Raw genomic sequence first — 57,671 nt, forward strand, 5'->3', positions numbered from 1 at the left:
GCGAGTTCGCTGATCTCGCGCGCGGCGAGCGCGGTCTCATCGGCGGCTTCACTGCTGTCGCCCGCTTCCCAATACACGAGGCCGCGATAGCTGCGCAGCGCCTGGCCCGCATGATCGACACGCAGACGATGCCCGTCGCCCGCCGCGCCCACTTCGCGCAGTTGGCGCAACGCATCGCTCAGACGGGCACTCGATGCCACAGTGAGACCCAACGTGCGCATCCAGTAACGCATCAGATTGAGCGCGCGATCGTCGTCGAGTGCGAGCAGCGCATCGTGCGACAGCGCGCGTCCTTCGTCGGCGGATACCGCATCCATGTCGATGCGCGCCAGCGCATCGAGCAGGCGCTGCGCCGACGCGGCATGCGCGGCCGTGCGCGCCAGCGCGTCGCGAAAACCGGGAAAGTGGACCGCCAGCGCGGGCGTCACCTCGTGACGCAGCGCATTGCGCGCGTAGCGGGTGTCCGCATTCGACTCGTCGTCGATCCAGTGCAAGGCACGCGCGCTTGCATAGTGCTCGAGCTGCGCGCGCAACACATGGAGCAACGGCCTCACACGCGCCGTGCACGCGCCGGCCGCAGTGAACTCGGGCGCCATCGCCGCAAGACCCGCGAGACCGGCGCCACGCAGCAATTGCAGCAGGACGGTTTCGGCCTGGTCGTCGGCGTGTTGCGCGAGCCAGAGCGTGTGAATGCCGCGCGCCGCGCACATCGCATCCAGCGCGCGATAACGCGCATCACGCGCTGCCGCCTCGACGCTCACACCGCCAGCACGCGGCACCTCGACGCGCAACGCGTCGAATTCGACGCCGCGTTCCTGCGCAAACGCCTGGCAATGCGCAAGCCACGCGTCAGCGTGAGGACTCAGCCCGTGATGCACATGCAGCGCGACACAACGCGACGCGCCCGCGACGCGCACCGCGGCATCGAGCAGCACGCTCGAATCGACACCGCCGCTGAACGCCACCGCGATGCGCGCACTGCCAGCAAGCGCGGACAGCGCCAAGCCGACCGCCTCGATCACGAGGCGCTCGGCAGGCGAAGCGGCGATGGGAGTCACGTCGTTAGCGCACGAAGCGCCGATGGAGAAGAGAACGCGCGGGCTCAAGCACCCGGCGTCGTTTCCTTGAACTTGCCATACGACATCAACCGTTCGAAACGGCGTTGACGCAGGTCGTTGATGCTCATCCCCTGGAACTGGCGCAGCGAGTCGGCGAGCGCACGGCGCAGCATGGCGGCCATGCCCTTCGGATCGCGATGCGCGCCGCCGAGCGGCTCGTTGACGATCTTGTCGATCAGGCCGAGCGCCTTCAGACGATGCGCGGTCAGGCCGAGCGCTTCTGCGGCTTCCGGCGCCTTCGCGGCACTCTTCCACAGAATCGATGCGCAGCCCTCCGGCGAAATCACCGAGTAGGTCGAGAACTGCAGCATCAGCACGCTATCGCCGATCGCGATAGCAAGCGCGCCGCCCGAGCCGCCCTCACCGATGATCGTTGCAATCAGCGGCGTCTTCAGTTCGGCCATCACGTACAGATTGCGGCCGATCGCTTCGGACTGGCCACGCTCTTCCGCGCCGATGCCCGGATACGCGCCCGGCGTGTCGATGAACGTGAAGATAGGCAGGTTGAATTTTTCGGCCAGACGCATCAAACGTTCAGCCTTGCGATAGCCTTCCGGACGCGGCATGCCGAAGTTGCGCAGTGCGCGCTCCTTCGTGTCGCGGCCCTTCTGATGGCCGATCACCATGCAGGCCTGGCCGTTGAAACGCGCGAGGCCGCCGACGATCGACAGGTCGTCCGCGTAGTTGCGATCGCCATGCAGTTCGTGGAAATCGGTGAACAGCTCGCTCACGTAATCGAACGTGTACGGGCGTTGCGGGTGACGGGCGATTTGCGAAACCTGCCACGGCGTGAGGTTCGCGTACAGATCTTTGGTGAGCTGTTGACTTTTCTTGGACAGCCGCTCGATCTCTTCCGAAATATCGACGGCCGAATCGTCCTGCACGAAGCGCAATTCTTCGATCTTCGCTTCGAGTTCAGCGATTGGCTGTTCGAAATCCAGAAAGGTGGTCTTCATTGGTTGTAATCCTTGGACTTACCGGCAGCGCGTATTCTAACCGCGCTCGCCGCTGTCAAAACCATCTCGCAACTATCCAAATCTAACAATCGATAGCTTTTTGAGATAGCCTCGTTTTTTTGTTGTTCAGTAGTCGACCGGCAAGGGATCGAGGCTACGCCACATATACCAGGTCGCGACCGTGCGCCACGGCTCCCAGTTCGCCGCGACCTCGCGCGCTTCGCTGCGCGTGACCGGCTCGCCGCTGAAATAGTTGACGCTGATCGCGCGGATCAGGCCGAGGTCGTCGAGCGGCAGGACATCGGGACGCGACAGATTGAAGATCAGGAACATCTCCGCGGTCCAGCGGCCAATGCCTCGAATCTGAGTGAGTTCGGCGATCACCGCCTCGTCTTCCATCGACGTCCACTTGCCGACGTGCAACGCCCCCGACACGAAATGCTGCGCGAGATCGAGCACATACTCGGCCTTGCGCTTGGACAGCCCGCACGCGGTCAGCTTCTCCTGACCGAACTTGATGAACTGCTGCGGCACGAGCTTCGGACATGCGGCTTCGACTTTCGCCCACACGGCTTGTGCAGACGCGACCGAAATCTGCTGCCCCACTACCGAGCGCGCGAGCGTGACGAACGGGTCGCCACGGCTTAGCAGATGCACCGGGCCGAACTTCGGAATCAGCTTCTTCAGAATACGGTCGCGCTTGACGAGGTCCGCACACGCCTTGTCCCAATACGCCGGACGCGTGACTTCAGGCGTGAGGCCGCCGATCTGCACCGGTACTGCCGCATCGCTCGCACTCGCCGCTTCGCCACCGGCACTCGCTGAGGCGCGCGTTTTGCGCACGACTTCGCCCGCGTTGGTGTCGCGCGCGAGCTCCTGCACGTCGCCGGCAAGTTCGGCCGGCAATGCGCCATTGCCTTTCACACGCGACGCCTTGGCGCGCTTCGCGGCAGGCGCGTGTGCCGACGTCCCGTTGAGCGCACGTTTGAGCGTCGCCTTTTTCGCTGCCGCCCCTACGCCCGCTGCGCTCTTCGCCGCCACCGCAGTGGCTTTCGACGATGCTTTCTGTACCGCGCCGCTGCCCGCGCGAGCCGACGTGCGTGTCGACTTTGCCGCGGCTGCCGCGCTTGTCTGAGACGCGGCTCGTTTAGCCGGCGTCTTCGTGGCCGTTGCCATCCTGCCTCCTGCCTGGCGAGTCGATCAGAGGGAAGTACGAGGTGCGCTCACACGCGCCGCCACTCGGTCAACCCGCCGGGTTTGTCTTCAAGTGCAACGCCGGCCTCGAGCAATTCAGCCCGGATCCGGTCTGCTGCCGCATAGTCCTTCGCCTGCTTGGCGGCCACGCGCGCGGCGATCTTCGCTTCGATCGCGGCGGGCTCGAGCGCGCCTTGTGCTGCGGCACCCGCGGCCTGCTGCAGATACGCACGCGGCTCACGCCCGAGCAGTCCGATCACCGCACCGAGCGCGCGCAATTGACGGGCCAGCGCGGGGTCGCGCGTGCGGTTCACTTCAGTTGCCAACTCGAACAACACCGACACTGCAACCGGCGTGTTGAAGTCGTCGTTCATTGCCGCCTGGAAACGCTGCGCATGCGCTTCGTTCCAGTCGAGCTCCGCGGCGTCCGGCGTGACGTCCTTGAGCGCGGTGTACAAACGCGCGAGCGCGTTGCGGGCGTCGTCGATATGCACGTCGCTGTAGTTCAACGGCGAGCGGTAATGCGCGCGCGCAATGAAAAACCGCACGACCTCTGCATCGTACTGCGCCAGCACTTCGCGAATCGTAAAAAAATTGTTCAACGACTTCGACATCTTCTCATTGTCGATCTGTACGTAGCCGTTGTGCATCCAGTAATTGACGAAGGTTTGACCGGTAGCGGCTTCACTTTGCGCAATTTCGTTTTCATGGTGCGGAAACTGCAGATCCTGACCGCCGCCATGAATGTCAAATTGATCGCCGAGCAGCGCGCAGCCCATCGCCGAGCACTCGATATGCCAGCCAGGACGGCCGCGCCCGTACTTCGATTCCCAGCCGGTGTCGGCGGGTTCGTCGGGCTTCGCCTGCTTCCACAACACGAAGTCGAGCGGGTCCTGTTTCGCGTCGTTGGCCGCGACGCGTTCGCCCGCGCGCAGGTCTTCGAGCGACTTGCCCGAGAGCTTGCCGTAGCCGGCGAACTTGCGCACCGCGTAGTTGACGTCGCCGTCGCTCGCCTGATACGCGTAGCCGTTCGCCTCGAGCGTCTCGATCATGCCGAGCATCTGCGCAATGAAGTCGGTGGCGCGCGGTTCGAGGTCAGGCCGCTGGATGCCGAGCGCGTCCGCGTCTTCATGCAATGCGTCGATGAAGCGGTCGGTGAGCGACTTGATCGTCTCTCCGTTCTCCACGGCGCGGCGGATGATCTTGTCGTCGATATCCGTGATGTTGCGCACGTAGGTCACGTCATAGCCGAGCGTGCGCAGCCAGCGCTGCACGATGTCGAACACGACCATCACCCGCGCGTGACCGACGTGACAATAGTCGTACACGGTCATCCCGCAGACGTACATCCGCACGACGCCTGCTTGCAGCGGCACGAAAGTTTGCTTGTCACGCGCGAGCGTGTTGTAGATGCGCAGTGATTCCATAGAGAACGGTGCGTGGGCCGAAAGAAATCCGCATTGTGTTTCAGACGCGCCGCGCCCCGCCAGAAGACGACGGGTGCGTCGCATACAGCAAAACCGGCGCACCTGGTGCGGCGATCAAGCTGCGGTCAAAGCGGAGACGACCACGAGTGGCGAAAAGACAGTTTGCGGTTCGACGGAACGCGCAGACCTTTTGTTAGAATGGGTCGGAGTATAACATCCAGACCCAAGCCTATGAAACCTTCCAGCGGCCGCGCGCACAGCGCTGCGACCCTCGCCGCGACGGCGTGCAATGGCCTCACGCGCGGTGCTGCGCGCGCCCTCGCCGTGCGCGTCACCGTCGCCGTCGCTCTCGCGGCCCTGCCCGTTGCGGCAGCCTATGCACAGAAGGCCGGCATGATGCCGCAAGGTCCCGCGGTGCGCGATAACACGCCGGAAATCGACGCGTCGATTGCGCAGAAGAACTGGGAAGCGTCGTTGACTCAGCTCGATGCGCGCATCGCATCGAATCCGCGCGACGCGCAGGCGAAGTTCAAGCGCGCCACCGTGCTCGCACACCTGAATCGCGACGACGAGGCGATCGCCGCGTTCACCGAACTCACGCAGCTGTACCCCGAATTGCCCGAGCCGTATAACAACCTCGCCGCGTTGTACGCAAAGCAAGGCCATCTCATCGAAGCGCGCACCGCGCTCGAAACGGCCACCAAGGCCAACCCGAGCTACGGCCTCGCGTACGAGAATCTCGGCGACGTCTATCTGCGCATGGCGAGCGAAGCCTACCGTCACGCGCAAGGCCTCGGCAAGGCGAGCCCCACGACCGCGCGGCGTCTGGCCGACATCCAGAAGATCGTCTCGCCGCCAAAGAACGGTGCGCCGGCGAGGCCCGCTGCAGCGGCAGCGCCCACGGACAGCGCCACGGGCCGCGCCATCTCGAACATGAACATGCCGCAGACGCCGAGCTTCCAGTTCGGCGGCTCGAACGGCTCGCTGGCCATGCCGCCCTACATGGCGCCGTCGCAGTAACGCCGGCACTTGTGGGCACTCCGCTTTTTCCACCTCCGAGGATCTTCATGAAATGGTTGATGTTGGCGCTCGGCAGCGCCGCCCTGATCGCAAACGCACCCGCTTTTGCCCAGTCCGGTTCGCAAGCCGCGCATCCGTCCGTGCTGCTCAAGACATCGGAGGGCGACATCGGCGTCGAGTTGTATCCTGAGAAAGCGCCGAAGACGGTCGCGAATTTCCTCGACTACGTGAAGTCCGGCCAGTACAGCGGCACGATCTTCCATCGCGTGATTCCCGGCTTCATGATTCAGGGCGGCGGCTACACGCAAAGCTTCGCGGAGAAGCCGACGCGCGCGCCGATTCCTCTGGAGAGCCACAACGGTCTGAAGAACCTGGCCGGCACGCTCGCGATGGCGCGCACGAGCGATCCGAATTCGGCCACCGCGCAGTTCTTCATCAACACGGTGGACAACGCCGGGCTCGATTATCCGAATCCGGACGGCAGCGGCTACGCGGTGTTCGGCAAGGTCACGAGCGGCATGGACGTCGTGAAGAAGATCGAAGCCACGCCTACCACGTCGCGCGGCCCGATGGGCGACGTGCCGAAGACGCCGATCGTGATCCAGTCGGCCACGGTGGTCGGCAAGTAAGTGAGCAGCTAAGCGGACGAAGCACGACGAGCGCGCACGAGCCAACCCGAGCGTGCTCTCGAATCAGCACGCCAACGCCCGCACGTCGACGCGTTGGTGCACAATCCACGCCCCGGCGCGGGCGGCAGTCAAGGCAGTACGCACCGCATGACGGCTCGCCGCGCCCTTTTACCCACCCGTTCATCAAAGGATTCCATCATGGTTGAACTGCATACGAACCACGGCGTCATCAAACTCGAACTGGACGCCGAGAAAGCGCCGAAGTCGGTTGAGAACTTCCTCAACTACGTGAAGGCGGGCCACTACGACAACACGGTGTTCCACCGCGTGATCGACGGTTTCATGATCCAGGGCGGCGGTTTCGAACCCGGCATGAAGCAGAAGCCGACGGCCGAGCCGATCAACAACGAAGCGAACAACGGTCTGAAGAACGTCAACGGCTCGGTCGCGATGGCGCGCACGAACGACCCGCACTCGGCGACGGCACAATTCTTCATCAACGTGAACGACAACGACTTCCTGAACCACTCGTCGCCGACGCCGCAGGGCTGGGGCTACGCGGTGTTCGGCAAGGTGGTCGACGGCATGGACGTGGTCGAGAAGATCAAGAAGGTCAAGACGGGTTCGAAGGGCTTCCATCAGGACGTGCCGGCCGACGACGTCGTGATCGAAAAGGCTGTGATCGTCGACTAAGCTCTACCGAGCGTCGACTCGTTCGAACTGAAATCAGGCACCTTCAATGCTGCAAGAGACGCCGCTGCGAAGCGTCGCCGCGGGCGTGCCTGGCGAGGGCCAACACCCCCGCGCCGCACGCCCGTTTTTTCTCCTCTCCGACATTCATTTGAGCGAGGCGATCCCGCATACGGTCGCAGCGTTCGAACATTTCATTCGCGTCACCGCCGAGCAGGCGGACTCGGTGTTCATACTCGGCGATCTGTTCGAGTACTGGGTCGGCGATGACATGCTGGTCGAGCCGTTCGTCGCACGTATTGCGGCGCTGCTGCACACGCTGTCGGAGCGCGGCATCGCGCTCTACATCATGCACGGCAATCGCGATTTTCTGCTCGGCAAGCGCTTCATGAAAGCGGCCGGCGCGATCTGGCTGCCCGATCCGTTCGTGATCACCGCGTTCGGCATCCGTGTCGCGCTCGCGCATGGCGACGGTCTGTGCACCGCGGATCATGGCTACCAGATGTTCCGGCGTTTCGCGCGCAACCGTTTCGCGCAGATGCTGTTTTTGGCGTCGCCGTTTCGCTGGCGTCAGAAGCTCGCCGAAAACATGCGCGCGAAGAGCGAGCATGGCCGCATGCGGCCGGTCTCGTTGAAGTATGACGTGGCGCCGAAGGCCGTTGCCGCGCTGTTCAAGGCGTCGAAAACGGCAACGATCATCCATGGGCACACGCATCTGCCCGCGCGGCATCGCGAGCCGGGCGGCATGCGCTGGGTTCTGCCGGATTGGGATCTCGACCATGGCGCACACCGCGGCGGGTACCTGCGCATCGATGCGGATGGGATTCGGGCGTTACCGTTGGGCTGAGGCTGCTTGAGTGAGTTGCCTGACTTCCGGCCGGTTTGATTTTGGGCCCGCTGTCCTGCCGACCGACCCGAAGCCGACTTACGGCTTACTTTACGCTGCCCCGCCTGACGACGCGCTGATCCGGAGTGGCTCGCTAGCGATCGACTCGCTTGAAATGGGCTTGCCGGCGTTGCTGCCTGCGCGAAGGCCCGCCGTGTGAAACCGCCCCGCCAGAAAGCTCCGCGCCGGCCACCCTTCATGACGGCCGGCCCGTTGGCGATTACCGCTGCGCCACCGCCCCTTCCTCTTTCCCCGCAATCGCCGCAGACAGGCGCCGCAAGTCGAGCAACGCCGCGTCCGCGCCTTGCAAGCCTTGCAGACCTTCGAGGCTCGTGCCCAGGCGCTCCAGCGCATCGACGATCTCGTCGATGCGCTTCGATTGCGTGGCGGCATGATCGATCAGACCGTGAATCGCCAGCGACACCGGATCGTCCGCGTTCGGCGTGATGCCGTATGCGCAGAATGCGCTGCGTTCGCTCGTTCGCTTCGTATCGCGCGCGGCGTCGTTGCCATCCGCGTTGGCGGTGCTCGCCGCCGTGGCTGCTGACGCCGGCACGATAATCCGCGCCGGATTGCCCACCGCCGTGCCGCGCGCGGGCACCGGTTTAGTCACCACCGCGTTCGAGCCGATCTTCGCGTCCGCGCCGATCGTAAAGCCCCCGAGCACCTTCGCGCCCGCGCCGACGATCACCCCGCGCTCGAGCGTCGGATGCCGTTTCGCTCCGCGCGTGAGCGACGTGCCGCCGAGCGTCACGCCCTGATAGATCGTGCAGTCGTCGCCGATCTGCGCGGTTTCGCCGATCACCACGCCCATGCCGTGATCGATAAACACGCGCCGCCCGAGCGTCGCGCCTGGATGGATCTCGATGCCGGTCATGAACCGCGCCATCTGCGAGAGGAAACGCGCGAGCCAGCGGCGCTTCGCCTGCCAGCACGCATGCGCGAGCCGATGCAGCACTAGCGCGTGCAGGCCCGGATAACACGTGAGCACTTCCCATGCGCTGCGGGCGGCGGGGTCGCGCTCGCGGATCGTGGCGATGTCTTCGCGAAGTCTCGTGAACATGGCAGGGACAGTGTGTTGTGGGGGAAGGACCGTCTGCGCACTGCGACGCTGCTGCGTCGCGCATGACGGCGATGCGGCCGCTTAGCACGGCTGCAGATTTAGTTAGAACGTTGCAGGGATTGTAGGTCGATTGCGAGAAACCTGCCGGAAGTCCACGCTGCCGGCAAGGTCGTCGGACGAATACGGCTCAGGGCGCGTCGTCGCCGTCTCGCTTCGTCTTCAGCAGAATGTGCTTGGCGATGCCGCGCACGATATTCACTTCCTCGCGCTCCAGCCCGGAGCGAGCAAAGAGTCGCCGCAAACGGGACATCAGTTTCTTCGGATTGGCCGGATCGAGGAAGTCGAGGGCGACCAGCGCGCTCTCGAGATGCGTGAACATGCTTTCGATTTCGTCGCTCGCCGCGCGCGGGCCGGCCGGTTCGCCCTGCGTCGCCTGCCCCACGCTCGCCTGAGCGGTGACCAGCGCGCGCGCGGTCGCGTCGTCCCCGGACAGATACTCGGTGCGCAATTCGTACGCGAGCACCTGCACGGCCTGCGCGAGATTCAGCGAACTGTAGGCCGGATTGGCCGGAATATGCGCGAGCGCGCTGCAGCGCTCGACGTCCTCGTTCGACAGACCCGTGCGCTCGTTGCCGAACACCAGCGCGATCTCGCCATGCACCGCCTGCTCATGCGCGACCGCGGCTGCGGCACGTGGCGTCCATTGCGGCGGACCGTATTCGCGCAGCCGCGCGGTCAGCGCGATCGACCAGTGCACGCCGATCAGTGCGTCGGCGAGCGTTGGCACGACGTGCGCGGACGCGAGCACGTCGTCCGCGCCGCTCGCCATCGCGATTGCTTCCGGATCGCTCTGTACATGCGGCACGCGCGGCGACACCAGCACGAGCCGCGAGAAGCCCATCGTCTTTAGCGCGCGTGCCGCCGCGCCGACGTTGCCGGGATGGCTGGGTTCGACGAGCACGAAGCGTGTCGAGGTGAAGCCGCCGCGCAGGTCGGCCACGGCGGGATCGGAGGAATGGAGGGTGTGGTCCACGTTGGCACTCTGCAAGCTAAAGACGCGTATGGTAGCGCCAACCTCGGGCGGGCTCCGAATTGCCGCGATGCGGGCTAGCGAATTGCGTACCGGAAGGCGAACGATGTGCGGGCGGCGGCGCTAGTTCGCCCTCACCCTGCCGCTATCGGCGGAAGGCAATTGATCGCCCGCGGTAACGAGGCAACCAGTCAGACGGTCGCCACGCAGAAGCGAAGACGCCATCCGTGACGCACTTCGCGCTCGCCATGCCGCTGCCGGCGAAGCGCAATTTCACCGCGGCGTGGCAGCCGGGCAGCCGGTGAGGCACCGCCTCGCAGAAGCGAAGCCTGCGCCAGCCGGTTCCCGCTCCGTCGCGCGAACCGGCCATGCGGCTGCACCACAGCGCCCCAAGCACCCCGCTTGCCGCCGAATTCCCCGCCCCCAGCGCGAACGCTGCCGCGTCGCCCGGACTCAGGTAAAATGCCAGGATTCGCGCCCGGTTTTAGCCCTTCGCTCAACCGGGCGCCTCGTTCTTATTCAATTCGTCTCCGTCGGCGGAATGCGCACCGGTCCTGTACCGGGCGGCGTTCCGTGCTGTTTCCGCGCTCTTCGGGCGCCCAGTCAGCGCAGGTTTAGCGCTCATTTACCGGCCAGCAGCCGTGCTGCCCCGGCACAAGGATCAGTCTCATGCATCCCATGCTCAATATCGCTGTGAAGGCCGCGCGCCGCGCAGCCCAGATCATCAACCGCGCGTCGCTCGACCTCGATCTGATCCAGGTCAGCAAGAAGCAGCACAACGATTTCGTCACGGAGGTCGACAAAGCGTCTGAAGCGGCGATCATCGACACGCTGAAGACCGCCTACCCCGATCACGCGATCCTCGCCGAAGAATCCGGCAAGTCGGATAACGAATCCGAGTACCAGTGGATCATCGATCCGCTCGACGGCACCACCAACTTCATCCACGGTTTTCCGTACTACTGCGTGTCGATCGCGCTCGCGCACAAGGGCATCGTGACGCAGGCCGTGGTCTACGACCCGACCCGCAATGATCTGTACACCGCATCGCGCGGCCGTGGCGCGTTCCTGAACGACCGCCGCATCCGTGTGGCCAAGCGCGACCGTCTCGCCGACGGGCTGATCGGCACCGGCTTCCCGTTCCGCGAAAAGGACGGCATTGAAGCGTACGGCCGCCAGTTCGCTGAAATGACCGAAGCCTGCGCGGGCTTGCGCCGTCCGGGCGCCGCCGCGCTCGATCTGGCGAACGTCGCCGCGGGTCGCATGGACGGCTTCTTCGAACAGGGCCTCAATGCGTGGGACGTCGCTGCGGGCAGCCTGCTGATCACGGAAGCCGGCGGTCTGGTCGGCAACTACACGGGCGACTCGGACTTCCTGCACGTCGGCGAAATCGTCGCGGGCAACCCGAAGATCTATGCGCAGATGATTCCGGTCCTGTCGCGTTACAGCCGCACGCGCGAGCAGTCGGCGTAAGGCCGGTTGTCGTGGGAGGGGCCGGCCCGAGTCGACATTGATTCAAGCTCCTCGGGCCTTCATCGAACCTGGCATCCGGGCCGGCCTTGCGGCGGCAGGTTGAACAAAAAAAGCGGCTTCGGCCGCTTTTTTTGTTGGCGGCTCTGCATCGCATGAGCGTTCGTGCTACAAAGCGGGATGCCGCGCTGGCGTGCTGCTTCGTCCGGCCACGTGTTGCATGTATCGCGCGTTTTTTCGCTGCGCCCGCTTCGCGCCGCGCCTTTCAGCCCGAATTTGAGCCCGCTCGCTAGCCCGCTTGTTGCTCTGCGTTTTATCAACAAGCGCGCGGCCTTCACTCCGCTTCATGAAAAAAGGCTTCTACACAATCATCGCAGCGCAGTTCATTTCGTCGCTCGCGGACAACGCCCTGTTGATCGCCGCCATTGCGCTGCTCTCCGTGATCCGTTCGGCCGCCTGGGTCACCCCGCTTCTACAGATCTTCTTCACCGTCTCGTACGTGCTGCTCGCACCGTTCGTCGGCGCATTCGCCGACTCGCTGCAAAAGCGCCACGTGATGTTCATCTCGAACGCGCTGAAGGCGAGCGGCTGTCTCATGATGATCGCAGGCGTTCATCCGATGATCGCCTACGGCGTGGTCGGCTTCGGCGCGGCCGCGTATTCGCCCGCCAAATACGGCATCCTCACCGAACTGCTGCCGGCGGAAAAACTCGTCAAGGCGAACGCGTGGCTCGAAGCGGCGACGGTCCTGTCGACCATCGTCGGCACTATGGTGGGCGGCGCGCTGATCAGCACCGTCGCCGAGAGATTCGTCGCGCATGCGCACCTGCCGCTGATCCGCTCCGCCGCCGATCTGGCGATGTTCGCGGTGATGATCACCTACGCGATCGCCGCCGCGATCAATATGTTCATTCCCGATACCGGCGCACGTTATCCGAACCGTCTGTCAGAACCCACGAAGCTGGTCGCTGATTTCTATCACTGCTTCAACGTGCTGTGGGCCGACAAACTCGCGCAGATCGCGCTCTGGGTCACCACTCTGATGTGGGGCGGTGCGGTGACGCTGCAATTGCTGGTGCTCAAATGGGCCAATGTGAACCTCGGGCTATCGCTGTCGAAGGCGGCGGTGATGCAAGGCGTGACGGGGCTCGGCATCGCGGTCGGCGCGGCTGCGGCGGCCGCGCTGATTCCGTTGCGCAAGTCGCTGCGGGTGCTGCCGGTCGGCATTCTGACCGGCGCGGTGGCGATCGCGATGGCCTTCTACAACAAGGACCTGTTTCCGGCGGGCGCGGGCATCCGGATCGGCTCGTACGTCGCGCCGTTCTACATCCTGCTCGCGTATCCGCTGATGATCCTGCTCGGCGCGCTTTCGGGCTTTTTCATCGTGCCGATGAACGCGATTCTTCAGCATCGCGGCGCGACGCTGCTGTCCGCGGGCCATTCGATCGCCGTGCAGAATTTCAACCAGAACCTCGCCGTGCTGCTGATGCTCGGCGCCTATGCGCTGCTGCTCTCCGCGAAGATGCCGGCGCAATGGATCATCGTCGTGTTCGGCAGTTTCATCACGTTCATGATGTGGCTCGCCAAACGGCGCAGCGCAGTGAACGAGCGCACGGTGGACATGCGGGCGATGGCCGAGGAATGACGCCATGGCGGCTTGCGCGCATTCGAGCGCGCGCAGGCCGCTGCACCGCGCGCGAGCGAACCACTGCGCGCATTGGCCATCCGGCCAGGGGTCCGCTCGCCGCGCCGGCAGGTTAAACTCACGCCCTGAACAGCTAACGCAAGAAGACACCGAGGATGGGCATTCAAACCGCAGCGGCCAACGACGTCGCACAACACACGCCCATGATGCAGCAGTATTTGCGCATCAAGGCGGAGCATCCGGGCACGCTCGTGTTCTACCGGATGGGCGACTTCTACGAACTCTTTTTCGAAGACGCGGAAAAAGCCTCGCGTCTGCTCGATCTGACGCTCACGCAACGGGGCCCGTCGGGCGGCAATCCGATCAAGATGGCGGGCGTGCCGCATCACGCGGTCGAGCAGTACCTCGCGAAACTGGTGAAGCTCGGCGAATCCGTCGCGATTTGCGAGCAGATCGGCGACCCGGCCACATCGAAAGGCCCGGTCGAGCGCAAGGTGGTGCGCGTGGTCACGCCCGGCACGCTGACGGACGCCGCACTCCTGTCCGACAAGAGCGACGTCTATCTGCTCGCCATGTGCGTCGCGCACAACCGGCGCGGCGTCGCGACCAGCGTCGGCCTCGCGTGGCTGAATCTGGCGAGTGGCGCGCTGCGCCTCGCGGAAGTCGCACCCGACCAGGTGGCGGCCGCGCTGGAGCGGATTCGTCCCGCCGAAATTCTGGTCGCCGACACGCCTTCCGATTCCGCAAGCTGGACGCCGCCCGTGAACGCGAGTGCACTGACCCGCGTGCCGGTCTGGCATTTCGATATCGCCTCGGGCACGCAACGCCTGTGCGATCAGCTGGAAGTGGCGGGCCTCGACGGCTTCGGCGCACATTCGCTCACCTGCGCGTGCGGCGCGGCCGGCGCGCTGCTGCTGTATGCGGCGTCCACGCAAGGACAGCAGCTGCGCCACGTGCGCAGTCTGAAGGTCGAGTACGAATCGGAATATATCGGCCTCGATCCCGCCACGCGCCGCAATCTCGAACTCACCGAAACACTGCGCGGCACCGAATCGCCCACGCTGTGTTCGCTGCTCGACACCTGCTGCACCACTATGGGTAGCCGTCTGCTGCGCCACTGGCTGCATCATCCGCCGCGCGAGTCAGCGGTGGCGCAGGCGCGTCAACAGGCGATCGGCGCATTGCTCGACGCGCCGCCGGGCGCCGATGTCGACACGCTGCGCGGCGCGTTGCGGAAAATTTCGGATATCGAACGGATCACGGGCCGGCTCGCCCTGCTGTCGGCGCGGCCGCGCGATCTGTCTAGCCTGCGCGACACCTTCATCGCACTGCCCGAGCTGCGCACGCAACTCGCGGCTGTATCGTCGAACGCGGATTCGCTCGCGCGCATCGATGCGTCGCTCGAACCGCCGCAAGCCTGCGTCGAACTGCTCACACGTGCGATCGCGCAGGAGCCCGCGGCGATGGTGCGCGACGGTGGCGTGATCGCGCGAGGCTACGACGCGGAACTCGACGAACTCCGCGATATTTCGGAGAACTGCGGACAGTTCCTGATCGACCTCGAAACGCGTGAGCGCACGCGTACCGGGATCGGCAATCTGCGCGTCGAATACAACAAGGTGCATGGCTTCTATATCGAAGTCACGCGCGGCCAGACCGACAAGGTGCCCGACGACTATCGGCGCCGTCAAACGCTGAAAAACGCCGAGCGCTACATCACGCCGGAACTGAAGACTTTCGAGGACAAGGCGCTGTCCGCACAGGAGCGCGCACTCGCGCGCGAACGGTCGCTATACGACGCGCTGCTGCAAACGCTGCTGCCCTTCATTCCGGATTGCCAGCGGGTCGCCTCGGCACTCGCCGAACTCGATCTGCTGGCCGCCTTCGCGGAGCGGGCCCGTGCGCTCGACTGGGTGGCGCCGACGTTCTCGCCGGACACCGGCATCGAGATCGAACAGGGACGGCACCCGGTTGTCGAGGCGCAGGTCGAGCAGTTCATCGCCAACGACTGTACGCTCACGCCCGAGCGCAAACTGCTGCTGATCACCGGCCCGAACATGGGCGGCAAATCGACCTTCATGCGCCAGACCGCGCTGATCGCCCTGCTCGCGTACGTGGGCAGCTATGTGCCGGCGCGGCGCGCGGCGTTCGGGCCGATCGACCGTATCTTCACGCGCATTGGCGCAGCCGACGACCTGGCCGGCGGCCGCTCGACCTTCATGGTCGAGATGACCGAAGCCGCCGCGATCCTGAACGACGCCACGCCGCAAAGTCTCGTGCTGATGGATGAAATCGGCCGTGGCACGTCGACGTTCGACGGGCTCGCGCTGGCGTGGGCCATCGCGCGGCATCTGCTCGCGCACAATGGTTGCCATACGCTATTCGCTACGCACTACTTCGAACTGACGCAGTTGCCGGCCGAGTTTGCGCATGCGGCCAACGTGCACCTGTCGGCGGTCGAACATGGGCACGGCATCGTGTTCCTGCACGCGGTCAGCGAAGGTCCGGCCAATCAGAGCTACGGTCTGCAGGTCGCGCAGCTCGCCGGCGTGCCGAACGCGGTGATTCGCGCGGCGCGCAAGCATCTCGCCCATCTCGAACAGCAGTCGGCGGCGCAGCCCGCGCCGCAACTCGATCTGTTCGCGGCGCCCATGCCGATGCGGGTCGAAGACGCAGACGATGATGAACACGACGCCGGGTCTGCGCAGGCGCCTGCATCACCCGCGATGCAGGCGCTCGTCGAACGTTTGCGCGGCATCGATCCCAACGATCTGCGCCCGCGCGAAGCACTCGATCTGCTGTACGAGCTCCACGAACTGGCCGCCGCGCCGGATGCGGATCATTGAAGCACACAGGCCCTCGCAGCACCCGCGCGGAATTCGCGCGGCGCTGACTTTCGCTTTCGCGTCGATTGGCGCTCTCGCGGGTTGTCTGTCTCTCGCGGGACTCTTCGCATTTGCCGCGCCCGCCTACGCCGCGGCGCCGCGCTTCATCTTCGCAGTGATCGCCGACACGATGCACGGCCCCACCGACGAACCCGCCACGCAACGGCTGATCGAGGCGATCAACCGCGAGCGCGACGTGTCGTTCATCGTCTACAACGGCAATCTGAAGGGGCCGAAAGAAGCCTGTCGCGATGCGCTCTACGAGCGCCGTCACACGCTGCTCGAAACTTCGCGCATCCCTCTCTTCTTCATTCCGGGCCAGCATGACTGGGTCGATTGCGGTACGGCCGAGGCCGGCGGTTTCGATCCGGTCGAACGGCTCGACCTGCTGCGTCAGACCTTGTTCGCCGACGCCACGTCGATGGGCCAGAATCCAATCGCGTTGACGCGCGAAAGCGAAGTCTCGCGCTTTCGGCCGTTTCGCGAAAACGTGCGTTGGTTATCCAACGACACACCGGGCGACAAAGATGACATCGTGTTCGTCGGCCTGAATGCACCGAGCCCGAACAATCACTATCTGACCGCGGGCGGCCGCAACGGTGAATTCGAAGACCGGGTGATCGCCAACGCCTTCTGGCTCGAACACGCCGGCGAATACGCGAAACGCCGCGACGCGCGCGCGATCGTCGTATTCCTTCAGGGCGACTTCGATCCGGAGCGTTACGAACGGCCCGACCGTTTCGCGTGGCTGCGCTTTGCGCACAGCCCTCGCCGCGACGGCTTCCTGGAATTCAAACGCAGCCTCGTCAGGCTCGCGCAGATTTTCCACGGCCCCATACTGGTGATACACGAGGACGATGAACGCGCCAACGGCGGCTTCGTGATCGATCAGCCGCTACGCAACGACAAAGGGATGCTGGTGACGAATCTCACGCGAGTCGCGCTTGCGCCGCATGATCGTCTTAACCAATGGATTCAGATTGAAGCGGAACCGGGCAGAAAAACGCCGTTCCGTGTGAGTGTGCGCGATGTGCCAAAGCATATGCCAATGCCCACGACGCAACCGGTGTGGCCACGCGAGGAACCGGCTGCTTCGATGCCGGGGGTACCGGCACCGGGACCGGCGCCGGCATCAGAATTGCCGCCGCTACTGCAGGCACCCGGCGAGCCGCAACCGGATCAGGTGCCGCGCCTGCCGGCCGATCAGGGCGGCGGCGGATACGGCCCGGCAATGGCGGCGCCGCCCGCCCCGGCCTCCGCACCGCACACGCCCGGCGCCGCATCAGGCTCGAGCGTGCCCGGCGGCGTGCCGGCAAGTTCAGTGCAGAGTGGGCCCTGATTTGTCTTCGTCTTCCTCGTCGTCTTCGTCGAGGATTTCGAGGCCGTCAGCGCCATGCGCGTGCTCGTGCTGGATTTCGTCTTCGGTGGCCGGGCGCACGTCTTTCACGGTCAGCGCGAAACGCAGTGCCATGCCCGCGAGCGGATGGTTGCCGTCGAGCACGACCTTGTCTTCCGCGACTTCGGTTACCACGTAGACGAGCGAGTCGAGATCTTCGTCGCCTTCTTCCGGCGTGCCTTCGAATTGCATGCCGACTTCGAGCGGTTCCGGGAAGCGATCGCGCGGCTCGATCTTCACGAGATCGGCATCGTACTCGCCGAACGCGTCTTGCGGTTCGAGCTGGATCTGTGTCTCGAAGCCGGCCTCGTGGCCGTCGAGCTCTTCCTCGATCTTGGGGAACGTGCCATCATAGCCGCCGTGCAGATAGACCATCGGCTCGTCGCTTTCTTCAATCAGATTGCCCTGCGCATCCGATAGCTTGTAAGCGACCGACACGACGGTGTTCTTTGCGATTTTCATTCGATTCTCCAGAATACAACTCACATTATACGATGCCCAAGCGGCCCACAGACCACCCGGCCGATGCAGCTTCGGCACGGAATTCGTCGCCGGCTTCAAAGCCGGCGCTGCCCGTCCTTCCGCCCTCGCCCGACACGCCGACTGCCTTGCTCGGCAATTTGAGTCCTTCGCAATTCATGCGCCGGTACTGGCAAAAAAAGCCGTTGCTGATTCGCCAGGCGATTCCGAACGTGGAGGCGCCGCTCTCACGCGACGAATTCTTCGAGCTGGCCGATCAGCACGAAGTCGAAGCGCGCCTGATCACCCACTTCCGCAACAAATGGCAGCTCGAACACGGCCCGTTCGCGCCCGATGAATTGCCCTCGGTGAAGCAGCGCGCCTGGACGCTGCTCGTGCAGGGCGTGGACCTTTACGACGATCGCGCGCGCGCGTTGCTCGACCGCTTCCGCTTCGTGCCGGACGCGCGCCTCGACGATCTGATGATCTCGTACGCAACCGATGGCGGCGGCGTAGGCCCCCACTTCGATTCCTACGATGTGTTTCTTTTGCAAGTAAAAGGCAAGCGCCGCTGGCGCATCAGCTCACAGAAAGATCTGGCCTTGCAAGCCGGCCTGCCTTTGAAAGTTTTACAGAATTTCCAGGCCGAAGAGGAATGGCTGCTCGAGCCCGGCGACATGCTGTATTTGCCGCCGCACATTGCGCATGACGGCATCGCGCAAGGCGAGTGCATGACCTGCTCGATCGGCTTTCGCGCCCCTGCCGCGAGCGAGTTGACCGCCCAGTTCCTCTATCACCTGGCCGAGCGTGGCGAATCGGCGGGCAAGACTGGCGCGCTCTACCGCGATCCGCAGCAGCCCGCCGTCGACCGTCCTGCCGAGTTGCCGGCCGCGCTCATAGAGAGGGTTGGCGCAATCCTTGCTGGCGTCAAATGGAAAGAGCAGGATATTGCGTCGTTCCTTGGCACCTATCTCAGCGAACCGAAGCCGAGTGTCGTGTTTGATCCGCCGCAAAGGCCGCTCAACGAAGCCCGTTTTATCAGTCAGGCGGCGAAGTCCGGCCTGCGGCTCGACCGCAAGACCAATCTGTTGTACAACCGCCGTTTTTTCTTCGTAAATGGAGAAGAAACGTCATTTGATGGCGCAAAAAAATGGCTGTTTGATCTCGCGGATCGCCGGTGCTTGAGTGCGAAACGCTTTGTAACACTCTCACACGATTCGTCGGTGACAGCACTACTGCACGAGTGGTATTGTGCGGGCTGGATACAAGTGGGCGAGCTTGCGTAACTCTGCCCGCCTGCTATATACCGTACTGTTGAAATTTTGTATGAGAAAGACAACGTATTGACCCCGGATTTATCGACTGTCAGTACGAAAGTGCATATAATTTCCGCCCAAGCCGTAGGGAAGATTCCAGCTCGTCGAAAGAGCGTCTCCACCAGCGGCCCAGGTCGGTGTTGGAGCACATTACCGGTTTTATTTTGCGCTGTTGCTTACCTTTAAACCATAAAAGGACGTGATCATGAAGAAATCCCTCCTCGTAGCATCCCTGTTGGCAGCTGTGGCACTGGCTGCATGCAACAAGAGCAACGATCAGGCCGCTGCCCCGGCTAGCGACGCTGCTGCTGCCTCGGCACCGGCGGCTGCTGCAGCTTCGGATTCGGCTGCTGCTGCGAGCGACGCTGCTGCTTCGGCTACGGCTGCTGCTTCGGATGCAGGCGCTGCTGCTTCGGACGCAGGCGCTGCTGCTTCGGCTGCTGCTCCGGCTTCGGCTGCAAGCAACTAAGCTGTAGCTTAGGGCTCGCCTTCAGGCGAAAACCGCACCGCGAAGTCTTTCCGATTTCGCGGGTGGTAAAGCAAAACGCCACGGATTCACATCCGTGGCGTTTTGTCATTCAAGCGCCGTTTATTAACGGCGGTTCGACACACGTCCGCCCTATTGAACCCGCGTCGAATTCTCTTCGAAGAACTCGCGTACCACCTCGATCTCGCGTGTGCGCTTGAACGGCGGCAAGCTTTGCCAGATACGACGTCCATACGGTTTGTCGACGAGGCGCGTGTCGCAGATCATCAGCACGCCGCGATCGGTCTCCGCACGAATCAAACGGCCCGCACCCTGCTTCAGCGTGATCACGGCCTGCGGCAACTGATGCACGGCAAACGGGCTCAAGCCTTTCTTCGTCAACGCATCGAGCCGCGCCGACAGCACCGGATCGTCGGGCGGCGCAAACGGCAGCTTGTCGATCACCACCAGCGACAGCGCATCACCACGCACGTCCACCCCTTCCCAGAAGCTCTGGCTACCCACCAGAATCGCATTGCCGTACGAGCGGAAGCGGTCGAGCAACTCGGTGCGGCTCGCATCGCCCTGCACGAGCAACGGATAGTTCCAGCCCCGCGCTTCGATCGTATCGCGCAATTTCGCCGAGATGCGATCCACCGCGCGCAGCGTTGTGCACAGCATGAAGACGCCGCCGCCCGAGGCTTCGATCGCGGGCAACGCCGCGTCGAACACGGCGTCGGTAAACATCGGCGAGGAAGGCTGCGGCAAGTTGCGCGGCACGTACAGGAGGCCCTGCGTCGGATAGTCGAAGGGACTGGGCAGCGTCATCGAGCGCTTGGCGTTCAGACCCATCTGTGCAGCGTAGTGCGTGAAGTCGCCGCGTACCGACAACGTCGCCGACGTGAAGATCCACGCGCGCGGCACGCCGGCGCGCTGCTTCGCGAAGATCGGCGCGACCGACAGCGGCGTCTCGTGCAACTGCACGGTATGGGAGAAGACTTCGATCCAGCGCACCTTTTCGTTCGGGTCGGCGCGCTCGGTGTTGCCGTCGTTCGAGGTGGCCTGCTGTGTGTCGGCGGCATGGCGTTCGGTCGCGGTGGGCGGTGTCGTCCAGCCGGCCAGCACACCCTGCAATTCGCGCGCGCGACGCAGGCACGCGCCGATCGACTCGGCGCGCTCGGCCTGCCCCGCCAACGCGGTGGCCAAGGCGTCGAGTTCGGTTTCGAGCGTGTCGAGCGCGGGGAACAGCGGATGATCGTCGGGCAACTGACCGATCGACAAACGCACCGAGTCTTCCTTGAACGCGAGCCGCACATCGCGCGCCGCGCGCTCGAGCGTCGCGCCGAGCTTGACCCAATCGACCGTTTCGCGCGCATGACCCAGACCTTCGGCGACCGAATCGCGTGCGAGTTCGAGAAACTGCGTGGTCGACAGCGTCTCGCCGAAGAACAACGTCGCGGTCTCGGGCAGTTGATGCGCTTCGTCGAAGATGACGGTGTTCGCGGTGGGCAGCAGTTCCGCCATGCCCGTGTCGCGCAACATGATGTCGGCGAAAAACAGGTGATGGTTGACCACCACGATATCGGCCTGCTGCGCTTCGCGGCGCGCCTGCATCACGAAGCAGTCCTTGTAATGCGGACACTCCTGGCCGAGACAGTTTTCGCGCGTCGACGTGACCATCGACCACACCGCGGCCGTTTCCGGCACGCTCGCGAGTTCAGCCTTGTCGCCGGTGCGCGTGATCTTCGCGAAGCGCACGATGTCCTGCAGATACGAGGTTTCCTGGCGCGACGGCAAACGGCCGTTGTCCGCGGTGCGCTGCAGATAGTAGTGGCACAGGTAATTGGCGCGCCCCTTGAGCATCGCGACCGACACCGGCACCGCGAGCGCGTCGCGCACGGTCGGAATGTCGCGCTGAAAGAGCTGGTCCTGCAAGTGCTTGGTGCCGGTGGAGACGATCACCTTACCGCCCCACAGCATGGCCGGCACGAGGTACGCATAGGTCTTGCCGGTACCCGTGCCCGCTTCGACGATCAGCGTGTTTTCACTGCCGTCGAGTCCGCTGGATCCGGGGTTTTCAGCGGCGTCGGCCGCGGCCTGGGCATCGGCCGCACCGCCCGTTTGCAGACGCCGTGCGGGACGCTTCTGCGCCTCGAACATCGCGGGCTCGGGCATCGCGCGGCCGGACGCTTCCATCGCTGCGGCGACCGCGCGTGACATTTCGATCTGCGAAGCCCGCGAGCGATAGCCGTCGATCTGCCGGGCCAGCAGGCCGTCATCGGCGAAGATCTGATCCAGTTCGGCGACGCGCCGCGGATTCAACGACGCGCTCAGCGCGGACGCGCCAGGACGCGGCGCCGGCGTGGCGGTGGCTGCGTCATCGCCCGAGGTGCGCCGGGATGAAGTTTCAAGCGGTGAATTCAAGGCAAGCATTCCTGCAAAGTCCGGCTCGCGCGTCGCGCGCCCGGCGCCTGCCAGGCCGCGAACTCAGGCGCGTGCGTCCGGTTCGAGCTGCAATTGCAGCAAGATGATGGTGTCCTTGACTTTGAGTTTGCGCTTTTTCAGGCGCTGCAACTCGAAGTCGTCGATGCCGGGCTCATCCGACATTCGGTCGATCAACCGATCGAGCCCACTGTGCTCCGATTCCAGTTGCAGAATCCGGTCGCGAAGTGTGTCCGCGTTGATGACGTGGTGATGATCGCGCATGCTCGCCTCCTCCCGTCTGCGGCGCGGGCTGCGCGCGCAGACCGACGCCTGAGGTTGCTGTCCGTCTCAAAACGCGTTACGGCGACTACGACTACGGTCCTGGCCAGAACCCGCCAGGACCCACTACAGCACATTTACTGTTGCTGCTGTTGCTGTTTTTGCTGCTCTTCGAGTTGCTGCTGCTTCAACTGGTCTTGCCGCTTCTGCTCGGCCTTCTCGGCCGCCTGCTTCTGACGCGCTTGCACATCGGCCTTGTGCTGGGCGGCCTCGGCCTGCTTCTTCTCGAAGCTCTGCTGTTTCTCAACGCGCTCCTGCGCCTTCTGCGCGCCCTGCTGACGCGCTTCCTCGAGCTTGCGCTGGTAGTCGGACTGCTTCTGATCGTAGGCCTGCTGATTGGCCGCCGCCTGCGACGGGCTGATGCCGCGCTGCGCCTGATCGATCGCATGCTGGCGCTGTTTGTCCTCGTAGGCCTGCGCATTGGCCGCGCGTTGCGGCGCTTCGGCGCTACGTTGTGCCTGATCGATCGCGTGCTGACGCTGCTTGTCCTGGTAAGCCTGTTCGTTGCGCGCATCTTCGGCGGCACGCTGCGGCGCATCCGCTTCGTTACGGGCGCGGCGCAGCGCGGCGCGTTCGTCACGCGCACGCGCGCGTTGCGCGCGCTGCTCGCCGTCGAGCGCGAGCTGCTCCTTGCGAATCTCCGCCTGCACCGCACGCATGCTGTCGCGCGCACGGTTCAGGCAGTGATTGACGAAGAACCGGCTATAGCAGTTGTGCTGCGCGACGCCGTAGGTGTAGTTGTTCTCGTCGCTGCGCTGATCCAGCGCGCGTTGCCGCGCTTCGAACGAGTTGTCCGGTGCGGCCGCGTCGCTCGCGCTATCGGCACTTGCCGCGCTGTCGGTGTCCGCGTCGGCGGTCTGCTCCTGGTCCCGCACGGTGGCGGCTGCTGCCGGCGCTTCAGTTCCGGCGGACACCGCCGGGCTGTGGCCCGCCGACGCCGGCGTTTGCGCCGCGGCCGGTGTTGCGGACACGGCCAGCGCGGCCGCCATCACACACGATGCGCACGACACGGCGAACAGCCGCTGCGCGATGACGGTGGATCCGAAGGTGGACCCGAACGTGAACCCAAGCGCGGAACGCGCCACCGACACCAGCGAGCTGAGCGACAAACGCGGCAAAAACAGCGGCGATTCTGGCAATACCGGCGACAAAACCGGTGACAGGCAAGAGACCAAGCGGGAGCCCAGGCGGTTGAGGGACAAGGAGATTGGCAACGTCGTAGAGGGTCAGCGGAACATGCCCGAAATTCTATCACCCTGCGGTTGAGCCCTTTGGCATTTATGGCAAAATGCCCCGCTCCAGCAACCTGGTCGCAGCGCACACGCCCGGCGTGTCCCAACGCGCCGTCAGCGCGCGGCCCCTGACTGAGTCCGCAGGAACACCAAGACCTTATGACGGAAACCGTAGCACTCAAGATCGTACAGCGCATCGCCGCCGAACTGTCCGTCCAGCCGCGCCAGGTCGCGGCCGCGGTGCAACTTCTCGACGAAGGAGCGACTGTTCCGTTCATCGCCCGCTACCGTAAGGAAGTGACCGACAATCTCGACGACACGCAACTGCGTAATCTCGAGGAACGCCTACTGTATCTGCGCGAGCTGGAAGACCGCCGCGCCGCGATCATCACGAGCATCGACGAACAGGGCAAGCTCACCGACGAGCTGCGCACCGCGATCGAAGGCGCCGACAGCAAGCAGGTGCTGGAAGATCTGTACCTCCCGTATAAGCCGAAGCGCCGCACCCGCGCGCAGATCGCGCGCGAAGCCGGTCTGCAGCCGCTCGCCGATGCGCTGCTGGCCAATCCGTTGCTCGATCCGCAAACCGAAGCCGCCGCGTACGTGGACGCCGAGAAAGGCGTCGCCGACGTCAAGGCCGCGCTCGACGGCGCGCGCGACATCCTCTCCGAACAGTTCGGCGAAACGGCCGAGCTGCTCGGCAAGCTGCGCGACTACCTGTTCAACCAGGGCGTGGTGTCCTCGAAAGTGGTCGAAGGCAAGGAAAACGCGGAAGAAGAGAAATTCCGCGACTACTACGATTACGCGGAGACCATCCGCACCGTGCCATCGCATCGCGCGCTGGCGCTGTTCCGTGGCCGCAATGCGGGCGTGCTGATGGTCAAGCTGGGCCTCGGCGAAGAACTCGACGCGCAGGTGCCGCATCCGGGCGAAGCGTTGATCGCGCGCCACTTCGGCATCGCCAATCAGAACCGCCCGGCCGACAAGTGGCTCTCCGACGTGTGCCGCTGGTGCTGGCGTGTGAAGGTGCAGCCGCACATCGAAAACGAACTGCTGACCAATCTGCGCGACGAAGCCGAACACGAAGCAATCCGCGTGTTCGCGCGCAATTTGAAGGACCTGCTGCTAGCCGCACCCGCTGGCCCGAAGGCCGTGATCGGTCTCGATCCGGGAATGCGCACCGGCGTGAAAGTCGCGGTGGTCGACCGGACCGGCAAGGTGCTCGCCACCGACGTGATCTATCCGCACGAACCGCGCCGCGACTGGGACGGCTCCATCGCGAAACTCGCGCGCATCTGCGCGCAGACGCAGGCCGAGCTGATCAGCATCGGCAACGGCACGGCGTCGCGTGAAACGGACAAGCTCGCGAGCGAGCTGATCGCGCGTCATCCGGAATTCAAGCTGCAGAAAATCGTCGTGTCCGAAGCGGGCGCGTCCGTGTACTCGGCTTCCGAGCTCGCTGCGAAGGAGTTCCCCGACATGGATGTGTCGCTGCGCGGCGCGGTGTCGATTGCGCGCCGCCTGCAGGACCCGCTCGCCGAACTCGTGAAGATCGAGCCGAAGGCGATCGGCGTCGGCCAGTATCAGCACGACGTCAACCAGCGCGAACTGGCGCGCTCGCTCGACGCCGTGGTCGAAGACTGCGTGAACGCGGTCGGCGTCGATGCGAACACCGCGTCGGTCGCGCTGCTCGCGCGCGTGTCGGGTCTGAACGCGACGCTCGCGCGCAACATCGTCGACTATCGCGATGCGAACGGTCCGTTCCCGTCGCGCGAGCATCTGCGCAAGGTGCCGCGTCTCGGCGACAAAACCTTCGAACAGGCCGCCGGCTTCCTGCGCATCAACAACGGCGAGAATCCGCTCGACCGTTCGTCGGTGCACCCGGAAGCGTATCCGGTCGTCGAACGGATGCTCGCGAAGATCAGCAAGCAGGTCGGCGAAGTGCTCGGCAATCGCGACGCACTGCGCGGACTGTCACCGAGTGAATTCGTCGACGAGCGTTTCGGCCTGCCGACCGTGCGCGACATTCTGCTCGAACTCGAAAAGCCGGGCCGCGACCCGCGCCCCGAGTTCAAGACTGCGACGTTCCGCGAAGGCGTCGAGAAGGTCAGCGATCTGACGCCGGGCATGGTGCTCGAAGGCGTCGTGACGAACGTCGCGGCATTCGGCGCGTTCATCGACATCGGCGTACATCAGGATGGTCTCGTGCACGTGTCGGCGATGTCGACGAAGTTCATCAAGGACCCGCACGAAGTCGTCAGGGCCGGCCAGATCGTCAAGGTGAAAGTGCTCGAAGTCGACGTGAAACGCCAGCGCATCGCGCTGACCATGCGTCTGGATGACGAGTTTGGCGCGGCCACGGCACGCAGCGGCGCTGGCGCGCAGCAGGATCGCGGCGGCGCCGGCCGCTCGGGCGGTGCAGGGCGAGGCGCGCCGCAGCAACGCTCGCGCGAACCGGAACCGGGTGGTGCCATGGCTGCCGCGTTCGCGAAGCTCAAGCAGAAGTAGGCGCGTCGGGTTCGCGCGTGGGCGGTATGTCGACCGTTCACGCGTTGGCCCAAGCATGCTTTTCGTTGGCACGTGCGCACGTTCATCGCCTGAGCGCTCGCGCGGCGAGTGAGCCGGTGCAGCAACGAAGCCCTTGAAGACACCCAAACAAAAAGCCCACGCATTGCGTGGGCTTTTTGTTTTCGCGCGCCGTCGTACGAAGCGCACGATAACCCGCTGTGACCGTACTCAGATCTCGATCTTGGTCCCCAACTCCACCACCCGGTTGGCCGGAATGCTGAAGAAGTCCGTCGGCTTCGCGGCGTTCTGATGCATCCATGCGAACACGCGCTCGCGCCACACCGACATGCCCGGCAGCTGCGTCGGCACCACCGTTTCGCGAGCAAGGAAGAACGACGTGTCCATCAACTCGAAGGTCATGTCGTGCGTGCGGCCGACTTCAAGCAGCACCGCTTTTACATCGGGGGTCTCGTTGAAGCCGTACGCCGCTTTCACGAGATACAGACCACCGTCGATGTCCTTGACCGTGACCCGCTCCGCGTCGTTCACGTACGGAATGTCGCGCGTCACGAAGGTCAGGAAGATCGTGCGTTCATGCAGCACCTTGTTGTGCTTCAGGTTGTGCAGCAGGCTCACCGGTACCAGCGTATCGCTGCCGGTCAGATAGATCGCCGTCCCCGACACGCGATGCGGCGGATGCGCAAGCAGCCCCTGCAGGAACGGCATCAGCGGAATACCGTCGGCAGCCGTGCGCTCCTTGACGATCATCCTGCCCTTGAACCAGGTCATCAGCAGGAAGAACAGCAGTGCGCCGATACCGAGCGGCAGCCAGCCACCCTCCTCGACCTTCAGCAGATTCGCGCCGAAAAAGCCCAGGTCGATCGTCATGAACACGCCGATGATCAACGCCACCAGCAGTTTGTTCCAGTTCCACACGTTCACCATCACGACGCAGGCGAGGATCGTCGTGATGACCATCGTGGCCGTCACCGCGATACCGTACGCGGCGGCGAGATTGTCCGAACTCTTGAAGGCGATCACGATGCACAGGATGATGAACAGCAGCATCCAGTTCACGACCGGCACATAAATCTGACCGATCGCCAGTTCCGACGTGTGCAGGATCTTCATGCGCGGCACGTAGCCGAGCTGGATCGCCTGGCTCGTCAGTGAGTACGCGCCGGAGATCACGGCCTGCGATGCGATCACGGTCGCCACCGTGGAGAGCACGACGAGCGGCAGCAACGCCCAGTCAGGCGCGAGCAGGAAAAACGGATTTTCGATGGCCTTCGGGTCGTGCATCAGCAGCGCGCCCTGGCCGAAGTAGTTCAGCACCAGCGACGGCATCACCAGCAGATACCACGCCATGCGGATCGGCTTCGCGCCGAAGTGGCCCATGTCGGCGTACAGCGCTTCGGCGCCGGTCAACACCAGCACGACCGAGCCGAGCACCACATAGGCCTGCAGCACGTGCGCGGCCATGAACGAGTACGCGTAATACGGGTTCAGCGCGCGGATCACGTTGGGCGACTGCCCGATATGCCAGAGGCCGAGCGCGGCGAGCACGACGAACCACACCACCATGATCGGGCCGAACAGGCGGCCGACCATCGCCGTGCCGTGCCGCTGAATCCAGAACAGCAGAATCAGGATCGCAATCGTCAGCGGCAGCACCAGATGTGACAGATGGGGCGCGGCAATCTCCAGGCCCTCGACCGCCGAGATCACAGAGATGGCCGGCGTAATCACCGCATCGCCATAGAACATGCAGGCGCCGAAGATGCCGAGCATGACGAGCAGCCCGGCCATCTTCGACTTCTCGTCGAGCGAGCGCAACGCCAGCGCCATCAGCGCGAGCACGCCGCCCTCGCCGTTATTGTCCGCGCGCATTACGAACAGCACGTACTTGACGCCGACCACGATCATGATCGCCCAGAACAGCAGCGAGATCACACCGAGGATCGATTGCTCGGTCAGCGGAATGCCGTGCGACGGGCTGAATGCCTCTTTCAACGAATACAACGGGCTCGTGCCGATATCGCCGAACACCACTCCGATCGCGGCAATCGCGAGGGAAGGCAGTGGCTGTTTGTGCACGTGATTGTTATCTGTCATAGACGCGAGGAATCCGTTCCCTGAGCGGAAAAAACGACCGCCATTCTAAACTGCCCGCCTGACGCCGCCCTGCTTGTTGTGGATACACCACGTGGATAGTCCGCGCAGTGTAGCACTGCGTTTTGCACGCGTCTGCCGGGTCGGCCGTCCCGCCAGCACCGGCATCACGCGGATTGCGACGCACAGTCGCGCCGCGCGCAGACGGGTCGATGCGCAAAAAAAACGGAGCCCATACGGACTCCGTTTTGCGGGTACTGCGGTGCAAACGACGCGACGGTTAAAGCGCCGAAGTCCACATCACTCTCCCGACGACTCCTGCGCCTGCGCGACACCGCGCTTGATCCACGCGCCAAGGTTGTGCGGACGAACGGTGTCCCACTCCTCGAACGGTTGATGAATCCAGGGATTGGTGGGCAGATGCTGCACGTGGTAATCGGGCTTCACCTTCGAGCAGCCCTTGTACCAGAGCACTGCCGAGCGCACCGCGGTGATCGCCGGATAGCGTTCCTTCAGATGCTGCTGAACCCGCGCCAGCGTGACGCCCGAATCGACCAGGTCGTCGACCAGCAGCACGTTGCCGTGCAGCTCGCCGCGCGTCATCGTGATGTATTGGGCGATGTCGAGTTCGCCCTGCTCCGTGCCGGCCGCTTCGCGATACGAGCTGGTGGCGAGAATCGCCAGCGGCAGGTCGTAGATGCGCGAGAGCTGGTCGCCCACGCGCAGGCCGCCGCGCGCGAGGCACAGAATCTGATCGAATTTCCAGCCCGATTCGTGCACGTCGAGCGCTAGCAACTCGATCAGCCGGTGATACTCGTCCCAGCCGACCCACAGGTTCTTGTCGTCATTGCGCGGATCTTTCATCGCGATCATGGGTACACCTTGAACCATGGCTTAAACCTTGAACGGATGACGCAGCAGAATGGTCTCGTCGCGATCCGGGCCGGTCGACACCATGTCGATCGGAATACCTGCGACTTCCTGCACACGCGACAGATACGCACGCGCGTTGGCCGGCAGCTTGTCCCATTCCTTGATGCCGACGGTGCTTTCCTTCCAGCCCGCGAAGGTTTCGTACACCGGCACGCAGCGCGCGACTTCCGACGAGCCACGCGGCAGCAGATCGACATTCTTGCCGTCGACCGTGTAGCCGACGCACAGCTTCACTTCGTCGAGGCCATCGAGCACGTCGAGCTTGGTCATGCACAGACCCGACACGCCGTTGATCTGGATCGAGCGACGCAGCGCGGCGACGTCGAGCCAGCCGGTGCGGCGCGGACGGCCGGTGACCGAGCCGAATTCCTTGCCGACGGTGGCCAGTTCGAGGCCAATGGCCTCCTGACGCGCAGCGTTGTCAGCGTCGTACAGTTCGCTCGGGAACGGGCCCGAACCGACGCGCGTGCAGTACGCCTTGGTGATGCCGAGAATGTAGTTCAGCTTTTGCGGACCGACGCCCGCGCCCGCGGTCGCCGCACCTGCCACGCAGTTGCTCGACGTGACGAACGGATAGGTGCCGTGATCGATGTCGAGCAGCGTGCCTTGCGCGCCTTCGAACAGCAGATTGCTGCCGGCGGCATTCGCGTCGTACAGACGACGCGAGACATCCGTGACCATCGGCTTCAGGCGGTCGGCGTAGCTCAGCATCGTGTCGAGCGTTTGCTGGAAGTCGACAGCGGCGACACCCAGATATTGCGTGAGCACGAAGTTGTGATAGTCGAGGTTTTCGCGCAGACGTTCGGCGAACGTTGCCGGGTCGAACAGGTCCTGCACGCGCAAGCCGCGGCGCGCCACCTTGTCTTCGTAGGCCGGTCCGATGCCGCGGCCGGTCGTGCCGATCTTGCCTGCGCCACGGCGCGCTTCGCGGCCTTGGTCGATGGCGATGTGATACGGCAGGATCAGCGTGGTGGCTTCGGAAATGAACAGGCGGTTCTGGACATCGACGCCGGCGGCTTCGAGTTCGCCGATTTCCTTGAACAGCGCTTCCGGCGACAACACGACGCCATTGCCGATATAGCACGCGACGCCCGGATGCATGATGCCCGACGGAATCAGGCGCAAGATGGTTTTCTTGCCGCCGATGATGAGCGTGTGACCGGCATTGTGACCGCCCTGGAAGCGAACGACGCCTTGGGCGTGGTCCGTCAGCCAGTCGACGATCTTGCCCTTGCCCTCATCACCCCACTGGGTTCCCACGACGACGACGTTACGCCCGGGGTTCACATTCACTGCGCTGGCAGACATGTTGTTTCGTAAGCTGGTTAAAAACGTATTCTACCTAGGTTCGCGGAACCTTCCGAATTTTTCCGTTTCCGCTCAACGGTATGCACGTTATGTTGGGTATAGGAAGGCCGGCGCGGCGGTTCGTCGCGCCGGGGTCCGCGGCACTTTCGCCGCTGTCTTAGCGGTGCCGGGGATAGGCCCCTCAAGCAATCAGCCGGAACGCGCTCAGGCACGCGGTTCGACGACCCATGCACCGTTGCGCTCGACCAACACGCGGTCGAACGCAAATTCATCCAGATTGTGCTCGTGACCAGGCAGCGCCTGGATCACCACTTCACCGGCATCGCGCAACGCGGCGACGCTCACGCGCAACGCGTCGTCGTGCTGCCACGGCGCGAGAATTGCGCTGCTGCGCGCTTCGACCGGCGAGATGCGCGCCACTTCACGCAGATCGAGCGAAAAACCGGTTGCCGCACGAGCCCGCCCATAGGCCTGGCCGACGTGGTCGTAGCGGCCGCCGCGCGCCACCGCGTTCGGCACGCCGTCGACGTAGGCGGAGAACATCACGCCGCTGTGGTAGGCGTAGCCACGCAGGTCGGCGAGATCGATCATCACTTCGGCGCCGTCCACCTGGCTCGCGAGGAACGCGAGGTCGTCGAGCGCGCTGGCGATCGCCGGTGCGTTGGGCAAGCGCGCCCGGGCTTCGTCCAGCATCGAGGCGTCCCCGTACAGCGTCGGCAGCGCGCGCAACGCGTCGCGAATGACCGGCGTGAGCCCCGCCGTCAGTTCGACGAGGCGCGGTACGTCCTTGCCCGCCAGCGCGTCGTACAGCGACTGCCCGAGGTCGGCGCCGGCCGGCTCGGCTTCGATCAAGGCTGCGAGCACGCCCGCGTGACACAGATCGAGGCGTACTTTGGCGAGCCCCGCAAGACGCAGCGCGTCGAGCATCAGTTGCTGGATCTCCAGATCCGCTTCGAGGCCGGCGTGACCGTAGATTTCCGCGCCGATCTGAATCTGCTCGCGCGTCGCGTGCAGGCCGCGCGGCCGCGTATGAGCGACATTGCCCGCGTAGCAAAGACGCGTGACGCCCTGACGGTTCAGCAGATGCGCATCGATACGCGCAACCTGCGGCGTGATGTCGGCGCGCAGGCCGAGCGTGCGGCCGGACAATTGGTCGACGAGTTTGAAGGTGCGCAGATTCAGATCATGGCCGCCGCTGGTGAGCAGCGACTCGAGGTATTCGAGCAGCGGCGGCATCACCATCTCGTAGCCGTACGAACGGAAACGGTCCAGCAAATGGCGCCGCAACTCTTCGATCTTGCGCGCTTCCGACGGCAGCACGTCGGCAATATTCTCGGGAAGTAACCAGGTCGACATCGATACAGTCCTACGACGTTGAACACGGCGGCTGAAGCGCCGGTAAGTGAGTGTGAGAATGGCGGGCTACGGCTGGATTCTGGCGACTATCGCGGACGTCGGCGTGGTCCGCCGACAGCGCTTCAAGTGGATATCGGCGTACGTTACAGCGCCCACCGCACCCAAACCGTGCCCTTGGCCCTTGCGAGCAATCGGGCAAGCACCACGTGCCGCCCACTCGCCGACGTCGCCCGTCAGGTCACGATAAACAGCAGGATCAGCCCGAGCAGCATCACGATCAGACCACCCACGCGAATCTGATGCGCAGGCCGTTCCGCTATTTTACGGAACGTGTCCCGCCAGGCGGCCGGAAAAACGAAGGGGAACATCCCCTCGATAATCAGCATCAACGCGATCGCGAGCAGTAACGAGCCGGCTATATCCATGCGAATTCAACGGGCCGCGATACGAATGCCACGGCCTTCCGGTTATCAGTGTTTGCGCGAGGCCGCGGGAGCGTCCGGCGTAACGCCACCGGTCGGACTACGCATGAAGCGGAAGAACTCGTTGTTCGGATCGACCACGATCAGATCGCCCGGCTTAAAGGTCTTCTTGTATGCCTGCATGCTCAGATAAAACTGGTAGAACTGCGGATCCTTGCCGAATGCTTCGGCGGCGATTTCCGCTGCCTTCGCATCGCCTTCGCCGCGGATGGTCTGCGCCTGGCCGTAGCCGTCGGCGAGCACCGCCTGCTGCTGCGCGAGCGCGTCCGCCTTGATCCGGTTGGCCTCGGCCGCGCCCTTTGCGCGCTCGTCGGCGGCGATCTGCTCGCGGGCGGCGATCATCCGTTTGAAGACCGAATCGGTCATCTCCGCCGGGAAATCGACGCGCGTCAGTTGCACGTCGACTACCGACACGCCCAGTGAGGCCGCGCCCTTGTCGAGCGCGCCGCGTGCTTGGTCGGCGACGCTTTGCTGTTTGGCGAGCGCGTCGGCCAGCGTGAACTGGCCGAACGCATCACCGAGCGCTGCGCGCGACAGCAACGCGAGCCGCTCCGGCAGGCTCTGCACATCACCCTTGGTTTGGGCGAGCAGCTTGAGCGGATCGGTGACGCGGAACCTGATGACCGGGTTGACCAGCAGCTCGGTCTTATCCGACGTGGCGAAGCGGTCTTCGTCCGGTGCGTCCAGCGACTGGATGCGGTTGTCGACCAGCGTGACCGTTTGCAGAGGCGGCGGCAATTTGACGTGCAGACCCGGGCCGAGCAACGTGGGCGGCGTATCGCCTCGCGACGACAACACGGCCATGTGCCGCTGATCGACGACGAACACCATCGACGAAGCCGCGAACAGCACGATGACGACAGCCACGACGAGCGCAATGATCTTGTTCATGTTGTGCGCTCCTTATTGAACGTCGTCTTCGCGCATGCGATTGCGGAAGGCTTCGCGTGAACGCATCGAGGCGCCGCTGGCTCTCGGCTCGCTGGCGGGCACATCGCTCGCGGCGGGAGCCGATGCCGTTCCCGCGACCGGGGCGGAAGCGCCCGACGGTGCCACGGCGCTTGCCGCTTGCGGCGCACCGGCAGCCGTGGCGCCCGGCGTGGCCGCAGCCGCGTCGGCGACGCGCTGGCGGGCCTGCTCGGCCAGCTTGTCGAGCGGCAGATACAACACGTTGTTGCCGTTCTTGCTGTCCACAAACACCTTGGTCGTAGTCGAGTAGATCTGCTGCATGGTTTCCATGTACATGCGCGTGCGGATCACGGCGGGCGCTTTCGAATACTGCGCGAACACCTGCTTGAAGCGGTCGGCTTCGCCTTGCGCCTGCGCCACCGTCTTTTCGCTGTAGGTCTTCGCTTCTTGTATTTGGCGCGCCACGTCGGCTTGCGCACGTGGCAACAGATCCGCCGCATAGGCCTGCGCATCGCGCTTCGCGCGCTCGTTTTCCTGGCGCACCTTGGCGGCGTCGTCGAACGCGGCCTGCACCTGGTCGGGCATCTGCACGCTCTGGATCGTCACACCTGTCACGGCAAGGCCGGATTCGTATTGATCGAGGGATTGCTGGATCGCCGCCACCAGTTGCTGGCGCATTGTTTCGCGATCCTGATCGAGGACTTCGTTCGTGCTGCGCGCGCCGACGATGCCGCGCACGGCCGCCTGCGCAGCACGCGTCACGCTCTGGTCGGGGTCACCGCTGCGGAACAGGTAATCGGTGGGCTTGCGCACCTGATATTGCACCGCGAAGCGAACGTCGACGATATCGCCGTCGTGCGTCAGCATCGACGCGTCCTTCACGTTCGCCGGACGCACCACGTTGTTGCGGCCGATCTCCACCTGGCGGACCTGGCCGATATTGACGAACTCATGTGCTTCGAACGGATACGGCAGGCGCCAGTGCACGCCCTGCCCGGCGGTGTAGCGATACTTGCCGAACTGCATGACGACCGCGGCCTGGCCATCCTGAACGACGAACACGCCGCTGCCGAGATAGATCGCGATCAGCACGCCGATCACGATGCCCACGCCGATGCGCGCGCCACGTCCGTTGTCCGGACGGCCGCCACCCGCACCACCGCCCTTGCGGCCCAAAATCCGGCTCAAGCGGCGGTTGAAATCACGCCACATCTCGTCGAGATCGGGCGGACCTTCGCCGTCCTTCGGCGGACGCTTGGGATCGTTGGGCCGTTGCCGGTCACCGTTGCCGTCTCCCCGGCCCCAGCGCGGATCGTTCAGTGAAAGCAAGGCTCGCATGCGCAGCCAGATACTCCGCTCGTTGTAATCGTTCACCTGTGTTCGTTCACCAGAGTAGACAGCGGGTCAGTGCAATTGGAACGGGTCAGTGCCCGAGTTCTGGAACCTTGCGGTCGTCGCGTGGTGCTGCCGACCGGCCTTCTTCCGACCGATCGATCAACGTATCGGCAAGCGGTTCAGCAGTAGCGATTTCAGCGATGGCAGCACGCAACGCATCCAGTCCTTGCCCGGTGCGCGCGCTCAAAAAGACGCGCGAAATATTACCATATTCATCCCGCTCGACCGCGTCGCCACGGGCCGCCAACTCCGGCACCGCATCGATCTTGTTGAACACCAGCACCTGGCGGATCGTGTCCGCGCCGATCGCGTGCAATACCTCGTTCACCTGATCGATCTGGTCGAGGCGCACCGCGCTCGACGCATCGACAACATGCAGGAGCAGGTCGGCATGAATGGTTTCTTCGAGCGTGGCGCGAAACGCCGCGACCAGCTGGTGAGGCAATTCGCGAATGAAGCCGACCGTGTCGGACACCACCACCTGCCCCGCTTCGTCGCCGAGGTAGACACGCCGCGAGGTCGTGTCGAGCGTCGCGAACAGCTGGTCGGCGGCATACGCCTGAGCTTTCGTGAGCGCGTTGAAGAGCGTGGACTTGCCCGCGTTCGTGTAGCCGACGAGCGATACCGACATCGTCTGGTTGCGGCTGCGCGCGCGGCGCTGCGTGCCGTGCTGACGGCGCAGTTTTTCGAGCCGCGTCTTGAGCGCCTTGATGCGCTCGCCGATCAGACGGCGGTCGGTTTCGAGCTGCGTTTCGCCGGGGCCGCGCAAACCGATGCCGCCTTTCTGGCGTTCGAGGTGGGTCCACGCGCGAATCAGCCGGGTCGACAGATATTGCAGCTGCGCGAGTTCCACCTGCAGCTTGCCTTCGTGGCTGCGGGCGCGTTGCGCAAAAATATCGAGGATGAGACTCGTGCGATCGACCACGCGCCGATTAAGCGCCTGCTCCAGATTGCGCTGCTGCGCAGGTGCCAGAGCGTGATTGAAGATGACGAGTTCGATGTCGTTCGCCTCACAGGCAAGACGCAATTCTTCGGCCTTGCCGCTGCCGACGAACATCTTCGCGTCGGGACTGGAGCGGCGTCCTGTGAGGGTGACTAGGGGATTCGCGCCCGCGCTTTGCGCGAGCAGGCTGAGTTCTTCGAGACTGGCTTCGAAATCGATCTTACCGAAGTCGATGCCGACAAGCGCTGCATTGATCAAATTGGAGGGTATCAAAATGAGGCGGCCGGGAGTAATCGCCAACGGGCGACGCTACGCCGGCCGCGACGGGGGTTAGGACTGTTCGGAATCCGGGTGGAAATTCACCGGGCGGGCTGGCACGACCGTCGAGATTGCGTGCTTGTAGACCATCTGGGTGACCGTATTCCGGAGCAACACGACGTACTGGTCGAACGATTCGATGTTCCCTTGAAGCTTGATGCCGTTGACCAGGTAGATCGACACCGGCACATGCTCTTTACGCAGTGCGTTCAAAAACGGGTCTTGTAACAATTGCCCTTTGTTGCTCATAGCAAACTCCGTATTTTTTTGCAGGTTGACTGAATTGACGGTGAGGAAAAAGAGATCAGCCGTCAACCGCTACACTATAGCCGATTTTCGTTTTTGCGCGAGAGCCGGGGTCCTGCGCCCAAACCCAACACGCACGCGGGTTTCAGCCTTTGTCCGCGTAAGGGTTCGTCGATGATCTGAACTCTATTCGCAATGGAGTCCCAGTCAGCTTGAAAGTTTCCCTGAAGCGGTTTTCGAGGTAGCGTTTATACGTTTCGGTGATCGCGTCGAGTGCGTTGCCGTGAATCACGATGATCGGCGGATTCTGTCCGCCCTGGTGCGCGTAACGCAGTTTCGGCCGCACCGGACCACGACGGCGCGGCTGCTGGAATTCAACCGCATCGATCAGCGCGCGCGTGAGCTTCGGCGTCGGCAGCTTGGCCATCGCCGCGCTATACGCATCGTCGACCGAACGCATCAGCGGACCAATACCGGTTTTCTCCGCGGCGGAAATGAAATGGAATTTCGCGAAGTCGAGAAATTTTAGTTTGCGCTCGAGGTCCGCTTTGGTGCGCTCGCGCACATGTGGATCAAGACCGTCCCACTTGTTCACGCCCACCACCAGCGCGCGGCCCTGCTCCACGACGAAGCCGGCAATGTGCGCGTCCTGTTCGGAGATGTCCTGGCGCGCGTCGAGCAGCAGGATCACGACGTTCGCATCCGAGATCGATTGCAGCGTCTTCACCACCGAGAATTTCTCGATCGCTTCGAACACCTTGCCGCGGCGGCGCAGGCCGGCCGTGTCGATCAGCGTGTACGGCTTGCCCTGGCGCTCGAAGTCGACGTAGATCGAATCACGCGTCGTGCCTGGCATGTCGAACGCGATCACGCGCTCTTCGCCCACCAGCGCGTTGATCAGCGTCGACTTGCCGACGTTCGGACGGCCGACGATCGCGATCTTCACGCCACGCGCCGCTTTCTCGTCGTCGCTTTCTTCCGGCTGGCCGGCGTACGCGACGCCGAGCGCCTCGTCGATCATTTCCGTGACGCCGTCACCATGCGCGGCCGAAATCGCGCGCGGGTCGCCGAGACCGAGTTCGTAGAAGTCGGCGGCGACAGTCGTGTACTTCATCCCCTCGGCCTTGTTGACGACGAGGAAGATCGGCCGGCCGACCTTGCGCAGATAGTCGGCAATCGACTTGTCCTGCGGCGCAAGACCGTTGCGGCCGTCGACGATGAACACGACGATGTCGGATTCTTCTACCGCCTGGCGGGTTTGACGCGCCATCTCGTGCAGGATGCCGTCTTTCGCGACCGGTTCGAAGCCGCCGGTATCGACGACCAGATACGGCCGCTCGCCCGTGCGCCCTTCGCCGTAATGGCGATCGCGGGTCAGGCCGGGCAGGTCGGCAACCAGCGCGTCACGCGAGCGCGTGAGGCGGTTGAACAGCGTGGATTTCCCCACATTGGGGCGCCCGACGAGGGCAATAACGGGTTTCATCAGATGTTGTTCACGGTGAAACGCGGGATCGAAATCGACCGCTCGCGTAGCGACGCCATGCGGCCGCCACACGGCAGCGTTTGACGAAAATTATCACGAATTCGACCAGCCCCGGATGTGCGGGCAATATGCACATTCGGGCGGACGGGGATTTGGCTGTATGGGCAGCGCCAATGGGCCGCCAGATTCAGTCTTTCTTGCTCGACGGCCCGCACGCCCGTTCGCGGGCGATGGATCTGCGAGACCGCCGACAGGTGGTGCCGCAAGCAGCCACCAAGGGCACGAGGCTTACACGTGCCCTGTCTGATCCAACTTGCCGGACCACCCACTCCGGCAAAATTCTTCGACTTGCTTTGCGATACGACAACAATCAAAAACAATCAAAACCAGCTCGACTGAAACGCGCGCGGCCGGCGAAGCCGGCCTGCGCGCCAGACGACGGCGAGCCTCGCGCAATCAGCGCGGGCGATAGCCGTACAGGCCGCCGTCGCGCGTCTGCACGACCAGCGTCTCGCCGGCCAGCACCGGCGCCGCGGTAATCGCGCTGCCGTCGGTCTTCACGCGGGCGACGAGCGTGCCGTCGGCAGCCGACAGGAAGTGCACGTAGCCCTGATAGTCGCCAAACACCGCAGCGCGGCCCAGCAGGAACGGCACGCTCAGATCGCGGTTCTTCAGCTGGTCGTTCTTCCACAGCACCGCGCCGGTATTGACGTCGAACGCCGACGCCACCGACCAGTCGTCCGCCGCCACCACGGTGCGGTCATCCTGTGCGAGGCCGCTCGTGCTCGAGAACGCCTTTTCCCACACCACGCGGCCCGAGTTCGCATCGAAACAGCCAATCTGGCCCTGGAACGTCACCGCGCAGGTTTGCGAACCGACCAGCGTGGGCGGACCGGTCACGTCGTTGATACGCTCCACCTCCGTCACACCCTTCGGATACGACACCGGGGTCTGCCAGTAGGCGTCGCCGGTTTGCAGGTTGATCGCGGCGAACGAACCGCCCGGGAAACCGGCCAGCACGGCCGCGTCGCCCGCGAAGGTCATGCCCGACGACACCCGCAGATTGAGCGGCACTGCGCGGTTGCGGTAGTTCCACTTCTGCTCGCCGGTTTGCGCATTGAAAGCGACGAGCTGGCCGTCGACCGTGCGCACCACCACGAGACCGTTGCCAACCAGCGGCGGCGAAATGATTTCACCCGGCGCCTTGGCGGTCCACAACTGTTTGCCGTCCGCGCCGAGCACGTAGACGTCGCCCTTCAGACCGCCGACCGCCGTGAGCGTGCCGTCGCTGCCGACACCCGCCGACAGATCGTCACGCAGCTTGACGCGCCAGATGTCCTTGCCGGTTTGCGCGTCGATCTTCGCAACCGAACCGTTCGCACCTGCGGCGAACACCGCGTTACCGACAGCGATCGGCGCGAACAGGTAACGGCCCGCCTTGCCCACGCTCGCCGTCCAGGCCTGCTGCACGTCGAGCACGGGTTTGAACTCGGTGAGCGGCGTCGGCACACGGCGCTCGTCTTTCGTGGATGAGCAAGCCGCCATCGTGAGGACGGTCATCGCACAGATAACGGGCACGGCGTAACGTTTCAGCAGATTCATCGGTGGACGAAGCATTCAGGAAATTAATTAAAGGAGACCGGTTGGTCGTTCGTGCGGCGCACTGCGTGTGGCGATCAGCCGCCCAGCGCGTCCAGCTTGAACTGAATCAACTGGCGTGCCGAGCTGTCGTTTTTCGACAGCGAGTCGAGCGCGAGTTTGTAGGCCGTGCGCGCATCGTCGCGCTTGCCCTGAGCGGCGAGCAGGTCGCCGCGGCGGTTCGCCACGACGCCCTTGAACGCGTCGGATTGCGGCTCGGCGAGCAATGCGAGGCCCTGGTCATAAGCCTTCTCGTCGAGCAGCAGCGACGCCATGCGCAGCTTGGCGATCTGCTTGAACTCGTCGTCTTTCGCGTGATCGATGATCCATTGCAACTGGGCCTTCGCACCGGCTTCGTCGCCTGCTGCGTAGAGAGCCTTGGCTGCGCCCAGCGCGCTCATCTGCGCATACGCGGTGCGGCTGAACTTGTCTTCCATGTCAGTGGCGGCGCGCGTGATCCGGGCCTTGTCGCCCGATGCCACGGCTTGCTGCACCTGGTCATACAGCACCGCGGCTTCCGCCGCCTGACGCCGTTGCCAAAAATTCCAGCCGTTCCACCCGGCTGCTGCAACCAGCGCCACCAGCACGATCCAAGTGGTTGCATTGCCCCACTGCGTCCACCATGCCTTCAGACTTTCAATCGATTCTTGTTCGTCGTGGTAACTCATTGCCCGGCGATTTCCTCTTTCTTGATTCGTGTGCGTGTCGAGCCAATCGGCCCGACGACATCGCGATCAGTCGTCGCCGTCTTCGGCGGTTGCAACCATCGCATTGATTAGAAATTCGGTCAAGTCTTCGGCGGGCACGTTGTGTTGCTCGTTTTTACCGCCGTTAGCGTTTGTATCGCGCAGCGGTTTGACACCGACCGTGCCGTTGGCGATTTCGTCTTCGCCGAGCACCACCGCGAACGCCGCACCGCTCGCATCGGCGCGCTTCATCTGCGATTTGAAGCTGGCCGTCTGACCGTCGGCGCTGCAATGCAGGATCACGTCGAGGCCTGTATCGCGCAGACGTTCCGCGATAATGAAGGCCTGCTCGCGCGCGGCGTCACCCTGATGGACCACGTACACGTCGCACCCTTCGGCCTCGGGCACGAGATCTTCTTCCTTCAGCAATTCGAGAATGCGCTCCACGCCCATCGCCCAGCCGCAGGCTGCCGTCGGCTTGCCGCCGAGCTGCTCGATCAGCGGATCGTAACGGCCGCCCGCCGCCACCGTGCCTTGCGCGCCGAGCTTGTCGGTCACCCACTCGAACACGGTCAGATTGTAGTAATCAAGACCGCGCACGAGACGCGGGTTGATCGTGAACGGAACGTTGTTCGCCTTCAGGATGCGCTGCAAACCTTCGAAGTGCGTGCGCGACTCGTCACCGAGAAAATCGATCAGCTTCGGCGCGTTCTGCGCGACTTCCTGCATGGCCGGATTTTTCGTGTCCAGCACGCGCAGCGGGTTCGTGTAGAGACGGCGTTTCGCTTCTTCGTCGAGCACGTCGACGTGCTTTTCGAGGTACGCGATCAGTTCGACACGATGGGCCGCGCGTTCTGCCGCGACACCAAGCGAATTGATTTCGAGCTTGATACCCATCAGGCCGAGGTCGTCCCACAGCCGCTGGCACATCATGATGATTTCAGCGTCGGCATCCGGGCCCGCGAAGCCCAGCGCTTCCACACCGACCTGATGGAACTGGCGATAGCGGCCGCGTTGCGGACGCTCGTGACGGAACATCGGACCGACGTACCACAAACGCTTCGGACCGTCGTACAGCATGTTGTGTTCGATCGCCGCGCGCACGACCGCCGCCGTGTTCTCCGGACGCATCGTCAGATTTTCACCATTCAATGCGTCGGTGAAGCTGTACATCTCTTTCTCGACGATGTCGGTCACTTCGCCGATGCCGCGCTTGAACAGCTGCGTATGCTCAACGATCGGTGTACGAATATTCTGGTATCCGTACGAACGCAGCATCGACTTGACGGTGGTTTCAAAAAATTCCCACAGCCCGGCTTCCTGCGGAAGGATGTCGTTCATGCCCTTCACGCCGGACAGCTTTTCGAGCTTTTTCTTCAGTTCAGTCATCTGTCTTCGATAGCTGGTGTTTAGTTGAGTGCTTCAGCGCGGCCGTAGCGGCGCTCGACGTAGTCACTCACGATTTGCTGGAATTCGTGCGCGATGTTCTCGCCGCGCAGCGTCTTCACTTTCTCGCCGTCGATGAACACCGGCGCGGCCGGGTTTTCGCCCGAACCCGGCAAGCTGATGCCGATGTTGGCCTGCTTCGATTCGCCCGGACCGTTGACGATGCAGCCCATCACTGCGACGTGCATCTTTTCGACGCCAGGATACTGGTCGCGCCACACCGGCATCTGCGTGCGCAAATAGGTCTGGATTTGCGACGCCAGTTCCTGGAACAGCGTGCTTGTGGTGCGACCGCAACCCGGGCACGCGATCACCATCGGCGTGAACGAACGCAAGCCCATGGTCTGCAGAATTTCCTGGCCAACGATCACCTCGCCGGTGCGCGATGCGCCCGGCTCCGGCGTGAGCGAGATACGGATCGTGTCGCCGATGCCCTGCTGCAACAGCACGGACAACGCCGCGGTCGAAGCAACGATGCCCTTCGAACCCATGCCCGCTTCGGTCAAGCCGAGATGCAGCGCGAATTCGCAACGGCGCGCAAGTTCGCGGTACACGGCGATCAAGTCCTGCACGCCGCTGACCTTGCACGACAGAATAATCTTGTCGCGCCCGAGACCGAGTTCGACCGCGCGTTCCGCCGAGCCGATCGCCGACTGGATCAGCGCTTCGTACATCACGCTTTGCGCTTCCCATGGCGTGGCGCGCGACGCGTTTTCGTCCATCATCTTCGCGAGCAGGTCCTGATCGAGACTGCCCCAGTTGACGCCAATGCGCACCGGCTTGTCGTACTTCACCGCGGCTTCGATCATCTGCGCGAACTGCGTGTCACGCTTCGCGCCGTGGCCAACGTTGCCCGGATTGATCCGATACTTCGACAGCGACTCCGCGCACGCGGGGTAATCGCGCAGAAGCAGATGGCCGTTGTAGTGGAAGTCGCCGACCAGCGGCACGGACACGCCCATGCGGTCGAGCTGCTCTCGCACGGCCGGTACGGCCGCGGCCGCTTCCGGCGTGTTCACCGTGATACGCACCAGTTCCGAGCCGGCTTGCGCCAGTTCCTTGATCTGGATCGCGGTGCCGATCGCGTCCGCCGTGTCCGTGTTGGTCATCGACTGCACACGCACCGGCGCGTCGCCGCCGATGGTGACGAGCTGGCCGCCCCAACGGACGTCGACTGCGTGCGACTTGCGCCGCGCAGCTTGGCCGCCGAACACCGGTTCGTTAGAAACGATCTTGCTATTGGATCGGGATTGAGCTTCGGATTGCATCGAAAAACCCATTTACGCCGCATGCGCTACACAAAACGTAGCGCCTGAATTGAAAAAGCGCCGCGGACCGGTTGGCCGCGGCGCATACCGTATCTGTCAGGGCAGCGCGAAGCGCGCCACATTCCCTTTGGCCGCCGAATATTTCGCCGGATCGACCGGCTCGCCGTCGAGCGTCAGCGACTCGAGACCGGCTCTGTTGCCGAGCGTAATTTTGAACGGCGCCTCGCCTGTCACTTCCTTCGTATCGCCTGCGTGCACGAGGCCGGAAAACACTTCCTTGCCATCTTTGCCGCGCACGCTAAACCAGCTGTCCTGGGTCACGCGCAGCGCGACGATCGCCTCGCCTGCAGCAGGCGTCGTCGCTGTCGCCGAAGCTCCCGCGACGACCGCTGGCGCGCTCGCGCCCGGCGCCGCCGCGGCCAGAGCCTGCGAGCCGGCCTTCGGCGCCGCCGTCATTGAAGTGACCGCAGGCGCCGATGACGGCGCCGTGCCGGTCGCCAGCGGCGCGGGCATCGGCGTAGCCGACGCTGCATTTTCCGCTGCGGCCGGCGCTTCCGGCGCCGACGCTTCTTCTTCCGCCGTGGCGGCCGCCGACGGCCCCTGCGCCACCGCGCCCGATGCGCCGGTCGCGGCGCCCGTGACGCCGTTCGCGCTCGCTTTCAGACGCGCAAGCCACGCGGTCGAATCGCCGCCATTGGTATGCCACATAGCGAGCGCGATTACCGCAACGACGACCGCCGCAACGCCCCACAACCACGAACGGCTTTTCTGCCCGCCGCCGCCAAGCGAGAGCGACACCCGGCCACGCGGCAAATCCTTACCCGACGACGCCGGCATCGACAGATCCGGCGCCGGCACGCCCGTTTCGCGGCGCAGCGCCTGCGTGAACGGCGTCGGATCGGCGCCGAGCATTTTCGCGTAGCTACGCACCACGCCGAGCGCGAAAGTCGTATCCGGCAAGTGGCTGATGTCGCCCGACTCGAGCGCGCGCAACTTGGTGACCGACACCTTGAGGCGAGCCGACACGTCTTCGATCGACCATCCCTTCGATTCACGCAACTGGGACAAGCGCGCGCCAGCCGCCGCCAACGAATCCAGGTTCGACTGCACAACGGGCTGCACTACCGCCCGTGCGACCGGCGCCGGATGGCCTTCATTCGTGTCTGTGTCGTGCGGCTGCGGGTGCTGCGGCTCACTCATCCCAAATCCTTTCGCGTCGATTCTTTTTTCACTCGTGCCACCCGGAGCTGCTGAAAACCTCGCGCCCGAATCGCAGACCGTTTATAACAAAATGCGCGGCTTTGTGTGCCGCTTCCGATCGCTTCTGCAAACTTTCTTTTCAATCGACGGTGGCATGAAGACTTTCGCGGATCGACTGAACTTTCCAGCGACCGCCGACGGTCCTGCCTTACCGGACGATTACACGGCGCGAACCTCGATCACCTTCGCTGCCTTCCCGGTGCGCTCAGCCAGGCGCGTGCGGTCCTGAACCGCACCGGCCAGCTGACCGCAGGCAGCGTCGATGTCATCGCCGCGTGTTTTGCGCACCGTGGTGACGACGCCCGCGTCCATCAACACTTGTGCAAACCGCTTGATCTGTTCCGGCTTCGAGCGGATCAAGCCCGACTCAGGGAACGGATTGAACGGAATCAGATTGAATTTGCACGGCACGTCGCGCGTCACGGCCAGCAATTCGCGCGCTTGCGCTTCGCTGTCGTTCACGCCGTCGAGCATGCAGTACTCAAACGTGATGAAATCGCGCGGCGCGACTTTCAGATAGCGCTGGCAAGCCGCCATCAATTCGCGCAGCGGATACTTCTTGTTCAGCGGCACCAGCATGTCGCGCAGCGGATCGCTAGGCGCATGCAGCGAAACCGCGAGCGCCACCGGCAGATCGGCGCCGAGCCGGTCCATCATCGGCACGACGCCCGAGGTGGACAGCGTGACGCGCCGGCGCGAAAGACCGTACGCGTTGTCGTCGAGCATCAGGCGCATGGCCGGCACAACCGCGTCGTAATTGAGCAGCGGCTCGCCCATGCCCATCATCACGACGTTCGTGACCACGCGCTCGCCCTTGCCGTCACCGCCGGTGGCGCGGCCGCCGGCCAGGCCGCGCGAAGCACGCAGCGCAAATTCGGCCATGCGCAGCTGGCCGATGATTTCGCCGGTGGAAAGATTGCGGGAAAACCCCTGTTTGCCGGTCGAACAGAAACGGCAGTTGACCGCACATCCGGCCTGCGACGACACGCACAGCGTGCCGCGTGTTTCTTCCGGAATGTAGACGGTCTCAACCGCGTTGCCGTTGCCAACGTCGATCAGCCACTTGCGTGTGCCGTCGGTCGAAATATGGTCGCTGACGATGCCGGGCATCGTGATCGAAGCGCGCCCTTTGAGCTTTTCGCGCAAGGACTTCGCAAGATCGGTCATGCCGTCGAAGTCGGCAGCGTTGTATTGATGAAGCCAGCGCTGCAATTGCTTGGCGCGAAACGGCTTCTCGCCCAGGCTGTCGCAATAGGCGACAAGCCCTTGGGCGTCCAGATCGAGAAGGTTGACGGTGGGACTGCTCGTCATATCGAATCCTGCCATTTCAGTGCGAGACTACGTTCATGCAACAAGCTGCATGAACGCAATGCCGATCGCGCCCATTCCTGCTGCTTTTACCTTACTACTTCGCCGGGCGATTCGTGCGATAAAACATCGGCTGCACGAATCGCGCGAAACAAACCGGCTTGACGCGCGGTTTAACGCGAGTAGACGTTTACTTGCGGGAAGAAGAATGCGATTTCGACGGCAGCCGTTTCAGCCGCGTCCGAACCGTGGACGGCGTTGGCGTCGATGCTGTCCGCGAAGTCGGCGCGGATCGTGCCCTTCTCTGCCTTCTTCGGGTCCGTTGCGCCCATCAGATCACGATGCTTCAGGATGGCGTTTTCGCCTTCCAGCGCTTGCACCACAACCGGGCCCGAGATCATGAAGTCGACCAGGTCCTTGAAGAACGGACGTGCAGCGTGCACGGCGTAGAACTTCTCTGCGTCAGCGCGCGACAGGTGAACCATGCGCGATGCCACGATCTTCAGACCAGCGTTTTCGAAACGGGTGTAGATCTGGCCGATCACGTTCTTGGCCACTGCGTCCGGCTTGATAATCGACAGGGTGCGTTCGATCGCCATAAAAACTCCAAAAAATTAAGAGGTTACAGATTCAAATGAATCCGCTATTGTAGCATGTTCCCGTGTATGATTGCGATTGAACCCTTACAGCATTGAAAGGAACGCAGCACGCGTTCCAAAATACTGGTAGCGTAGGACGTACGGACATTGCGAGGTATTGAAACTCCGTGCTTCGGCGCTAATCTTAGGGATGAACACCTTGCGCCTCGCGGCCGCCCCATGCGCCCTGCGCGGCACAAACCGCCGTACCACCATCACGAAACACGCTTCTGAGGTAAGGAGAGACCATGAACGAACATCCGTATAGCTTTGGCCGCAATGGCGCTGTCAGCACGGTCGAATCGCGCAACCGCGTACTACGGAATACCTACTGGCTGCTGGCGCTGTCCATGATTCCGACGGTGCTCGGCGCGTGGGTGGGTCTCGCCACCGGCTTCACGCTGTTCGCCGCCACCAGCCCCGCGATGAGCATGCTGGCGTTCTTCGCGATCGCGTTCGGCTTCATGTTCGCGATCCAGAAAACGAAAGACAGCTCGCTCGGCGTGTTCGTGCTGCTCGGCTTCACGTTCTTCATGGGCCTGATGCTGTCGCGCATCCTTAGCTTCGTGCTCGGTTTTTCTAACGGCCCGTCGCTCATCATGCTCGCCTTCGGTGGCACTGGTGTGATCTTCGCGACAATGGCCACGATCGCCACGGTCAGCAAGCGCGATTTTTCCGGCCTCGGCAAGTGGCTATTCATGGGCGTGATCGTGCTGCTGCTGGCTTCGGTCGCCAACGTCTTCCTGCAACTGTCGGCGCTGATGCTGACGGTTTCGGTGATGGCCATCGTGATCTTCTCGGCCTACATGCTGTTCGACGTCCAGCGCGTCGTGAACGGCGGCGAGACGAACTACATCACCGCCACGCTCGCGATCTATCTGGATCTGTACAACGTGTTCGTCAACCTGCTCGCGCTGCTCGGCATCTTCGGCGGCAACCGCAACTGAGTCTGACGTGGGCGCGGCGTTCGCAAAACGCTTCGCCCTGAAGAAAAAAAAGCCCATAACGATAAATCGTTATGGGCTTTTTCTTTGCACTGCCGCAATGCCCGCGGCGCTAGCAATCGAGATCGATCCGCCATCCGCAGCCGGGCGTCACACGCTCAGCCAAGCAAATCCCTGATCCTGCGAAGCGACCACCACGTCAGTCAGCGCCGCGCCCAGTACACCGGCCATCGCGGCCTGCGCCAGTTCCGGCAGATTGTTTTGCTGGCTCAAATGTGCAGCGACGAGGTGGCGAAGGCGCGAGCGGTCGAGCGAAGCCAGAATGTCGGCCGCCGCGTCGTTGTTCAGATGCCCATGATTGCCGCCGATGCGCGCCTTCAACGATTGCGGATAGCGGCTGCCCGCGAGCATCCGCACATCGTGATTGCATTCGAGCACCAGCGCGTCGCACCCACTCAGCACCGCGTTGATATGCGGCGTGGACGTGCCGACGTCGGTCAGCACGCCGAGCCGGCTCGCGCCATTCGAGAACACGTATTGCAACGGCTCGCGGGCATCGTGAGGGACGGTGTAAGGGAGGATGCTGAGGTCGCCGATCGCCACCGCTTCGTCGCCCCATAACACCTGCAGGTCGACGTCGGCTTCGTCGGCGCCCACCGCGCGGGCGGTGCCCCAGCTCATGTATAACGGAATCGACCATTTGCGCGCCAGCGTCAGGGCGCTGCCGATGTGATCGCTATGCTCATGCGTGATCAGGATGGCGTCGAGAGCTTCGACGCTCGCGCCGATCCGCGTCAGGCGCCGCTCGACTTCTCGCGCCGAAAAGCCGCAGTCCAGCAACACGCGCGTGCTGGTCACACCGCTTTGCGCCTCCACCAGCAACGCATTGCCTTCACTGCCGCTGCCGAGACTCGCGAAGCGCACGGCCCGCTTAGTTGAGTTGCGCGTGCAGCAGCGTCACGATGCGCTGCGCGTCGGAGGACGTGTCCACCTGACCGTTCGCGTCGAGCACCGCCACCTGCGTCACGGAGTCGCTCTTCGAGCGCACGTTGACAAGGAATTCCTGACCCGGCTTCTTCGACGAACTACTGCCGCTGTAGAACAGCTTGCCGAGCAGCCCTTCCCGCTTCAGTTCCTGCATCGAGTCCGCGTAGCGCACGTAATAGATGCCTTTTGCGCGATCGCGGTTATCGACGGTGAAGTTGGTGCGATCGAGCGCGAGGCCCACGCGCAGCCATGCACGGTCGAACGATTCCTGCAGGTCGAGCGTCGACGCGCCCGCGTTCTTGTCGATCGTCGCCGGCGCGGTGGCCGGGCGCGCGTCGGTCAGCAATTGCTTCGATTGCGCTTCGGTCAGGCCGAATTTTTCCATCAGCTTGGCGAGGAACATCGCCTCGAGCGCCGGATCGCGCGGACGCTCTTCCCAGCGCGAGGACGTCTTGTCCTGGCCCGTCAGCATTTCTTCCATCGCACTATGCGTGATCGAAATGTCCGTGGTCTCGGACGACCCACGCGACACCAGCGTGCGGAAGCTGTCGCGCGTGCCCGACGAGTACGCGAAGTCGATCACCTTGCCGACCGTGCGGCGGAACCAGTCGTCCGGAATATTCGCGCGATTCTCCGCCCAGTCGGTCACCATGATGCCGGTGGCCGGCGCGTCCGTTTTCAGGACGAAACCGTTTTCCTGCCAGAATTCCTGCAGCTGCGGCCACAGCTGTTCCGGCGAACGGCCGTCGACCACCAGCCAGCGGCGGTCGCCGTCACGCTCGATGTGCATGCCGAACGGGTCCTGCGCTGTCGGCTGGCCTTCGGTGGCGTTGCCCGCGGCCGTGACATTGCGCGCCGTCGCGCCGCCCAGCGCCAGATTGGCGGGTGGTGCAACGTAGCGCTGATCGGTCGGCGAAGTGCTCAGGTCATTCGGAACGGCGAGCGGCGGCGCGCTCGCCGCAACCTTGTAGTTGACGCGGTCGGTAGCGAACCAGTCGTTCAGCGTGTCACAGCCGGCGAGCGTCGTCAGGGCAAGCGCCAGCGCCGCCATGCGGGTTGCGTGGAGGGAAAGTGCGGAACGTTTCATGAGGTCCTTCGTGATGCTGGAACGCGGTGCCTGGTTCTGCCGGGAACGTGGGCTGGATCGACGTCGGTTAAGGGAATGCCGGTGGCGGTCTCTGGTTGGCGCTGCGGGATGCCGCGGTCGAACCGCTTAGGCCAGCAGCCCTGCTTCGCGCAGCGCGGCGCGCACCACTTCGTGGTATTGCGCGGCGAGCGGCGTGAGCGGCAGGCGGATGCCGCCCTGCACACGGCCCAGTTGCTGCAGCGCCCATTTGGCCGGAATCGGATTCGATTCGATGAACAGGTTCTTATGCAGCGACAGGAGCTTCAGATGAATCTCGCGCGCGGTCTTCGCGTCCGCCGCGAGGGCGGCCTTGCACAGCTCGCTCATCGCGCGCGGCGCGACGTTCGCGGTGACCGAAATATTACCGTGGCCGCCGAGCAGCATCAGCGCGATCGCGGTCGGATCGTCGCCGCTGTAAATGCCGAAATGGTTGGGCGCCGACTTGATCAGATGCGCGGCGCGCTCGATATTTCCGGTCGCTTCTTTCACACCGACGATGCCCGGCACCTGTGCGCAGCGCAGAATGGTCTCGTTGCTCATGTCCGCGACGGTGCGGCCCGGCACGTTGTACAGGATCACCGGCAGATCGACGGTTTCCGCGATCTTCGCGAAGTGGCGATAAATGCCTTCCTGAGTCGGCTTGTTGTAGTACGGCACGACCTGCAGCGTCGCGTCCGCGCCGACGTCTTTCGCCTGTTGGGTGAGTTCGATCGCTTCGGTGGTGGAGTTGCCGCCCGAGCCCGCGATCACCGGAATCCGGCCCGCCGTGTGCTCGACCGCGGTCTTGACCATCAGCACGTGCTCTTCGACCGACAACGTGGCCGACTCGCCGCTCGTGCCGACCACCACGAGCCCATCCGTGCCTTCCGCGATGTGCCAGTCGATCAGTTTGCGAAACGCCGGCAGATCGAGGCTGCCGTCTTCGAGCATCGGGGTAATGATGGCAGGAATGCTGCCGCGAATCTGAACGCCGTCGTTGCTGTGGTTGCCGTTAGTCATGAAACGCCATGAATTTGATCAGGTAAACCGCGATTGTAGCGGATTAGCCAGCCAACTCGTAACAAGGCGGGGGTGCCGCCTGCACGGAGTCATCTGGGCGCTCCGCCTCCAGAATTGCGCAAATCCGCTGGACGTAAGCGGGGCGCGGCTGCGCGAGAAAGCCGTCCTGAAACGCGACCACCCGAAGCCGGCCGCGCACCCTGTCGAGAAGCTCGCCGGGCGCGAGCAGAAACGCCGGATTGGACGGCCTGCCGACGCTTTCGTTTCCTTGCGCGAAGGTCTCGTAAACCAGTACGCCGCCCGGCGCCAGCGCATGCAGAAGCTGCGCAAACAGCGGCCGGTGCAGATAGTTCGTCACCACGACGGCGGCGAACGTCGTGTCGGCCGATAACGGCCACGGAGCGCCTTCGAGGTCTGCGGCAAGCGGCGTGATGAGCGGCTCGCCGCGCAGCGTGTCGAGCGCGACGGCATCGCGGTCGAGCGCGGTCACGGGGTGCCCGAGCGACGCAAAGAACCGCGCATGCCGCCCCGCCCCCGATGCGACGTCGAGCACCGCGCCGCCGGGCGCGACCAGATGCGCCCACTGGCGCACCCAGTGCGACGGCTCACCCAATCCATGGATGGCGGCGGCGGGCGTGCTCATCGCTGCGATCGGCCGGCTCAGTTGTACGACAGGCCCATGGCCTCGCGCACGTCGCGCATCGTTTCCGTGGCGTACTTGCGGGCCTTGTCGCAACCGTCGGCGACGATCGCGCGCAACAGCGACGGATCGTCCATGTACTTCTGCGCGCGTTCGAGCATCGGCTGCTGTTCCCGCAGAATGCCATCGATCACCGGCTGCTTGCAGTCGAGGCAACCGATGCCCGCCGTGCGGCAACCCTTCTGCACCCACTCGTGGGTCGCTTCGTCCGTGTAGACCTGGTGCAGCTGCCAGACCGGGCACTTGTCCGGATCGCCCGGATCGGTGCGGCGCACGCGAGCCGGATCGGTCGGCATGGTGCGCACTTTCTTCGTGATCGTTTCCGCGTCTTCACGCAAGCCGATCGTGTTGCCGTACGACTTCGACATTTTCTGGCCGTCCAGACCCGGCATGCGCGACGCTTCGGTCAGCATCGCCTGCGGCTCGACCAGGATGATCTTGCGCGACCCTTCGAGGTAGCCGAACAGACGCTCGCGGTCGCTCATCGAGAGGCTCTGCGATTCCTGCAACATTGCGCGCGCCTGTTCGAGCGCCTCGTCGTCGCCCTCCTGCTGGTAGGCATTGCGCAGCTCGTGATAAAGCTTGGAGCGCTTGCCGCCGAGCTTCTTCGCGGCTTCATTGGCCTTCTGCTCGAAGCCCGGTTCGCGGCCGTACAGGTAGTTGAAACGGCGCGCGATTTCGCGCGTCATTTCGACGTGCGGCACCTGGTCTTCACCGACCGGCACGAGCGAGCCGCGGTACAGCAGAATGTCCGCCGCCATCAGCACCGGATAGCCGAGGAAGCCGTAGGTGGACAGGTCCTTGTCCTTCAGCTTCTCCTGCTGCTCCTTGTAGGTCGGCACACGTTCGAGCCAGCCGAGCGGCGTGCTCATGCCGAGCAGCAGCGCCAGCTCAGCGTGCTCGGGCACCTTGCTCTGGATGAACAGCGTCGCCTGCGCCGGATCGATGCCGGACGCGAGCCAGTCGATCAGCACGTCCCAGACGTTCTTTTCGATCACTTCGGGCGTTTCGTAGTGCGTCGTCAGCGCGTGCCAGTCGACCACGCAGAAGAAGCACGGGTATTCGGACTGCAGCCGCACCCAGTTTTTCAGCACGCCGTGATAGTGGCCGAGGTGCAGCGACCCGGTGGGCCGCATGCCGGAGAAGATACGGTCTGGGAACATGGTTATTTAGAAAAGCGAAACAAGAGGAGTCAGGATTGCGGTAATCGCACTGTAGCCGAACGTGACGAGCGGATTGAGCCAATAACGCGTCAGCGTGCCGGTCATGACGAGCGCCATCACGATGAAAAAGCCATAGGGCTCGAGCCGCGACAGTGCGATCGATTGCCGTGGCGGCAACAGCGCCATCAGCACGCGGCCGCCGTCGAGCGGCGGCAACGGAAACAGGTTCAGCACGCCGAGCACGAGGTTCACGCCGACGCCCGCGCCCGCCATGCGCGTGAAGAACGGTTCGTCGACATTGAACACCGCCAGCGCGACGCCGAACAGGCCCCAGATCACCGCCTGGATGAAATTCGAGCCGGGGCCCGCCGCCGCGACCCACAGGCTGCCCCAGCGGGGATTGCGCAGGTTGCCGAAAGCGACCGGCACCGGCTTCGCGTAGCCGAACACGAACGCGCCGCTGGTGGCGAAGTACAGCAGCAAGGGAATCGCGATCGTGCCGAGCGGATCGATGTGCCGCATCGGATTGATCGACACGCGGCCGAGCACGTACGCGGTATTGTCGCCGAGCCAGCGCGCGACGTAGCCGTGCGCGGCTTCGTGCAGCGTAATGGCGAAAACAACCGGCAGCGCGTACACCGCAATGGTCTGTATCAGGGAAGAATCCATAACTCGCTATTGTAACAACGCGATTGCGTGCGTCTGTCCGCTTTCACTTATGCCGCTTTCAGGCCGTCTCTTCAAGTCCGAAGGGCGCGAGAGAGCCGCGCCCTGCCCGCACCAGCAGCGGCTGCGCGCCGGTCAGATCGATCACGGTCGACGGCTCGCACACGCAGGCGCCGCCGTCGATCACCAGATCCACCTGCTTTTCCAGCCGCTCGCGGATTTCTTCGGGGTCGTTCAACGGCTCGGTTTCACCCGGCATGATCAACGTCGAGCCGAGCAGCGGCTGGCCGAGTTCTTCGAGAATCGCGAGCGTGATCGCGTGGTCCGGCACCCGCAGGCCGATGGTCTTGCGCGAGGGGTGCGACAGGCGTCGCGGCACTTCTTTGGTCGCCTGCAACACGAACACGTAGGGGCCTGGCGTCACCGACTTGATCAGGCGGTACTGCCGGTTGTCCACCATCGCGAAGTTCGCCAGCTCCGACAGATCGCGCACCAGCAGCGAGAGCAGCTGCTTCTCGTCGAGGCCGCGAATGCGCCGCAGGCGCTCGGCCGCTTCCTTGTCGTCGAGCTGGCAGGCAAGCGCGTAGCTCGAGTCGGTCGGCAATGCGACCACGCCGCCGTCCCTGATGATCTGCACGGCCTGCTTGACGAGGCGCGGCTGCGGGTTGTCAGGATGAAGCCGAAAGTATTGAGACATGGTGACTAACGGTGGCTATCGATGAACGTCGAGTGAATTCCAAACGAGCCGCAACGGGATCGCGAACGGCGGCTGAATCACGAGCGGCTGGCAGTTCGGAGGCGGGCGTAGGCATAGGCTACGCCCGGCCGGCTCCCGCGCGTGACGTGCCGTAAGGCACCGCGCGCGATCACAGCCAGCGTTCCCAGACGGGCTTGAGATCAGAGGGCAATTGCGGCAGCGTGCCGAGGTCGACGCGGCCTTCGCCGGGTGCGTGGAAGTCGGACCCGCGCGACGCCTCGAAACCGAAACGGCGCGCGACGTCCGCGTATTCGCGGTATTGATCGGGCGTGTGGCTGCCCGTCACCACTTCGATCGCCTTGCCGCCGAGATCGATGAACTCGGCGAAAAACGCGTCGAATTCGACCGGCGTGTATGCGTAGCGGCCCGGATGCGCGACGATCGCCTCGCCGCCGGCCGCCTGGATCCAGCCGACCGCGTCGGCCAGCTTGGACCAGCGGTGCGCCACATAGCCCGGTTTGCCGTCGCCGAGATAGCGGTTGAACACGTCCTGCGTGGAGGTGCAATAGCCGTGCTCGACCATGAAACGCGCGAAATGGGTGCGCGAAATCATGTCCGGGTTCGACACGTACTGGAGCGCGCCCTGATATGCGTCCGGGATGCCGAGCGCGGCCAATTGCTCGCCGATCGCTTCGGCGCGCGCGGCGCGGCCGTCGCGGGTGCGCGCGAGGCCGTCGATCAGGATGGAACTGGTGGGATCGATGCCCAGCCCGACGATGTGCACGGTGCGCGAGGCCCACGTCACCGAAATTTCGACGCCACTCACGTAGCCCATGCCGAGCGCCTCGGCGGTGGCGCGCGCTTCCCGCTGGCCGCCGAGTTCGTCGTGGTCGGTGAGCGCCCACAGCGTCACGCCGCCCGCGTGCGCGCGGCGCGCAACGTCGGCCGGCGAGAACTGGCCGTCGGAAACGGTGGAGTGACAGTGCAGATCTGCGTTCATCGTGGTCTTCGAAAGGTTCTGCAGCCATTTTACTGCAACGCAGTAAGCGGACGCAGAGCTATCTCGCGCGCCGGCGCGATCCTTCCCACTATGTGACGAGTTCAGGAACAGAATCCCTCGATCAGGGCGGCCACCTGCTCCGGCTGGTCGTGATGCACCATGTGCCCCGCCTCCTCGACGATCTTCTCGCGCCAGTTCGGGAACGCCTGGAAACGCGCCTTGAACTCGTCGAGCGGAATCTCGCCGGCGATCTGCGCGAGCGTCGGCGAGTTGGCGGCCTCCACGTGCAGCACTTTCGCGCTGACCTTGCGCCACACGGCCATCACTTCGTCGAGCCGGTACAGCGTCGGGCCGCGCAGCTTGTGCGCCGGATCAGCGAGCAGCATGTGCTGCCCTTCGCCATCGGGCTTCGACCAGTGCTGCGCGAGAAACCGCGCACGCTGCGGATCGAGGCGCGGATTGGTCTTGATCAGGCGGGCGGCGACGTCGTCGAGCGACGCATAACGCTTCAGTTGCGGCGGATCACGCAACTCATCGAGCCAGTTGCGCAGCCGTTTGGGCGCTTGCGCCGAGTGCGACGGCGCGAGCCCGAAGCCCTCCAGATCGACCACCGTTCGCACCCGCTCAGGCCGCACGCCCGCATACAGACAGCCGATGTTCGCGCCCATGCTGTGCCCCACCAGATTCACCTCGCCGTCCGGCGCATAGTGGTCCAGCAGCGCGTCGAGATCGGCCACATAGTCCTGAATCCAGTAGCTGCCGCCACCGCGTTCGGCCACCGGCCAGTCCGACAGCCCAAAGCCGCGCATGTCCGGCGCGAGCACCTGCCAGTCGCCGCCCAATGCATCGACGACGAACTGGAACGAGGCCGCCACGTCCATCCAGCCGTGCAGCATGAACAGCATGGGCGCATCGGGATTGCCCCAACGCCGCACATGCAGACGGATGCCGCGCACGGCGACGAACTCAGACCGGGAAGTATTCATGGACGGTGCGCCAAAAAAAAGAATGATCGTTCGATTATAGAGATAGCGGGCGATACGTGGGGCCGGATTATCGAACGAGCGTTCAGGCACTGTCTGTTGGTGGAAGCGGCTGCTGGGCGTCGAGATGGACCAGCGCAGCGAGTTCCGCTTCGTCGAAACCCGCGTCGCGTCGCGCCTCGAAATTGAACGGCCCACGTAATTTGGGTGCGTGATACTGATCGGCGAGGCGTGTGTAGGTCTCGTGCGCGTCCAGGCCACTCGCGCCGCACAAATGACGGAACCAGCGGTTGCCGATCAGCACATGGCCGATTTCGTCGCGCAGGATCACGTCGAGAATTCCCGCGGACGCCTGATCGCCCGCCTGCAGCAGGCGCGCGCGGATCGGCGGCGAGGCGTCGAGGCCGCGTGCTTCGAGCGTGCGCGGCACCAGCGCCATGCGCGCCAGCACGTCGGCTCGCGTGCGCTCACACATGTCCCAGAGGCCGTCGTGCGCGGGGAAATCGCCGTACGTGTGGCCGTATTCCGCGAGGCGCGCGGCCAGCAGCGAGAAGTGATACGCCTCCTCGGCCGCGACCTTCAGCCAGTCGGTATAGAACGCGGCGGGCATGTCGGCGAAGCGCCAGACGGCGTCGAGCGCGAGGTTGATCGCGTTGAATTCGATGTGCGCGAGCGCATGCAGTAGCACCGCGCGGCCTTGCGGAGACTGCATGCTGCGTCGTTTCAACTGGCGCGGATCGACCAGTTCGGGCCGCGCGGGACGACCCGGCAGGCCGGCCGGCTCGTCGAGCTCGAGGTGTGCGGAACACGCTGCGCTGCCCGCGAGCACGGCGGCGTACAAGGCGCGGGCCGCGGCCGCCTTGGTGGCCGGATCGCTCTCGCGCAAGGCCGCCAGCGCGGCGGTACGCGCGCAATCAGGCTGGCCCCGGGCATGCGGTGTGGGCAAAGCAGGTGCAACGGACGGAGCTACGGACGTCATGGCAAGCGGATCGGCGAAGGAAACGGCAAATGAAGAAGAAACGAAGAAGCGCGAAGATGCGGCAGGCCGCCCGATAAAGAACGGCGCGTGCGTGGAACCCGGCGCCCGCGCAATATGGCCGCGAATGCGGACGAGGATCCGGCGAGCTTGCCCAGCAGCCTCGACAGACGGCCCAATCACACAAACGTTTACAATACTCGATTCGACCCGCCAGCGCGCCCATTGCGCCAGCGGCAAGGGACACCCCAACGCGTGCGCCGCGACCGATCAAGAGGAGACACTGTGACGATTTACAAGCTTGGCGAAGCCGCCCCGACCATCCATGAAAGCGTGTTCGTCGCGGATTCGGCGACCATCATCGGCAACGTGAAGCTCGAGGAAAACGCGAGCGTCTGGTTCGGCGCAACGATTCGTGGCGACAACGAGGCGATTACCATCGGCGCAGGCAGCAATGTGCAGGAAAACGCCGTGCTGCACACCGATCCCGGCTTTCCGCTGACGATCGAGCCGAACGTGACGGTCGGCCATCAGGTCATGCTGCACGGCTGCACGATCAAGGAAGGCTCGCTGATCGGAATTCAGGCCGTGGTCTTGAATGGCGCGGTGATCGGCCGCAACTGTCTCGTTGGAGCGGGCGCCATCGTCACCGAAGGCAAAGTGTTTCCCGACAATTCGCTGATTCTCGGCGCGCCCGCCAAGGTGGTGCGCGAACTGACCGAGACGGATATCGCCAATATGCAGCGCGGCACGGCAAGCTATGCCGAGCGCCGCGAATATTTCAAGGCGCAGCTCGTACGCATCGGCTAACAGCCGGCGCGTGCGAGCTGCGCCATTCCACCGAGGAAAAGTTGTGAGCGACCAGTTGCAAAAATTCATGTTCAGCGCGGCGCCGGTGCGCGGCGAGATCGTTTCGTTGCGCAATACGTGGCAGGAAGTGCTGACGCGCCGCGATTATCCGGCGCCCGTACGGACGATTCTCGGCGAGATGATGGCCGCGTGCGCGCTGCTGTCGGCGAACCTCAAGTTCGACGGTACGCTCGTCATGCAGATTTTCGGCGACGGCCCCATCAAGATGCTGGTGGTCCAGTGCGGCTCCGATCTGTCGATGCGCGCCACGGCCAAGCTGTCCGTCGACGCGAACCACACGATCGACGACGCGACCTCGATGGTCGATCTGCTGAACGCGAGCGGCCATGGCCGCTGTGTGATCACGCTCGACCCGGCCGACAAACAGCCCGGCCAGCAGCCGTATCAAAGTATCGTGCCGCTCTCGGGTGTGGATGGCCCGCTCAAGTCGATGGCTGAAGTGCTCGAACACTACATGCATCACTCGGAGCAGCTCGACACGCGCCTCTGGCTCGCGGCGAACACCGAGCGCGCGGTCGGCATGCTGTTGCAGAAGCTGCCCGGCGACGGCGGCATCGTCCCGCATCCGGGCGAACTCGATGCGGACACATGGGAGCGCGTCTGCACGCTCGGCAGCACGCTATCGCAAGACGAGTTGCTGAAGGAAGAACCGGAAACGGTGTTCCGCCGCCTGTTCTG

General features: G+C 64.0%; 51 protein-coding genes (2 of these 51 only partly in view). 14 read left to right on the forward strand and 37 right to left on the reverse strand.

What is annotated here, in order from left to right:
- The 4 genes from tilS to cysS all read right to left on the reverse strand — a co-directional run.
- Positions 1-1,058, reverse strand: partial view of a tRNA lysidine(34) synthetase TilS gene (tilS, locus tag HV770_RS15295; RefSeq protein WP_175160830.1) — the 5' portion only. 394 nt of this gene lie to the left of the window's left edge; the window shows 1,058 of its 1,452 coding nt (coding positions 1-1,058); its start codon is at positions 1,056-1,058; its stop codon lies beyond the left edge, outside the window.
- A gap of 44 nt (positions 1,059-1,102) precedes the next feature.
- Complete coding sequence (locus HV770_RS15300) at positions 1,103-2,074, reverse strand: acetyl-CoA carboxylase carboxyltransferase subunit alpha (RefSeq protein WP_175160831.1); 972 nt, start codon at positions 2,072-2,074, stop codon at positions 1,103-1,105.
- Between the two features lie 126 nt (positions 2,075-2,200).
- On the reverse strand, positions 2,201-3,250 hold the full coding sequence (locus HV770_RS15305; protein WP_175160832.1) for a DNA-3-methyladenine glycosylase family protein: 1,050 nt from the start codon (positions 3,248-3,250) through the stop codon (positions 2,201-2,203).
- 47 nt (positions 3,251-3,297) lie between these two features.
- A complete protein-coding gene (cysS, locus tag HV770_RS15310) occupies positions 3,298-4,695 on the reverse strand; it encodes a cysteine--tRNA ligase (protein WP_175160833.1) in 1,398 nt (465 codons plus the stop codon).
- Between the two features lie 231 nt (positions 4,696-4,926).
- On the opposite strand from cysS, the gene HV770_RS15315 reads away from it, so the two are divergent.
- The 4 genes from HV770_RS15315 (at position 4,927) to HV770_RS15330 (ending at position 7,881) form a co-directional block, all read left to right on the forward strand.
- Positions 4,927-5,715, forward strand: coding sequence for a tetratricopeptide repeat protein (locus HV770_RS15315; RefSeq protein ID WP_175160834.1), 789 nt, complete (start codon positions 4,927-4,929; stop codon positions 5,713-5,715).
- A 47-nt stretch (positions 5,716-5,762) separates the two neighbouring features.
- Positions 5,763-6,344 carry a peptidylprolyl isomerase gene (locus HV770_RS15320; protein ID WP_175160835.1) on the forward strand — a complete coding sequence of 194 codons (582 nt, stop codon included), beginning with the start codon at positions 5,763-5,765 and terminating at the stop codon, positions 6,342-6,344.
- Between the two features lie 198 nt (positions 6,345-6,542).
- The gene (locus HV770_RS15325) at positions 6,543-7,037 is read left to right on the forward strand and encodes a peptidylprolyl isomerase (protein ID WP_121317438.1); all 495 of its coding nucleotides are present in this window, start codon (positions 6,543-6,545) and stop codon (positions 7,035-7,037) included.
- A gap of 46 nt (positions 7,038-7,083) precedes the next feature.
- The gene (locus tag HV770_RS15330) at positions 7,084-7,881 is read left to right on the forward strand and encodes a UDP-2,3-diacylglucosamine diphosphatase (protein ID WP_175160836.1); all 798 of its coding nucleotides are present in this window, start codon (positions 7,084-7,086) and stop codon (positions 7,879-7,881) included.
- Positions 7,882-8,140: 259 nt separating this feature from the next.
- On the opposite strand, the gene cysE is transcribed toward HV770_RS15330, so the two are convergent.
- Together cysE and HV770_RS15340 are read right to left on the reverse strand one after the other, a co-directional pair.
- Positions 8,141-8,983, reverse strand: coding sequence for a serine O-acetyltransferase (gene cysE / locus HV770_RS15335; RefSeq protein ID WP_175160837.1), 843 nt, complete (start codon positions 8,981-8,983; stop codon positions 8,141-8,143).
- A 187-nt stretch (positions 8,984-9,170) separates the two neighbouring features.
- Positions 9,171-10,016, reverse strand: coding sequence for an RNA methyltransferase (locus HV770_RS15340; protein ID WP_175160838.1), 846 nt, complete (start codon positions 10,014-10,016; stop codon positions 9,171-9,173).
- A 666-nt stretch (positions 10,017-10,682) separates the two neighbouring features.
- On the opposite strand from HV770_RS15340, the gene HV770_RS15345 reads away from it, so the two are divergent.
- The 4 genes from HV770_RS15345 to HV770_RS15360 all read left to right on the forward strand — a co-directional run bounded on the left by HV770_RS15345 (position 10,683) and on the right by HV770_RS15360 (position 17,352).
- Positions 10,683-11,486: an inositol monophosphatase family protein gene (locus HV770_RS15345; protein WP_168669875.1), complete on the forward strand. Its 804-nt coding sequence runs from the start codon at positions 10,683-10,685 to the stop codon at positions 11,484-11,486.
- A gap of 343 nt (positions 11,487-11,829) precedes the next feature.
- Positions 11,830-13,128 (forward strand): lysophospholipid transporter LplT, encoded by a 1,299-nt coding sequence (lplT, locus tag HV770_RS15350; protein WP_175160839.1) that lies wholly within the window; start codon positions 11,830-11,832, stop codon positions 13,126-13,128.
- Positions 13,129-13,283: 155 nt separating this feature from the next.
- Positions 13,284-15,974, forward strand: coding sequence for a DNA mismatch repair protein MutS (mutS, locus tag HV770_RS15355; RefSeq protein ID WP_175160841.1), 2,691 nt, complete (start codon positions 13,284-13,286; stop codon positions 15,972-15,974).
- Positions 15,961-17,352 (forward strand): metallophosphoesterase, encoded by a 1,392-nt coding sequence (locus HV770_RS15360; RefSeq protein WP_175160843.1) that lies wholly within the window; start codon positions 15,961-15,963, stop codon positions 17,350-17,352. Before mutS ends, HV770_RS15360 begins: the two co-directional genes overlap by 14 nt.
- On the opposite strand, the gene HV770_RS15365 is transcribed toward HV770_RS15360, so the two are convergent.
- Positions 17,332-17,871 (reverse strand): FKBP-type peptidyl-prolyl cis-trans isomerase, encoded by a 540-nt coding sequence (locus HV770_RS15365; RefSeq protein WP_121317423.1) that lies wholly within the window; start codon positions 17,869-17,871, stop codon positions 17,332-17,334. The two genes, HV770_RS15360 and HV770_RS15365, sit on opposite strands and share 21 nt — an antisense overlap.
- 32 nt (positions 17,872-17,903) lie before the next feature.
- Between HV770_RS15365 and HV770_RS15370 the strand changes: the two genes are divergently transcribed.
- Together HV770_RS15370 and HV770_RS38660 are read left to right on the forward strand one after the other, a co-directional pair.
- Positions 17,904-19,154: a cupin domain-containing protein gene (locus HV770_RS15370; RefSeq protein ID WP_175160845.1), complete on the forward strand. Its 1,251-nt coding sequence runs from the start codon at positions 17,904-17,906 to the stop codon at positions 19,152-19,154.
- Positions 19,155-19,389: 235 nt separating this feature from the next.
- Complete coding sequence (locus tag HV770_RS38660; RefSeq protein ID WP_168669870.1) at positions 19,390-19,653, forward strand: hypothetical protein; 264 nt, start codon at positions 19,390-19,392, stop codon at positions 19,651-19,653.
- Positions 19,654-19,803: 150 nt separating this feature from the next.
- On the opposite strand, the gene yoaA is transcribed toward HV770_RS38660, so the two are convergent.
- The 3 genes from yoaA to HV770_RS15385 all read right to left on the reverse strand — a co-directional run bounded on the left by yoaA (position 19,804) and on the right by HV770_RS15385 (position 23,552).
- Positions 19,804-22,074, reverse strand: coding sequence for a DNA repair helicase YoaA (yoaA, locus tag HV770_RS15375; RefSeq protein WP_175160847.1), 2,271 nt, complete (start codon positions 22,072-22,074; stop codon positions 19,804-19,806).
- Between the two features lie 63 nt (positions 22,075-22,137).
- Positions 22,138-22,356 carry a DUF465 domain-containing protein gene (locus HV770_RS15380; RefSeq protein ID WP_042322843.1) on the reverse strand — a complete coding sequence of 73 codons (219 nt, stop codon included), beginning with the start codon at positions 22,354-22,356 and terminating at the stop codon, positions 22,138-22,140.
- A 134-nt stretch (positions 22,357-22,490) separates the two neighbouring features.
- The gene (locus HV770_RS15385; protein WP_425497428.1) at positions 22,491-23,552 is read right to left on the reverse strand and encodes a hypothetical protein; all 1,062 of its coding nucleotides are present in this window, start codon (positions 23,550-23,552) and stop codon (positions 22,491-22,493) included.
- Positions 23,553-23,804: 252 nt separating this feature from the next.
- On the opposite strand from HV770_RS15385, the gene HV770_RS15390 reads away from it, so the two are divergent.
- Entirely contained in the window at positions 23,805-26,153 is a 2,349-nt protein-coding gene (locus HV770_RS15390; RefSeq protein WP_175160849.1) for a Tex family protein, read from the forward strand.
- A gap of 228 nt (positions 26,154-26,381) precedes the next feature.
- On the opposite strand, the gene HV770_RS15395 is transcribed toward HV770_RS15390, so the two are convergent.
- The 17 genes from HV770_RS15395 to ndk form a co-directional block, all read right to left on the reverse strand.
- Complete coding sequence (locus tag HV770_RS15395) at positions 26,382-28,268, reverse strand: potassium transporter Kup (protein WP_168669866.1); 1,887 nt, start codon at positions 28,266-28,268, stop codon at positions 26,382-26,384.
- Between the two features lie 297 nt (positions 28,269-28,565).
- A complete protein-coding gene (locus HV770_RS15400; protein ID WP_175160851.1) occupies positions 28,566-29,156 on the reverse strand; it encodes a phosphoribosyltransferase in 591 nt (196 codons plus the stop codon).
- A gap of 3 nt (positions 29,157-29,159) precedes the next feature.
- A complete protein-coding gene (locus tag HV770_RS15405) occupies positions 29,160-30,506 on the reverse strand; it encodes an adenylosuccinate synthase (protein WP_175160853.1) in 1,347 nt (448 codons plus the stop codon).
- 204 nt (positions 30,507-30,710) lie between these two features.
- Entirely contained in the window at positions 30,711-31,862 is a 1,152-nt protein-coding gene (locus HV770_RS15410) for an ATP phosphoribosyltransferase regulatory subunit (protein ID WP_175160855.1), read from the reverse strand.
- A 233-nt stretch (positions 31,863-32,095) separates the two neighbouring features.
- A complete protein-coding gene (locus tag HV770_RS15415) occupies positions 32,096-32,287 on the reverse strand; it encodes a DUF2065 domain-containing protein (protein ID WP_121317405.1) in 192 nt (63 codons plus the stop codon).
- Positions 32,288-32,332: 45 nt separating this feature from the next.
- A complete protein-coding gene (hflC, locus tag HV770_RS15420; protein WP_175160857.1) occupies positions 32,333-33,235 on the reverse strand; it encodes a protease modulator HflC in 903 nt (300 codons plus the stop codon).
- A gap of 12 nt (positions 33,236-33,247) precedes the next feature.
- On the reverse strand, positions 33,248-34,627 hold the full coding sequence (hflK, locus tag HV770_RS15425) for an FtsH protease activity modulator HflK (protein WP_175160859.1): 1,380 nt from the start codon (positions 34,625-34,627) through the stop codon (positions 33,248-33,250).
- A 49-nt stretch (positions 34,628-34,676) separates the two neighbouring features.
- Positions 34,677-35,864, reverse strand: coding sequence for a GTPase HflX (gene hflX, locus HV770_RS15430; protein ID WP_175160861.1), 1,188 nt, complete (start codon positions 35,862-35,864; stop codon positions 34,677-34,679).
- A 57-nt stretch (positions 35,865-35,921) separates the two neighbouring features.
- Positions 35,922-36,158 (reverse strand): RNA chaperone Hfq, encoded by a 237-nt coding sequence (hfq, locus tag HV770_RS15435; protein ID WP_006051315.1) that lies wholly within the window; start codon positions 36,156-36,158, stop codon positions 35,922-35,924.
- Between the two features lie 142 nt (positions 36,159-36,300).
- The gene (gene der / locus HV770_RS15440) at positions 36,301-37,638 is read right to left on the reverse strand and encodes a ribosome biogenesis GTPase Der (RefSeq protein WP_175160863.1); all 1,338 of its coding nucleotides are present in this window, start codon (positions 37,636-37,638) and stop codon (positions 36,301-36,303) included.
- A 456-nt stretch (positions 37,639-38,094) separates the two neighbouring features.
- A complete protein-coding gene (gene bamB / locus HV770_RS15445) occupies positions 38,095-39,240 on the reverse strand; it encodes an outer membrane protein assembly factor BamB (protein WP_175160865.1) in 1,146 nt (381 codons plus the stop codon).
- A 74-nt stretch (positions 39,241-39,314) separates the two neighbouring features.
- Positions 39,315-39,944, reverse strand: a complete 630-nt coding sequence (locus HV770_RS15450; protein ID WP_175160867.1) for a YfgM family protein — start codon at positions 39,942-39,944, stop codon at positions 39,315-39,317.
- A gap of 66 nt (positions 39,945-40,010) precedes the next feature.
- Positions 40,011-41,351 carry a histidine--tRNA ligase gene (gene hisS / locus HV770_RS15455; protein ID WP_175160869.1) on the reverse strand — a complete coding sequence of 447 codons (1,341 nt, stop codon included), beginning with the start codon at positions 41,349-41,351 and terminating at the stop codon, positions 40,011-40,013.
- 20 nt (positions 41,352-41,371) lie between these two features.
- A complete protein-coding gene (gene ispG / locus HV770_RS15460; RefSeq protein WP_175160871.1) occupies positions 41,372-42,688 on the reverse strand; it encodes a flavodoxin-dependent (E)-4-hydroxy-3-methylbut-2-enyl-diphosphate synthase in 1,317 nt (438 codons plus the stop codon).
- Between the two features lie 84 nt (positions 42,689-42,772).
- Positions 42,773-43,876: a helix-turn-helix domain-containing protein gene (locus HV770_RS15465; protein WP_175160873.1), complete on the reverse strand. Its 1,104-nt coding sequence runs from the start codon at positions 43,874-43,876 to the stop codon at positions 42,773-42,775.
- A gap of 219 nt (positions 43,877-44,095) precedes the next feature.
- A complete protein-coding gene (gene rlmN / locus HV770_RS15470) occupies positions 44,096-45,247 on the reverse strand; it encodes a dual-specificity RNA methyltransferase RlmN (RefSeq protein ID WP_175160875.1) in 1,152 nt (383 codons plus the stop codon).
- Positions 45,248-45,417: 170 nt separating this feature from the next.
- A complete protein-coding gene (gene ndk, locus HV770_RS15475; RefSeq protein ID WP_175160877.1) occupies positions 45,418-45,843 on the reverse strand; it encodes a nucleoside-diphosphate kinase in 426 nt (141 codons plus the stop codon).
- Positions 45,844-46,130: 287 nt separating this feature from the next.
- On the opposite strand from ndk, the gene HV770_RS15480 reads away from it, so the two are divergent.
- A complete protein-coding gene (locus tag HV770_RS15480; protein WP_175160879.1) occupies positions 46,131-46,829 on the forward strand; it encodes a Bax inhibitor-1/YccA family protein in 699 nt (232 codons plus the stop codon).
- Between the two features lie 147 nt (positions 46,830-46,976).
- On the opposite strand, the gene HV770_RS15485 is transcribed toward HV770_RS15480, so the two are convergent.
- From HV770_RS15485 to HV770_RS15530, 10 genes are all read right to left on the reverse strand, one after another.
- A complete protein-coding gene (locus HV770_RS15485) occupies positions 46,977-47,750 on the reverse strand; it encodes an MBL fold metallo-hydrolase (RefSeq protein WP_175160881.1) in 774 nt (257 codons plus the stop codon).
- 7 nt (positions 47,751-47,757) lie between these two features.
- Entirely contained in the window at positions 47,758-48,900 is a 1,143-nt protein-coding gene (gene bamC / locus HV770_RS15490; RefSeq protein ID WP_175160883.1) for an outer membrane protein assembly factor BamC, read from the reverse strand.
- A 126-nt stretch (positions 48,901-49,026) separates the two neighbouring features.
- Positions 49,027-49,938 carry a 4-hydroxy-tetrahydrodipicolinate synthase gene (gene dapA, locus HV770_RS15495; RefSeq protein WP_175160885.1) on the reverse strand — a complete coding sequence of 304 codons (912 nt, stop codon included), beginning with the start codon at positions 49,936-49,938 and terminating at the stop codon, positions 49,027-49,029.
- 43 nt (positions 49,939-49,981) lie between these two features.
- Entirely contained in the window at positions 49,982-50,581 is a 600-nt protein-coding gene (locus HV770_RS15500; RefSeq protein WP_175160887.1) for a class I SAM-dependent methyltransferase, read from the reverse strand.
- Positions 50,582-50,598: 17 nt separating this feature from the next.
- On the reverse strand, positions 50,599-51,801 hold the full coding sequence (locus HV770_RS15505; RefSeq protein WP_175160890.1) for a tryptophan--tRNA ligase: 1,203 nt from the start codon (positions 51,799-51,801) through the stop codon (positions 50,599-50,601).
- A 6-nt stretch (positions 51,802-51,807) separates the two neighbouring features.
- Positions 51,808-52,470 (reverse strand): site-2 protease family protein, encoded by a 663-nt coding sequence (locus tag HV770_RS15510; RefSeq protein WP_168669839.1) that lies wholly within the window; start codon positions 52,468-52,470, stop codon positions 51,808-51,810.
- 58 nt (positions 52,471-52,528) lie between these two features.
- Complete coding sequence (locus HV770_RS15515; protein ID WP_175160892.1) at positions 52,529-53,164, reverse strand: L-threonylcarbamoyladenylate synthase; 636 nt, start codon at positions 53,162-53,164, stop codon at positions 52,529-52,531.
- 169 nt (positions 53,165-53,333) lie between these two features.
- On the reverse strand, positions 53,334-54,164 hold the full coding sequence (locus HV770_RS15520; protein WP_175160893.1) for a 3',5'-nucleoside bisphosphate phosphatase: 831 nt from the start codon (positions 54,162-54,164) through the stop codon (positions 53,334-53,336).
- A 101-nt stretch (positions 54,165-54,265) separates the two neighbouring features.
- Positions 54,266-55,150, reverse strand: a complete 885-nt coding sequence (locus HV770_RS15525) for an alpha/beta fold hydrolase (protein WP_175160895.1) — start codon at positions 55,148-55,150, stop codon at positions 54,266-54,268.
- Positions 55,151-55,232: 82 nt separating this feature from the next.
- Complete coding sequence (locus HV770_RS15530; protein WP_175160897.1) at positions 55,233-56,126, reverse strand: ferritin-like domain-containing protein; 894 nt, start codon at positions 56,124-56,126, stop codon at positions 55,233-55,235.
- Positions 56,127-56,408: 282 nt separating this feature from the next.
- Here HV770_RS15530 and HV770_RS15535 point away from each other — a divergent pair, with 282 nt between their 5' ends.
- Together HV770_RS15535 and hslO are read left to right on the forward strand one after the other, a co-directional pair.
- Positions 56,409-56,933 carry a gamma carbonic anhydrase family protein gene (locus tag HV770_RS15535; protein WP_175160899.1) on the forward strand — a complete coding sequence of 175 codons (525 nt, stop codon included), beginning with the start codon at positions 56,409-56,411 and terminating at the stop codon, positions 56,931-56,933.
- Between the two features lie 43 nt (positions 56,934-56,976).
- Positions 56,977-57,671: the 5' portion of an Hsp33 family molecular chaperone HslO gene (gene hslO, locus HV770_RS15540; protein WP_175160901.1), read on the forward strand. It continues 256 nt past the right edge of the window; only the first 695 of its 951 coding nucleotides appear in the window; it begins with the start codon at positions 56,977-56,979; its stop codon lies beyond the right edge, outside the window.

The sequence above is a fragment of the Paraburkholderia fynbosensis genome, from assembly GCF_902859935.1.
In the GTDB taxonomy this organism is placed as follows: Bacteria; Pseudomonadota; Gammaproteobacteria; order Burkholderiales; family Burkholderiaceae; genus Paraburkholderia; species Paraburkholderia fynbosensis.

What these genes read in the sequence shown, in the direction of transcription:
- der (WP_175160863.1), bottom strand. Translation starts at nt 37,638, where the DNA reads ATGAAACCCGTTATTGCCCTCGTCGGGCGCCCCAATGTGGGGAAATCC.
- HV770_RS15415 (WP_121317405.1), bottom strand. Translation starts at nt 32,287, where the DNA reads ATGGATATAGCCGGCTCGTTACTGCTCGCGATCGCGTTGATGCTGATT.
- dapA (WP_175160885.1), bottom strand. Translation starts at nt 49,938, where the DNA reads ATGACTAACGGCAACCACAGCAACGACGGCGTTCAGATTCGCGGCAGC.
- cysE (WP_175160837.1), bottom strand. Translation starts at nt 8,983, where the DNA reads ATGTTCACGAGACTTCGCGAAGACATCGCCACGATCCGCGAGCGCGAC.
- hfq (WP_006051315.1), bottom strand. Translation starts at nt 36,158, where the DNA reads ATGAGCAACAAAGGGCAATTGTTACAAGACCCGTTTTTGAACGCACTG.
- HV770_RS15405 (WP_175160853.1), bottom strand. Translation starts at nt 30,506, where the DNA reads ATGTCTGCCAGCGCAGTGAATGTGAACCCCGGGCGTAACGTCGTCGTC.
- rlmN (WP_175160875.1), bottom strand. Translation starts at nt 45,247, where the DNA reads ATGACGAGCAGTCCCACCGTCAACCTTCTCGATCTGGACGCCCAAGGG.
- lplT (WP_175160839.1), top strand. Translation starts at nt 11,830, where the DNA reads ATGAAAAAAGGCTTCTACACAATCATCGCAGCGCAGTTCATTTCGTCG.
- ispG (WP_175160871.1), bottom strand. Translation starts at nt 42,688, where the DNA reads ATGGGTTTTTCGATGCAATCCGAAGCTCAATCCCGATCCAATAGCAAG.
- HV770_RS15345 (WP_168669875.1), top strand. Translation starts at nt 10,683, where the DNA reads ATGCATCCCATGCTCAATATCGCTGTGAAGGCCGCGCGCCGCGCAGCC.
- bamB (WP_175160865.1), bottom strand. Translation starts at nt 39,240, where the DNA reads ATGAATCTGCTGAAACGTTACGCCGTGCCCGTTATCTGTGCGATGACC.
- bamC (WP_175160883.1), bottom strand. Translation starts at nt 48,900, where the DNA reads ATGAAACGTTCCGCACTTTCCCTCCACGCAACCCGCATGGCGGCGCTG.
- HV770_RS15360 (WP_175160843.1), top strand. Translation starts at nt 15,961, where the DNA reads ATGCGGATCATTGAAGCACACAGGCCCTCGCAGCACCCGCGCGGAATT.
- HV770_RS15480 (WP_175160879.1), top strand. Translation starts at nt 46,131, where the DNA reads ATGAACGAACATCCGTATAGCTTTGGCCGCAATGGCGCTGTCAGCACG.
- hflC (WP_175160857.1), bottom strand. Translation starts at nt 33,235, where the DNA reads ATGAACAAGATCATTGCGCTCGTCGTGGCTGTCGTCATCGTGCTGTTC.
- HV770_RS15465 (WP_175160873.1), bottom strand. Translation starts at nt 43,876, where the DNA reads ATGAGTGAGCCGCAGCACCCGCAGCCGCACGACACAGACACGAATGAA.
- HV770_RS15305 (WP_175160832.1), bottom strand. Translation starts at nt 3,250, where the DNA reads ATGGCAACGGCCACGAAGACGCCGGCTAAACGAGCCGCGTCTCAGACA.
- hisS (WP_175160869.1), bottom strand. Translation starts at nt 41,351, where the DNA reads ATGACTGAACTGAAGAAAAAGCTCGAAAAGCTGTCCGGCGTGAAGGGC.
- HV770_RS15330 (WP_175160836.1), top strand. Translation starts at nt 7,084, where the DNA reads ATGCTGCAAGAGACGCCGCTGCGAAGCGTCGCCGCGGGCGTGCCTGGC.
- ndk (WP_175160877.1), bottom strand. Translation starts at nt 45,843, where the DNA reads ATGGCGATCGAACGCACCCTGTCGATTATCAAGCCGGACGCAGTGGCC.
- HV770_RS15520 (WP_175160893.1), bottom strand. Translation starts at nt 54,164, where the DNA reads ATGAACGCAGATCTGCACTGTCACTCCACCGTTTCCGACGGCCAGTTC.
- mutS (WP_175160841.1), top strand. Translation starts at nt 13,284, where the DNA reads ATGGGCATTCAAACCGCAGCGGCCAACGACGTCGCACAACACACGCCC.
- HV770_RS15530 (WP_175160897.1), bottom strand. Translation starts at nt 56,126, where the DNA reads ATGACGTCCGTAGCTCCGTCCGTTGCACCTGCTTTGCCCACACCGCAT.
- HV770_RS15515 (WP_175160892.1), bottom strand. Translation starts at nt 53,164, where the DNA reads ATGTCTCAATACTTTCGGCTTCATCCTGACAACCCGCAGCCGCGCCTC.
- HV770_RS15365 (WP_121317423.1), bottom strand. Translation starts at nt 17,871, where the DNA reads ATGAAAATCGCAAAGAACACCGTCGTGTCGGTCGCTTACAAGCTATCG.
- HV770_RS15510 (WP_168669839.1), bottom strand. Translation starts at nt 52,470, where the DNA reads ATGGATTCTTCCCTGATACAGACCATTGCGGTGTACGCGCTGCCGGTT.
- HV770_RS15450 (WP_175160867.1), bottom strand. Translation starts at nt 39,944, where the DNA reads ATGAGTTACCACGACGAACAAGAATCGATTGAAAGTCTGAAGGCATGG.
- HV770_RS15525 (WP_175160895.1), bottom strand. Translation starts at nt 55,150, where the DNA reads ATGAATACTTCCCGGTCTGAGTTCGTCGCCGTGCGCGGCATCCGTCTG.
- cysS (WP_175160833.1), bottom strand. Translation starts at nt 4,695, where the DNA reads ATGGAATCACTGCGCATCTACAACACGCTCGCGCGTGACAAGCAAACT.
- HV770_RS15410 (WP_175160855.1), bottom strand. Translation starts at nt 31,862, where the DNA reads ATGTCGACCTGGTTACTTCCCGAGAATATTGCCGACGTGCTGCCGTCG.
- HV770_RS15380 (WP_042322843.1), bottom strand. Translation starts at nt 22,356, where the DNA reads ATGCGCGATCATCACCACGTCATCAACGCGGACACACTTCGCGACCGG.
- HV770_RS15325 (WP_121317438.1), top strand. Translation starts at nt 6,543, where the DNA reads ATGGTTGAACTGCATACGAACCACGGCGTCATCAAACTCGAACTGGAC.
- HV770_RS15400 (WP_175160851.1), bottom strand. Translation starts at nt 29,156, where the DNA reads ATGGTTCAAGGTGTACCCATGATCGCGATGAAAGATCCGCGCAATGAC.
- HV770_RS15300 (WP_175160831.1), bottom strand. Translation starts at nt 2,074, where the DNA reads ATGAAGACCACCTTTCTGGATTTCGAACAGCCAATCGCTGAACTCGAA.
- HV770_RS38660 (WP_168669870.1), top strand. Translation starts at nt 19,390, where the DNA reads ATGAAGAAATCCCTCCTCGTAGCATCCCTGTTGGCAGCTGTGGCACTG.
- HV770_RS15370 (WP_175160845.1), top strand. Translation starts at nt 17,904, where the DNA reads ATGCCCAAGCGGCCCACAGACCACCCGGCCGATGCAGCTTCGGCACGG.
- HV770_RS15395 (WP_168669866.1), bottom strand. Translation starts at nt 28,268, where the DNA reads ATGACAGATAACAATCACGTGCACAAACAGCCACTGCCTTCCCTCGCG.
- HV770_RS15390 (WP_175160849.1), top strand. Translation starts at nt 23,805, where the DNA reads ATGACGGAAACCGTAGCACTCAAGATCGTACAGCGCATCGCCGCCGAA.
- HV770_RS15320 (WP_175160835.1), top strand. Translation starts at nt 5,763, where the DNA reads ATGAAATGGTTGATGTTGGCGCTCGGCAGCGCCGCCCTGATCGCAAAC.
- HV770_RS15500 (WP_175160887.1), bottom strand. Translation starts at nt 50,581, where the DNA reads ATGAGCACGCCCGCCGCCGCCATCCATGGATTGGGTGAGCCGTCGCAC.
- HV770_RS15315 (WP_175160834.1), top strand. Translation starts at nt 4,927, where the DNA reads ATGAAACCTTCCAGCGGCCGCGCGCACAGCGCTGCGACCCTCGCCGCG.
- HV770_RS15505 (WP_175160890.1), bottom strand. Translation starts at nt 51,801, where the DNA reads ATGTTCCCAGACCGTATCTTCTCCGGCATGCGGCCCACCGGGTCGCTG.